The sequence below is a fragment of the Glaciecola sp. 1036 genome (assembly GCF_050306235.1).
Lineage (GTDB): Bacteria > Pseudomonadota > Gammaproteobacteria > Enterobacterales > Alteromonadaceae > Glaciecola.
The window spans coordinates 1-57,671 of sequence record NZ_JBLWFH010000018.1; the positions used below are offsets into that span (position 1 = coordinate 1).

General features: G+C 40.0%; 62 protein-coding genes (1 of these 62 running past the window's edge). 17 read left to right on the forward strand and 45 right to left on the reverse strand.

Annotated features, from left to right (window positions below; genetic code table 11):
- Positions 1-185 precede the first annotated feature (185 nt).
- A complete protein-coding gene (locus ACNKW3_RS17945; protein WP_427400710.1) occupies positions 186-1,400 on the reverse strand; it encodes a serine hydrolase domain-containing protein in 1,215 nt (404 codons plus the stop codon).
- A gap of 303 nt (positions 1,401-1,703) precedes the next feature.
- Between ACNKW3_RS17945 and ACNKW3_RS17950 the strand changes: the two genes are divergently transcribed.
- Entirely contained in the window at positions 1,704-2,519 is an 816-nt protein-coding gene (locus ACNKW3_RS17950; protein ID WP_427400771.1) for a CLCA_X family protein, read from the forward strand.
- 13 nt (positions 2,520-2,532) lie between these two features.
- On the opposite strand, the gene ACNKW3_RS17955 is transcribed toward ACNKW3_RS17950, so the two are convergent.
- The 3 genes from ACNKW3_RS17955 to ACNKW3_RS17965 all read right to left on the reverse strand — a co-directional run bounded on the left by ACNKW3_RS17955 (position 2,533) and on the right by ACNKW3_RS17965 (position 4,256).
- Positions 2,533-3,036, reverse strand: a complete 504-nt coding sequence (locus ACNKW3_RS17955) for a YgjV family protein (RefSeq protein WP_427400711.1) — start codon at positions 3,034-3,036, stop codon at positions 2,533-2,535.
- Between the two features lie 127 nt (positions 3,037-3,163).
- Positions 3,164-3,751 (reverse strand): hypothetical protein, encoded by a 588-nt coding sequence (locus ACNKW3_RS17960; RefSeq protein WP_427400712.1) that lies wholly within the window; start codon positions 3,749-3,751, stop codon positions 3,164-3,166.
- Positions 3,741-4,256, reverse strand: a complete 516-nt coding sequence (locus ACNKW3_RS17965; protein ID WP_427400713.1) for an RNA polymerase sigma factor — start codon at positions 4,254-4,256, stop codon at positions 3,741-3,743. The genes ACNKW3_RS17960 and ACNKW3_RS17965 overlap by 11 nt, the downstream gene beginning before the upstream one ends.
- 167 nt (positions 4,257-4,423) lie before the next feature.
- Between ACNKW3_RS17965 and ACNKW3_RS17970 the strand changes: the two genes are divergently transcribed.
- Together ACNKW3_RS17970 and ACNKW3_RS17975 are read left to right on the forward strand one after the other, a co-directional pair.
- Complete coding sequence (locus ACNKW3_RS17970; protein ID WP_427400714.1) at positions 4,424-4,705, forward strand: superinfection immunity protein; 282 nt, start codon at positions 4,424-4,426, stop codon at positions 4,703-4,705.
- A gap of 133 nt (positions 4,706-4,838) precedes the next feature.
- Positions 4,839-5,942 (forward strand): hypothetical protein, encoded by a 1,104-nt coding sequence (locus ACNKW3_RS17975; RefSeq protein ID WP_427400715.1) that lies wholly within the window; start codon positions 4,839-4,841, stop codon positions 5,940-5,942.
- Positions 5,943-6,129: 187 nt separating this feature from the next.
- Here the strand turns inward: ACNKW3_RS17975 and rpsI are convergent, their stop codons facing one another.
- The 10 genes from rpsI to pdsR form a co-directional block, all read right to left on the reverse strand.
- The gene (rpsI, locus tag ACNKW3_RS17980) at positions 6,130-6,522 is read right to left on the reverse strand and encodes a 30S ribosomal protein S9 (protein WP_427400716.1); all 393 of its coding nucleotides are present in this window, start codon (positions 6,520-6,522) and stop codon (positions 6,130-6,132) included.
- A 12-nt stretch (positions 6,523-6,534) separates the two neighbouring features.
- A complete protein-coding gene (gene rplM, locus ACNKW3_RS17985; protein ID WP_427400717.1) occupies positions 6,535-6,963 on the reverse strand; it encodes a 50S ribosomal protein L13 in 429 nt (142 codons plus the stop codon).
- 197 nt (positions 6,964-7,160) lie between these two features.
- Entirely contained in the window at positions 7,161-9,305 is a 2,145-nt protein-coding gene (gene relA / locus ACNKW3_RS17990) for a GTP diphosphokinase (RefSeq protein WP_427400718.1), read from the reverse strand.
- A gap of 19 nt (positions 9,306-9,324) precedes the next feature.
- Positions 9,325-10,647, reverse strand: coding sequence for a 23S rRNA (uracil(1939)-C(5))-methyltransferase RlmD (gene rlmD / locus ACNKW3_RS17995; protein ID WP_427400719.1), 1,323 nt, complete (start codon positions 10,645-10,647; stop codon positions 9,325-9,327).
- A 4-nt stretch (positions 10,648-10,651) separates the two neighbouring features.
- Complete coding sequence (gene acpS / locus ACNKW3_RS18000; protein ID WP_427400720.1) at positions 10,652-11,026, reverse strand: holo-ACP synthase; 375 nt, start codon at positions 11,024-11,026, stop codon at positions 10,652-10,654.
- On the reverse strand, positions 11,023-11,766 hold the full coding sequence (gene pdxJ, locus ACNKW3_RS18005) for a pyridoxine 5'-phosphate synthase (protein ID WP_427400721.1): 744 nt from the start codon (positions 11,764-11,766) through the stop codon (positions 11,023-11,025). The genes acpS and pdxJ overlap by 4 nt, the downstream gene beginning before the upstream one ends.
- A gap of 104 nt (positions 11,767-11,870) precedes the next feature.
- Positions 11,871-12,581 carry a DNA repair protein RecO gene (gene recO, locus ACNKW3_RS18010; protein ID WP_427400722.1) on the reverse strand — a complete coding sequence of 237 codons (711 nt, stop codon included), beginning with the start codon at positions 12,579-12,581 and terminating at the stop codon, positions 11,871-11,873.
- A gap of 1 nt (position 12,582) precedes the next feature.
- Positions 12,583-14,301 carry a single-stranded-DNA-specific exonuclease RecJ gene (gene recJ, locus ACNKW3_RS18015; RefSeq protein WP_427400723.1) on the reverse strand — a complete coding sequence of 573 codons (1,719 nt, stop codon included), beginning with the start codon at positions 14,299-14,301 and terminating at the stop codon, positions 12,583-12,585.
- Between the two features lie 79 nt (positions 14,302-14,380).
- Positions 14,381-16,522 carry a proteobacterial dedicated sortase system histidine kinase gene (gene pdsS, locus ACNKW3_RS18020; RefSeq protein WP_427400724.1) on the reverse strand — a complete coding sequence of 714 codons (2,142 nt, stop codon included), beginning with the start codon at positions 16,520-16,522 and terminating at the stop codon, positions 14,381-14,383.
- The gene (gene pdsR, locus ACNKW3_RS18025) at positions 16,519-17,214 is read right to left on the reverse strand and encodes a proteobacterial dedicated sortase system response regulator (protein WP_427400725.1); all 696 of its coding nucleotides are present in this window, start codon (positions 17,212-17,214) and stop codon (positions 16,519-16,521) included. The genes pdsS and pdsR overlap by 4 nt, the downstream gene beginning before the upstream one ends.
- A gap of 198 nt (positions 17,215-17,412) precedes the next feature.
- On the opposite strand from pdsR, the gene pdsO reads away from it, so the two are divergent.
- The 3 genes from pdsO to ACNKW3_RS18040 are packed head-to-tail and all read left to right on the forward strand — an operon-like array spanning position 17,413 to position 20,968.
- On the forward strand, positions 17,413-18,174 hold the full coding sequence (gene pdsO, locus ACNKW3_RS18030; protein ID WP_427400726.1) for a sortase-associated OmpA-like protein PdsO: 762 nt from the start codon (positions 17,413-17,415) through the stop codon (positions 18,172-18,174).
- A 35-nt stretch (positions 18,175-18,209) separates the two neighbouring features.
- Positions 18,210-20,396, forward strand: a complete 2,187-nt coding sequence (locus tag ACNKW3_RS18035) for a VIT domain-containing protein (protein ID WP_427400727.1) — start codon at positions 18,210-18,212, stop codon at positions 20,394-20,396.
- A 2-nt stretch (positions 20,397-20,398) separates the two neighbouring features.
- Positions 20,399-20,968, forward strand: coding sequence for a class GN sortase (locus ACNKW3_RS18040; RefSeq protein ID WP_427400728.1), 570 nt, complete (start codon positions 20,399-20,401; stop codon positions 20,966-20,968).
- 11 nt (positions 20,969-20,979) lie between these two features.
- On the opposite strand, the gene ACNKW3_RS18045 is transcribed toward ACNKW3_RS18040, so the two are convergent.
- From ACNKW3_RS18045 to djlA, 3 genes are all read right to left on the reverse strand, one after another.
- Positions 20,980-21,768: a thioredoxin fold domain-containing protein gene (locus tag ACNKW3_RS18045; protein ID WP_427400729.1), complete on the reverse strand. Its 789-nt coding sequence runs from the start codon at positions 21,766-21,768 to the stop codon at positions 20,980-20,982.
- Between the two features lie 157 nt (positions 21,769-21,925).
- Positions 21,926-22,837, reverse strand: coding sequence for a site-specific tyrosine recombinase XerD (xerD, locus tag ACNKW3_RS18050; RefSeq protein WP_427400730.1), 912 nt, complete (start codon positions 22,835-22,837; stop codon positions 21,926-21,928).
- A complete protein-coding gene (djlA, locus tag ACNKW3_RS18055) occupies positions 22,837-23,688 on the reverse strand; it encodes a co-chaperone DjlA (RefSeq protein WP_427400731.1) in 852 nt (283 codons plus the stop codon). The genes xerD and djlA overlap by 1 nt, the downstream gene beginning before the upstream one ends.
- 225 nt (positions 23,689-23,913) lie before the next feature.
- Here djlA and ACNKW3_RS18060 point away from each other — a divergent pair, with 225 nt between their 5' ends.
- The 7 genes from ACNKW3_RS18060 (at position 23,914) to ACNKW3_RS18090 (ending at position 32,497) form a co-directional block, all read left to right on the forward strand.
- Positions 23,914-26,088, forward strand: a complete 2,175-nt coding sequence (locus ACNKW3_RS18060; protein ID WP_427400732.1) for an LPS-assembly protein LptD — start codon at positions 23,914-23,916, stop codon at positions 26,086-26,088.
- A gap of 21 nt (positions 26,089-26,109) precedes the next feature.
- Entirely contained in the window at positions 26,110-27,399 is a 1,290-nt protein-coding gene (gene surA, locus ACNKW3_RS18065) for a peptidylprolyl isomerase SurA (protein ID WP_427400733.1), read from the forward strand.
- A gap of 9 nt (positions 27,400-27,408) precedes the next feature.
- Positions 27,409-28,395, forward strand: coding sequence for a 4-hydroxythreonine-4-phosphate dehydrogenase PdxA (gene pdxA / locus ACNKW3_RS18070; RefSeq protein WP_427400734.1), 987 nt, complete (start codon positions 27,409-27,411; stop codon positions 28,393-28,395).
- The gene (rsmA, locus tag ACNKW3_RS18075; RefSeq protein ID WP_427400735.1) at positions 28,392-29,207 is read left to right on the forward strand and encodes a 16S rRNA (adenine(1518)-N(6)/adenine(1519)-N(6))-dimethyltransferase RsmA; all 816 of its coding nucleotides are present in this window, start codon (positions 28,392-28,394) and stop codon (positions 29,205-29,207) included. The genes pdxA and rsmA overlap by 4 nt, the downstream gene beginning before the upstream one ends.
- Positions 29,194-29,565: a Co2+/Mg2+ efflux protein ApaG gene (gene apaG / locus ACNKW3_RS18080; protein ID WP_427400736.1), complete on the forward strand. Its 372-nt coding sequence runs from the start codon at positions 29,194-29,196 to the stop codon at positions 29,563-29,565. Before rsmA ends, apaG begins: the two co-directional genes overlap by 14 nt.
- Positions 29,566-29,583: 18 nt before the next feature.
- The gene (locus ACNKW3_RS18085) at positions 29,584-30,405 is read left to right on the forward strand and encodes a symmetrical bis(5'-nucleosyl)-tetraphosphatase (protein ID WP_427400737.1); all 822 of its coding nucleotides are present in this window, start codon (positions 29,584-29,586) and stop codon (positions 30,403-30,405) included.
- Between the two features lie 67 nt (positions 30,406-30,472).
- The gene (locus tag ACNKW3_RS18090) at positions 30,473-32,497 is read left to right on the forward strand and encodes a methyl-accepting chemotaxis protein (RefSeq protein WP_427400738.1); all 2,025 of its coding nucleotides are present in this window, start codon (positions 30,473-30,475) and stop codon (positions 32,495-32,497) included.
- A 55-nt stretch (positions 32,498-32,552) separates the two neighbouring features.
- Here the strand turns inward: ACNKW3_RS18090 and lysC are convergent, their stop codons facing one another.
- The 4 genes from lysC to ACNKW3_RS18110 form a co-directional block, all read right to left on the reverse strand.
- A complete protein-coding gene (gene lysC, locus ACNKW3_RS18095) occupies positions 32,553-33,902 on the reverse strand; it encodes a lysine-sensitive aspartokinase 3 (RefSeq protein WP_427400739.1) in 1,350 nt (449 codons plus the stop codon).
- Between the two features lie 25 nt (positions 33,903-33,927).
- Complete coding sequence (locus tag ACNKW3_RS18100; RefSeq protein ID WP_427400740.1) at positions 33,928-34,365, reverse strand: DUF192 domain-containing protein; 438 nt, start codon at positions 34,363-34,365, stop codon at positions 33,928-33,930.
- 76 nt (positions 34,366-34,441) lie between these two features.
- A complete protein-coding gene (gene acnB / locus ACNKW3_RS18105) occupies positions 34,442-37,054 on the reverse strand; it encodes a bifunctional aconitate hydratase 2/2-methylisocitrate dehydratase (RefSeq protein WP_427400741.1) in 2,613 nt (870 codons plus the stop codon).
- 182 nt (positions 37,055-37,236) lie between these two features.
- The gene (locus ACNKW3_RS18110; protein ID WP_427400742.1) at positions 37,237-38,325 is read right to left on the reverse strand and encodes a PQQ-dependent sugar dehydrogenase; all 1,089 of its coding nucleotides are present in this window, start codon (positions 38,323-38,325) and stop codon (positions 37,237-37,239) included.
- 96 nt (positions 38,326-38,421) lie between these two features.
- On the opposite strand from ACNKW3_RS18110, the gene ACNKW3_RS18115 reads away from it, so the two are divergent.
- The 3 genes from ACNKW3_RS18115 (at position 38,422) to ACNKW3_RS18125 (ending at position 41,710) form a co-directional block, all read left to right on the forward strand.
- Positions 38,422-38,868, forward strand: coding sequence for a hypothetical protein (locus ACNKW3_RS18115; protein WP_427400743.1), 447 nt, complete (start codon positions 38,422-38,424; stop codon positions 38,866-38,868).
- A 126-nt stretch (positions 38,869-38,994) separates the two neighbouring features.
- Positions 38,995-40,560, forward strand: coding sequence for an AMP-binding protein (locus ACNKW3_RS18120; protein WP_427400744.1), 1,566 nt, complete (start codon positions 38,995-38,997; stop codon positions 40,558-40,560).
- Positions 40,561-40,756: 196 nt separating this feature from the next.
- Positions 40,757-41,710 (forward strand): AEC family transporter, encoded by a 954-nt coding sequence (locus ACNKW3_RS18125; RefSeq protein ID WP_427400745.1) that lies wholly within the window; start codon positions 40,757-40,759, stop codon positions 41,708-41,710.
- A gap of 31 nt (positions 41,711-41,741) precedes the next feature.
- Here the strand turns inward: ACNKW3_RS18125 and ACNKW3_RS18130 are convergent, their stop codons facing one another.
- The 4 genes from ACNKW3_RS18130 to ACNKW3_RS18145 all read right to left on the reverse strand — a co-directional run bounded on the left by ACNKW3_RS18130 (position 41,742) and on the right by ACNKW3_RS18145 (position 44,178).
- Entirely contained in the window at positions 41,742-42,578 is an 837-nt protein-coding gene (locus tag ACNKW3_RS18130; protein WP_427400746.1) for a DUF2797 domain-containing protein, read from the reverse strand.
- Positions 42,579-42,670: 92 nt separating this feature from the next.
- The gene (locus ACNKW3_RS18135; RefSeq protein WP_427400747.1) at positions 42,671-43,021 is read right to left on the reverse strand and encodes a VOC family protein; all 351 of its coding nucleotides are present in this window, start codon (positions 43,019-43,021) and stop codon (positions 42,671-42,673) included.
- A 97-nt stretch (positions 43,022-43,118) separates the two neighbouring features.
- A complete protein-coding gene (locus ACNKW3_RS18140; protein ID WP_427400748.1) occupies positions 43,119-43,619 on the reverse strand; it encodes a DUF2937 family protein in 501 nt (166 codons plus the stop codon).
- 181 nt (positions 43,620-43,800) lie between these two features.
- Positions 43,801-44,178: a hypothetical protein gene (locus tag ACNKW3_RS18145; RefSeq protein WP_427400749.1), complete on the reverse strand. Its 378-nt coding sequence runs from the start codon at positions 44,176-44,178 to the stop codon at positions 43,801-43,803.
- Positions 44,179-44,343: 165 nt separating this feature from the next.
- Here ACNKW3_RS18145 and ACNKW3_RS18150 point away from each other — a divergent pair, with 165 nt between their 5' ends.
- A complete protein-coding gene (locus ACNKW3_RS18150; protein ID WP_427400750.1) occupies positions 44,344-45,177 on the forward strand; it encodes a hypothetical protein in 834 nt (277 codons plus the stop codon).
- A 24-nt stretch (positions 45,178-45,201) separates the two neighbouring features.
- On the opposite strand, the gene ACNKW3_RS18155 is transcribed toward ACNKW3_RS18150, so the two are convergent.
- The 20 genes from ACNKW3_RS18155 to ACNKW3_RS18250 form a co-directional block, all read right to left on the reverse strand.
- The gene (locus ACNKW3_RS18155; RefSeq protein WP_427400751.1) at positions 45,202-47,358 is read right to left on the reverse strand and encodes a tetratricopeptide repeat protein; all 2,157 of its coding nucleotides are present in this window, start codon (positions 47,356-47,358) and stop codon (positions 45,202-45,204) included.
- Between the two features lie 138 nt (positions 47,359-47,496).
- Positions 47,497-47,895 (reverse strand): GFA family protein, encoded by a 399-nt coding sequence (locus ACNKW3_RS18160; RefSeq protein WP_427400752.1) that lies wholly within the window; start codon positions 47,893-47,895, stop codon positions 47,497-47,499.
- Positions 47,896-48,299: 404 nt separating this feature from the next.
- Positions 48,300-48,749, reverse strand: coding sequence for a hypothetical protein (locus ACNKW3_RS18165; protein WP_427400753.1), 450 nt, complete (start codon positions 48,747-48,749; stop codon positions 48,300-48,302).
- Between the two features lie 110 nt (positions 48,750-48,859).
- Positions 48,860-49,243: a hypothetical protein gene (locus ACNKW3_RS18170; RefSeq protein WP_427400754.1), complete on the reverse strand. Its 384-nt coding sequence runs from the start codon at positions 49,241-49,243 to the stop codon at positions 48,860-48,862.
- A gap of 122 nt (positions 49,244-49,365) precedes the next feature.
- Positions 49,366-49,707, reverse strand: coding sequence for a hypothetical protein (locus ACNKW3_RS18175; RefSeq protein WP_427400755.1), 342 nt, complete (start codon positions 49,705-49,707; stop codon positions 49,366-49,368).
- Positions 49,708-49,760: 53 nt separating this feature from the next.
- Complete coding sequence (gloA2, locus tag ACNKW3_RS18180; RefSeq protein ID WP_427400756.1) at positions 49,761-50,147, reverse strand: SMU1112c/YaeR family gloxylase I-like metalloprotein; 387 nt, start codon at positions 50,145-50,147, stop codon at positions 49,761-49,763.
- A gap of 53 nt (positions 50,148-50,200) precedes the next feature.
- Positions 50,201-50,695, reverse strand: coding sequence for a GNAT family N-acetyltransferase (locus ACNKW3_RS18185; protein WP_427400772.1), 495 nt, complete (start codon positions 50,693-50,695; stop codon positions 50,201-50,203).
- Between the two features lie 18 nt (positions 50,696-50,713).
- Entirely contained in the window at positions 50,714-52,123 is a 1,410-nt protein-coding gene (locus tag ACNKW3_RS18190; RefSeq protein WP_427400757.1) for a serine hydrolase domain-containing protein, read from the reverse strand.
- A 137-nt stretch (positions 52,124-52,260) separates the two neighbouring features.
- A complete protein-coding gene (locus ACNKW3_RS18195) occupies positions 52,261-52,512 on the reverse strand; it encodes a DUF6624 domain-containing protein (RefSeq protein ID WP_427400758.1) in 252 nt (83 codons plus the stop codon).
- 183 nt (positions 52,513-52,695) lie between these two features.
- Positions 52,696-53,121 carry a GNAT family N-acetyltransferase gene (locus tag ACNKW3_RS18200; RefSeq protein ID WP_427400759.1) on the reverse strand — a complete coding sequence of 142 codons (426 nt, stop codon included), beginning with the start codon at positions 53,119-53,121 and terminating at the stop codon, positions 52,696-52,698.
- A 9-nt stretch (positions 53,122-53,130) separates the two neighbouring features.
- The gene (locus ACNKW3_RS18205; RefSeq protein WP_427400760.1) at positions 53,131-53,658 is read right to left on the reverse strand and encodes an adenylate kinase; all 528 of its coding nucleotides are present in this window, start codon (positions 53,656-53,658) and stop codon (positions 53,131-53,133) included.
- A gap of 264 nt (positions 53,659-53,922) precedes the next feature.
- A complete protein-coding gene (locus tag ACNKW3_RS18210) occupies positions 53,923-54,435 on the reverse strand; it encodes an O-acetyl-ADP-ribose deacetylase (RefSeq protein ID WP_427400761.1) in 513 nt (170 codons plus the stop codon).
- An 86-nt stretch (positions 54,436-54,521) separates the two neighbouring features.
- Positions 54,522-54,809 carry a helix-turn-helix domain-containing protein gene (locus tag ACNKW3_RS18215; protein ID WP_427400762.1) on the reverse strand — a complete coding sequence of 96 codons (288 nt, stop codon included), beginning with the start codon at positions 54,807-54,809 and terminating at the stop codon, positions 54,522-54,524.
- Positions 54,802-55,065 (reverse strand): transcriptional regulator, encoded by a 264-nt coding sequence (locus ACNKW3_RS18220; protein WP_427400763.1) that lies wholly within the window; start codon positions 55,063-55,065, stop codon positions 54,802-54,804. The genes ACNKW3_RS18215 and ACNKW3_RS18220 overlap by 8 nt, the downstream gene beginning before the upstream one ends.
- Positions 55,066-55,329: 264 nt before the next feature.
- Positions 55,330-55,641, reverse strand: coding sequence for a hypothetical protein (locus ACNKW3_RS18225; RefSeq protein WP_427400764.1), 312 nt, complete (start codon positions 55,639-55,641; stop codon positions 55,330-55,332).
- A gap of 47 nt (positions 55,642-55,688) precedes the next feature.
- Entirely contained in the window at positions 55,689-55,907 is a 219-nt protein-coding gene (locus ACNKW3_RS18230) for a DUF6500 family protein (protein ID WP_427400765.1), read from the reverse strand.
- A 119-nt stretch (positions 55,908-56,026) separates the two neighbouring features.
- Positions 56,027-56,425, reverse strand: a complete 399-nt coding sequence (locus tag ACNKW3_RS18235; protein WP_427400766.1) for a hypothetical protein — start codon at positions 56,423-56,425, stop codon at positions 56,027-56,029.
- 77 nt (positions 56,426-56,502) lie between these two features.
- On the reverse strand, positions 56,503-57,270 hold the full coding sequence (locus tag ACNKW3_RS18240; RefSeq protein WP_427400773.1) for an alpha/beta fold hydrolase: 768 nt from the start codon (positions 57,268-57,270) through the stop codon (positions 56,503-56,505).
- Between the two features lie 129 nt (positions 57,271-57,399).
- Positions 57,400-57,609, reverse strand: a complete 210-nt coding sequence (locus tag ACNKW3_RS18245) for a BrnA antitoxin family protein (RefSeq protein WP_427400767.1) — start codon at positions 57,607-57,609, stop codon at positions 57,400-57,402.
- Positions 57,602-57,671 carry the 3' portion of a BrnT family toxin gene (locus tag ACNKW3_RS18250; RefSeq protein ID WP_427400768.1) on the reverse strand. 227 nt of this gene lie beyond the right edge of the window, so 70 of the gene's 297 nt are visible here — the last part of the coding sequence; its start codon lies beyond the right edge, outside the window; its stop codon occupies positions 57,602-57,604. The genes ACNKW3_RS18245 and ACNKW3_RS18250 overlap by 8 nt, the downstream gene beginning before the upstream one ends.

Here is a 57,671-nt window from a genome sequence, read left to right on the forward strand (position 1 = left end):
TGCATTCTTCCTAAAAATGTCCAAATAATCCTTGATCTGAAAAGGGAGTCCATATACACGATGACGATTCTTCGTAGCTAGCTCAATAACGATTCTTTGTTGCTTACTTCCGATTCACGTACGCAATAAACTGGAAAGCTTGAAGGCGAACAAGTTTGGAAATATCAGATTAGTAAGTTACAAGTTCAGTTGATGTATATTTTTGCAGCTTTAGCTTCAAAATCTAAAATGGCTTTCCAAATCTTATTTATTCCATCCCTTGTACTTTTTTGTCTCGGCTCAATGTTTAACAGCATGATCTTTCCCATACCTGTTTCGGGATTAAAAAACATCGCGGTTAACAAACCAGGATCAGCTCCCATTAAACCTATTACGCTGTCATCAAAACCAAACGTTTTTGGCCTAGATTCAATAAAAATTCCATATCGACGATCTTGATCTGGAAAGCTTTGCAAATCAAAGTACTCATTGTAACTCTCTGCTTTTAAGAGCGTACCCGTTCCCATGTATCCATTTATAAGCTCAACTAAGAACAAACTTAATTCACTGGCTGAAATAATCAAACCACCATCTGCTTTGTTAAAGCCTTTATACTTAGCTAGTGACGTCGAGTTATCAAAAAATAAGCTTGATTCGGTTCCAACTTCATTAGAGTCCCACACCGCATTTTTAATATTTAATGGCTCAAAAATGTGCTTATTTGTGAAAGATGCGTAATCCTGTTTGGACACTTTTTCAATAATGTATTCGCAAATTGCGGCGCCTAGATTTGAGTATCTTCTTTCCTCCCCCGCAGCAAAATCAAAGTAGCTTTCTTCTCCATACCATTCGCCATTTGTAGACAGGCTATTGGTAAAAAACTTCGAGAGACTTATCGTTTCGTCTGATTTTTTGAAGAAAGGCAGTACTTTTTTGTTTGCTGCAATTTCTTTTTGTTGAAGAATATATGAATGTTCAAAGATATCGCGCGTATCTCTCAATGACGAAGTATGTAAGGTTAAATGTTTTAGGTGAATCTCTTGTCCTGGGTGTTTAGGGTTTCTAATTTCGAAAGGGAAATATTTATCGATAGGATCTTCGAGACTCAGCATACCCAGTTCCTGAGCCTTTAGCAGTGCTATGCCTAATAAAGCTTTCGAGATAGAAGCTACTTTTTGTGGGGTGTTCGCAGTGTATCGAGCTTTGCCATCTAGGTTTGTTTTGCCAAACCCTTCGCTATAGATTTCACCGCGCTGATTGACTACTGCTACAGAAAAACCAGGAATATCACTTTCTTGAGAAACTTGCTGTAACTCAGCACGAATGCTTTGATGTAAAGATAAATCCTTTTCTAGTTCACTCCCGTAAGCGGCAAAGGAACAAATGACTGCAGCTACAAGCAGGTACCTTCTAAAATCCATTTTCAATAAGTCTTATTTTGGCTTGTTGTCCCTTCACAATACTAGTTTTATTCGCAATTGCAAAATTGTCAGTTAGTACTATTGTTTTGTTTCAAGGAGATTCCGTTTTGCAACGGAATGACGATTCTTTGTTGCTTGCTTCCGCTTCACGCCCTGAGATATTTAAAAACTGTAGTGCCAACCCTAAAATGCAAATTGCCTCTTAAAGCAATAAACATAGGGAAGACTTTTATTTGTCATTGAGCAAAGTATAAATTCTGATAGGATCTTTTACGTTTAAAAGTATTAAAGCTTAAAACCCAAATCGTGCAAAATTCCAAATCCTCAATAAATAAAGTCTATTTCCGTAACGGTGCATCACACAGAGATGGCGCAGACGTCAGTTTTGCTGATATCGTCAAATACTTCGGTTTTAAAAGTGCTAAAGTTGGAAATTGGGTTACCAAAGAGCAACAGCAAAAGGCGGCAAACCTGTTTTTTGATGCATTTTGTGATCTGATGGACATTTTATCGATTCCTCCTGAAGCTATTTCTTTAAGAGGTAGTTTGTCTTTAGCTTATGGAACAGGTGGTTCCAAACACGTACAAGCCCATTATAATGGGGCAACTCGAACCATTAGCTTAGCGAAGAATGCTGGCGGAGGGGCGTTAGCTCATGAATGGTTTCATGCCTATGACCATTACATTGCTCCTCATGCATTTGATGGCGCTTCAAATACTGTATTCGCCAGTGAATTGTGGCTTAACGAGTTAGCTAAACCGGTGTTGCATCCCTTGAATAATGCACTTTTTGATGCATTTGAAAGCGTTTTCTTAAACCCTGTCACCAAAGATTCAAGTGATTTAGTGCGGGTCAGTATTAAAGCTGATAAACAATTGAATAGTTTTTATTATGCTCGACCGCAAGAACTAGCGGCCAGAGCTTTTGAGCGCGTTGTACAGGAATCTACTATTACTAATCACTTCTTAGTGGCAGGTACAAAGCAAAGTAATGAAGCCAAAATTGGCTTATATCCGAATCATCAGCAGCTTGCACTGATTCAAAAACATTTCTTGGGCTATTTCTTTGCATTGGGGCAAGCACTCAACACTAAAAAAGCGGAGGATGTAAAACAATAAGCTTGTGATAGGATTATGCATGCTGCTTTTGATGATTCAATAACCGTCGAATCGTGTTGAGATTCACTGCAATAAGGGTCAGCTCAAGTAAGGTGCCACCAATACTCCCAACGAGAATGTTATTCGTTAACCAGCAAAAAGCCCCTAATAAAAATGCTATCCGCATCTTAATACCGTGCAGACAGAACAATGCATAGGTTCCGATACACACACCAAGAATAGCAAAGAGTTCGAACCAATGATCTGCCATCACTACGCCTGAAATGACGGCAATGAAGATGAATATCCAGGCCAACCAAGCTGATCGTATATAAATTGAAAGACCGGTTCTCAAGGCGCTTAAGAGCGCACTCAAACATGAAACCGTCGCACCCAGAAGAATGAAATGAAGTGCGTGATTGAGGTTCATAACCAACATAGTCACTTTTAGCTTTTTATCATCATGTTGAAAAAAAGTAAGAATGCCCAAGAAATAACTCAGTAAGCCAATTGCTTGAGCCAAATTCAATTCGGGCATTGCTGATAAAATGCTAATAAAAAAACTTTCCACGGATTTAGACTGATTTCACTCGTTTCTTATGAGATTGATATCTAATATTGTAAACCGCAGACCCAACATTAGAATTTGTGATCGAGTCGAATCTTTAGTCAACAAAGGTCTGGCTTATTTCTTTCAAACACTCTAACTCAAGCTTTTTCACATTCACTTTGCTTTGAAAAATGACCATTCCAATCAAGCACAAAGGAGATACAACAAAGGAGTAAAACAACAACAAGTTATAGCCGTTCGTTGCTAACGAGTGTAAATACATTCCCCAAAAAACTAAAGTAAAAATGACTAATGCCAAACAACTGAATTGAGCAACTCGAAAATAACGCAAACTAAACTCACAGGTTTTTTGTCGAAATTTAAGAACCCCCTCACTACTCCAATTGGCATAATGTAAAATTGGCTTGTGAATGAAAGAGCTGACCCACAAAGTGCCAACCGCACCGAAAGTTAAAAAAATAGCAGTGAAGTAACCAATAAAATCTGACGAAGTGGCGGTTAGCCAAGTAGCCGCCGCTAACATTATTGATGCGCCAGCCCAATCAACATACAACAAGTATTTTTGTTTTCTTTTTCTAGCTTGGGCTTCTTTCAAATCATTCTCGTTTGGCAGTGCATCCTCTAACAGAGGCTGTTGTTGCCAACTTTTCGCAAGTACTGATATATCTAAATCATCTGTCATTTTGCATTAGTTCCTTAAGTTCTACTTTGGCGCGATTAATTCTTACTCGCACCGCGCCATGAGAAATTTGCAATATTTCACCTATTTCAACCGCATCTATGTCTTCCATTAGTAACAAAATGACCTGCTTGTTTGCTGGAGACAATTGTCTTATTGCGCGCATCAGTTGCTGACTTTGCTGTTGTTCGAACAATTGCTGAGAAGGTGTCGTTTGAGTGGGCTCTTGGTTTACATCCTCATTCAGAGGTTCATATTTATGTTTCTGAGCTTTAATGATATGATCGACGGTAACATTGTGCATTATACGAAACAAATAAGCGCGAGGATTGGCTGCATCTTTTATTCGCTGCAATGATTGATGAAGCGCTAAATAAAGATCTTGTTTTAAATCTTGCCTTAAAGATAGATCAGCTTCACAAGCCATTAATGTTCGGCTTATTGCACCTCGATTCTGTTCCCACAAATCGAGCAAAAATTCCTCTAAAGACTCAGTTGAGTTACCCATTGACCTCAAAAATAATTCCCGTAATTGCAAATAAAACTTTCCCTTTACTGCTATTAGTCTTAACTGACTCATTAAGTGTTACGAAAAAAAATAAAAAATATTTATGTAACAGTTCTTCCATGATTGCTGACTCTAATCCTGAATATTAACCAATGAGGATTTTTAAGATGGAAACAATACAACAATTTTTTACTGCAATTTCAACCGCATGGCAACAAGCTGATTTCGCTTTTCTAGTTTTATTCACCTTGTTTTTCTTAGTCGTTTGGTTTTTACCCAGTTTGTTAGCACTTGCATTTAACCGTCAACATGCAGGAAAGATTGCGTTACTTAATATTCCAGCCATTTTTTCTTGGGTAGCTTGGGTTGCCCTTTTGGTATGGGCTGTGACCGGAAAATTGAGCACTAAACTGGCGACAAAAGCCAAATTTAAACCTCAGTATGAATAGTTTATGACCCTGTAATTGCAGAACTTGGCATCGGTATTTTTTCTCTATATAGTACTTTATTGATTATTTGAGTTCATTGAACTCAAAGTGACTATTTGCGGTGTTAGCCGCCAATAATAAAAGGAATTATCAGATGCCAAGTAAATTTTCTCAGCTTCGTTTAATCAGCTTCTGTTTACTTTTTTTTACCTTGTCTTTTGCGGCACAGGCTGCATTGCCAAAGCCAGAATTTCAATATTCCGCTGAAGAATTTAAGCAAATCAAAGAACACCTTGAAAAACTTAGAACCTCAGTTTTTGAAAAAGAAGTAGCAACTGCCACATCTAATGGAAAAGCAGCAGGGCCGTCTCAATGGCCAAGTTATTGCCAAGGCGTCATATTTAGGTTTAGCAGATATCCACAAAATGATAATCAATTGCGCGGTCATATCGGAGGGTTATCAACTTGCGTTCAGCAAATAGTGCAAAAAGTGGATTTGTTGCCAACTGATGAAATACGATCTTTGGTAGCCTTTGCTGAACAATATGAAGACAAACTTAATAAGCAAGAACGCAAGCAACTTACTGTAACAAAAACGCTTCCTAATAAACCCTATCAACTGAGCGAACAAGAACTCATACAGATAAGTGACTATCTTGACGACGTTAATGGGGTGCTGAATAAGCAAGGTGTGCGTTTTAATTTATGCGGTCAGTATTTGCAAACCATAAAAAGTGGTCGCTTAAATGAATTACGCAAGGATCTTCTAATTACAAGCGTTAAGAGCAGTTTATTAAATTGCCAAGGGCGATTAAGTAGACTGAAATTTGAAGCCGCACAAGATATACAAAAAACTAGTGTTAATTTTTTATCTGAATATTTAACTTTTTTAGAAGACCAAAGCCAGAAAAAAGAAAATAAACTCCCAGAGTTTACTATGACAAACACTTTACCCAGCGCACCCTTTGAGTTTAACCAAGCCGAATATAATCAGATTTGGGGCTATTTAGATGAATTATATGCCGCATTAGAAAAAGAAAAGTATCTATCCCCTGGACATAGCTGTCCGACGAAAAAACCATTTTCTAGCGATAAAAACTTTACTCGTAGATTTGTAACTGAACTTTACCCTTGCCTAATGAACTTAGATTTTGCTGCTCGCAACAAAGCCCGAGTGAATTTGGACTACACTAAGACATTGGATGAAGCAAAAGCGTTCTCACAACAGTATATGAATGAAATGGCGAGAAAATTGTAACTCGCTAACAGTTTACAGTTTGATTACGCTATTTGAAATCATGGATGATTTCGCAGAGCGCCCATGGATGGTTTTACAGCGTCTTTCAAATGGTGTAATCAGGCTCTAAAGAGAGACAAGCATAAAAAAACCCAGCCGAGGCTGGGTTTTTGCATTTTGTGCAGGTGCAGTGCACCACAACAAACGATTAACGTTTTGAGAATTGTGGACGCTTACGTGCTTTATGTAGACCAACTTTCTTACGTTCAACGCGACGTGCATCACGAGTAACGAAGCCAGCTTTACGAAGTGCTGGACGTAGACCTTCATCATATTCCATCAATGCTCTGGTAATACCGTGACGGATAGCGCCAGCTTGACCAGAAATACCGCCACCTTTAACAGTAACGTATAGGTCAAACTTGTCTAACATTTCAACTAACTCTAAAGGTTGCTTAACAACCATGCGAGCTGTTTCACGACCAAAGAATTCATCTAGTGGACGCTTGTTAACTACGATGTTACCACTGCCTGGACGTAAAAATACGCGAGCAGTAGAGCTTTTGCGACGACCTGTGCCGTAGTATTGAGTATCTGCCATTTTGCTCGCTCCTTAAATATCCAAAACTTGTGGTTGTTGCGCTTGATGCGTATGTTCTGCGCCAGCAAATACTTTAAGCTTGCGGAACATTGCACGACCTAGCGGGCCTTTAGGAAGCATGCCTTTCACAGCTTTTTCTAAAACCATTTCTGGCTTAGCAACAATAAGCTTCTCGAAAGTTGTTTCCTTCAAACCACCTGGATAACCAGAGTGAGCATAATACATCTTGTCAGACGCTTTGTTTCCGGTTACACGGATTTTTTCCACGTTCACAACAACAATGTAATCACCAGTGTCCACGTGAGGCGTGTACTCTGGCTTATGCTTACCACGTAGTCTGGTTGCGATTTCAGCAGCCAAACGACCTAAAGTTTTGTCTGTGGCGTCAACCACGTACCAGTCACGTTCTACAGTTTCTGGCTTTGCAACAAAAGTTTTCATTAAATAATCACCCGAAAAATAAATTAATTACAAGTTATATCAACACGTTAGCCCCTTCGAGCTTGCTGATCTTCCACCTTTCCCAAAGGTGGGTGTAACTGGGCAGGTCGCGAATTATACAGATTTGTAAGGAAATTCAAAGTTTTTTATCAAGCTTTATGCAATAAACTTGCGGCTTTAAGGAGATTTTAAAAGAATTACTTTCGCGTAACCGATGACACACCTTCAATCAATTGTAAGCGGCGCATACACTGCATCAGGTTGGTTTTATTCACCACTTCCACTGTGAGCTGAATTAACGCGGTGCCTTTTTTGGTATCACTATGGCTTTTTACGCCCAATAAACTGACTTTTAAATTTGCCAATTCTGTCGTGATATCACGTAGTAATCCCGTTCTATCAACGGTGAAAAGATCAAGCTGGGTTTGAAAACTGCCCTGCTCTTGTCCAGCCCACATCACTTCAATTTCTCGTTCTGGGTGCTGATTTAGTAAATTTTGCAATTGCGCACAATTCTCTTTGTGCACACTTATGCCTTTACCTTGAGTGATAAAACCCACAATTTTGTCCCCAGCCACAGGTTGACAGCATTTAGCGAGGCTACTTAAAAGATTCCCCACACCTTCAGCGACTATGGCCTGACCTTTACCCTTACGTCTGGTTTTGGGCTTTTCTGCCAACACCTGCGCTTTAGGTTCTTCTGGTGTATGTAACTGTTGAATGCTGTTAACCACATTCATGACGCGCACATCACCGGTACCTATAGCGGCATACAAATCATCTAAGGTTTGCACGTTGTATTTAGTAATCACTTCTTCAGCTAATTTTGCTGAAAGATTAACTTTATGCAGTTCACGTTCGAGAAGTTCTTTACCCGCGTCACGGTTTTTATCTTTATCGAGCTTTTTGAAAAAGCTTTGAATCGCAGCTCTCGCACGTGCAGTATGTACATATCCCAAACCAGGATGTACCCAATCACGAGATGGCGTACTGTTTTTGCTGGTCAGAATATTAACCTGGTCACCTGTGTGCAGGTTGTAGGTAAAAGGAACAATTCGTCCGTTGACCTTAGCGCCCGTGCACCGATGGCCAACGTTACTATGCACATAATATGCAAAGTCTAACGGTGTAGCGCCTGAAGGAAGATCGATTACATCGCCGTGAGGAGTGAACACATACACACGATCTTCAAACACCTGATTTCTAAATTCTTCTAACAGATCCCCTGAATCTGCCATCTCTTCTTGCCATTGCAGAATCTTACGTAACCATTTGACTCTTTCATCCATGTTTGCCTGCTTACCGGCGCTACCCTCTTTGTATTTCCAATGGGCAGCAACCCCCAACTCAGCATCTTGATGCATTTGTTGGGTGCGAATTTGGATTTCAATGGATTTACCTTGGGGTCCCACCACTACCGTATGAATACTTTGATATCCATTTGGTTTTGGGGTCGCAATGTAATCATCAAACTCAGCCGGAATATGGCGAAAGTTTGCATGCACAGTGCCTAAAGCGGCGTAACAGTCTTGAAGCCTATCGGCGATTATTCTTAACGCGCGGATATCAAACAGCTGTTCAAAATTGAGATGCTTTTTCTGCATTTTTTTGTAAATGCTGTAAATGTGTTTAGGTCGGCCTATGACTTCGGCTTTGATATTTTCCTGATTCAATAAATGCTGCAATGAGTCAACGAAATCGGCAATGTACTGCTCTCGTTCACTACGCTTTTCTTTTAGTTGTTTGGCAATATTTTTATAGGTGCCAGGATGCAAATAACGAAAAGATAAATCTTCTAATTCCCACTTTAACTGACCTATACCTAAACGGTTGGCCAAGGGCGCATAAATAGTCGCACATTCTCTGGCCACCATAACGCGCTCTTCTTCATCTTGTTGTTTAATTTGATGCAGGGTACAAATGCGTTCAGCCATTTTAATTACAACAGCACGTACATCTTCAGCCATAGCTAACAGCATATTGCGTAAGTTTTCTACTTGTTCGCTACTTTGTTGTTGGCGAGATTTGGCTGTTTTGATGGCGTCCATTTTGCGGACTTTCATGATAATTTCGGCAATTTCAGCGCCAAATTTTGCCACTATTTCATCGAAATCTAGCGTATGGATTTGGCAGTAGGGATACACGAGCGCAGCTTGCAAGGTGTCGTCATCCATTTGCAGATCATGCAGAATTTCAACCATTTCCTGACCAATCAATAAAATGTCAGGGGTATCTGTAATACTTCTAAGCTTTTCTTTGGTAGATTCTGCCAGAGGTAACTGAGTTAACCATTCATCAAAACCAGGCCGTTGGTCTTGGTGAACACGTCTTATAGATACCATAACACCTAATCCTTTACTTCTATGAGTCTCTTCGTTCGAATAACGCCATCAGCTCCATATGCTCAGTATACGGGAACATATCCAAAGCACCTATACTTGAAACAGCATAACTTTGCATTAAATGTTCTATATCACGTAAAAAAGAACTTGGATTACAGGAAATATAGAGTATTTTTCGAGCTTTACTTCTTCCAAGCATCTGACACAGCGTATTAGCCCCCGCACGCGCTGGATCTAACACCACTATGCCATTAGGTTTTATTTTTATCTTTTTTACGTCTTCAATATCATCCAAATTAGCTTGCTGACTGAACAGGTTATCTATCTTGTTATTGGTTGCATTGACCAAGGAACGTTCAGCCATTTCCTGAGACACTTCGTACGCGAATACCTGATTGACTTTGGATGCTAGGGCTAACGAAAAATTCCCAGCACCAGCAAAAAAATCATAGGCAACATCATCAGCTTCTGGCGCTAGCCATTGCATTGCCTTAGATAGCATTTGCTGATTGACATGGGGATTAACTTGCAGAAAATCCTTTGTGGAAGTATTAAGTCGTAATTCTTGATATCCGGTTACTATCAGATCCTTATCATTTAGGTTTGAATACTGCTGCTCTTGTTCCGAGGATATTTCAAGTTTGCTGCCATGCTTATCACTAAACTCTATTAAGTCATTCACATCATTTGAGGGCAAGACGCCGGTACAATGGAGCGACACTATTTGTACATTATCGGTTTCTAAAAAAACAATATGTCCTAACTTTTTAATCCCTTTTAGCTTTTTTAATACCGGCAAAACATTCTTTACCACCGGCTGCAATCCGGGCGTTAAAATAGGACAATTTTCTATATCCACTATGTTATTTGAGTTGGCAGCTCGATAGCCGATTTTGACATGCTTGGGATTACGTGCATCCACCGACATACGTACTTTTCTACGATAGGATTGATTCGATGTTATGGGTGGATGCCAAACCTCTTGAGAAATGTCATATTTGTGCGCCAATCGTCGTTGAAATGCCTGCATTTTTAAATCAATCCCTTTTTCTTGAGACAGATGCTGCAGACTACATCCTCCACACCCATTGTAATGCTGACAAAATGGACTCACTCTTAAATCACTTGGATTTGATACCCGTATTATCTTGCCCTGTTGTACTTGTTTATTCGCATTAGTAACGTCAATATCAACCAGCTCTTCTGGCAAAGCGCCTTTTACAAGCGTGATTGGCTGGGTAGAAAGACAAATGCCAATGCCCTGATCATCTACAACGTCAATTTTAACCGTTTGTCGCGACGGTTTGGTTTTATTCGCTTTGGGTTTAAAAATACGCGCCATGGTTTTAGGCTTCTATGACTGCTGTGGCAATGGCGTAATGCACTTCATCAGAAATACTTATATGGATATGAGTAACCTTATGTTCTTCGCTCCATTGTTTTGCCCCTTGAGACAACGACACCAGCGGTTTACCTGAAGCGTCATGCCCAATTTCAAAATGCTGCCAGCCAATTCCTCGACCTATGCCTGTTCCCATAGCTTTTGCCAAAGCTTCTTTTGCGGCAAATTTCTTGGCTAAATAACGGGCTTTGTCTTTGCTTTGGGCATATTCTTGCTGTTCGTTCTCAGTTAACAAACGTAGCGGAAGCTTTTCTGATGCAGATAGCGCTTTACTAATGCGCTGAATTTCCACAATGTCAGTCCCCAAACCTAGAATCATAATAAATTACTGTTCCTAGCTTCTTGCATCAGTGCACGCATATCTGCTACTGCTTTGGCTAATCCATCAAACACCGCACGGCCAATAATGGCATGGCCAATGTTCAATTCAATTAATTCTGGAATTGCCGCTATTGGTTTCACATTATGATAATGCAATCCATGCCCAGCATTTACTTTTAACCCTAAACGGTGAGCATATTGAATACCCTGAATTAGCTTTTGCAACTCATGTTGAGCTTGGTGCTCGTTAGTTGCCTCTGCATATTGTCCGGTGTGGATTTCAATATAGGGGGCGCCTGCATCTACCGAAGCTTCAATTTGAGCTTCATCCGCATCTATAAACAAAGATGCTTGAGTATTTTGCTCACTTAATTGACGACAAGCATCTTTAATGCGAGACAAGTTACCCACCACGTCTAACCCACCTTCAGTGGTCAATTCTTCGCGCTTCTCAGGTACTAAGCAACAAAAATCAGGCAGCACTTTTTGGGCAATAGCCAACATCTCATCAGTAACCGCCATTTCGAGGTTTAATCGGGTATTAATGGTTTGTTTTAACAAGAACACATCTTGGTCTTTAATATGGCGTCGATCTTCTCTTAAATGCACTGTGATTCCGTCTGCGCCTGCACGTTCTGCTATATCAGCTGCGTGTACTGGATTGGGATACGAGGTTCCACGTGCGTTTCTTAAAGTCGCTATGTGATCTATATTCACACCAAGTAAAATATCATGCATAAGAGTTTTCTACTGAAGTAAGTTGCTGGAATTATATCAAAAAATATCCGGCAAAAACCTGTTAAATATGCGCTTTTAATCACATTTTTGTCGCAAGTTGTAGCTTAGCGTTTTTTAAATAGCTCTCGGCTTTTTAGTGGTTTATCACCTATCACTAAGGGAAGCGTCATTCTGACTATGTATTTGGCTACTTGTAAACTGGCTTTATTATAGGTTTTTTGCTGTAAATCTAAGATGCTTTGACCAGATATCAAACTGACACTTGGGTTGTTTGAAAACACAAAACCTACTTCGTTGACATATTGGTAGGTCACATCTGGCAATATTTCCTGCCCGGTATCAGCCGTACTGGAAATGTCGACCAAGTACCCCATATTTGCTAGCAGACAAAATTCAAATTCTCTCAGAATGGGTTCTAATGCAAGTAATTCTGGATTTTCAAGTTCAGACAAAGCTGCGAGCGTCATCACATATTGGGCATAAAGGTCTTCAATAGCTTCTGATTCTGGCAACGCCCGTTGCAATAGCTCATTAATATAAAAAGCGCTATACAAGGCGTTACCTTTACAAGCATAAGCCTGATTAACCTGTTCTGCATTGATCAAGTTTTTAAGTGAAGACTTGCCTGAGCATTCTAGAGAAATCAACTGCAAAGGCTGTAAAACACTTTTTCGATCAGATTTAGTGTTTCCTCGTACACCTTTAGCCACCACTGAGATTCGACCAAATGCTTGGGTAAATACATCAATTAACATAGAGGTTTCACGGTAAGGTCGACGGTGAATCACAAATCCTTGTGAACTAAGCCTTTGCATGCTACTCCACTGCCATGAGTTGGTTAACTAACAACTGAACATTAATTCGGTTATTGAATTCATTCACATCCAATTGGTATGCCAAATGTACCTGTTTTGCTTGCAGATTTGGCCATTGATCAAGGTCGACATTAAAGGCAATTGCATCAGTAATTTGATGTCCCTTTTTAACCACCATTTTTAAGTGTTTTTGTCCGACTATGCGTTGTTGAACAATTTCAAAAACGCCATCGAACATAGGGGCTTCAAAAGATTGTCCCCAAGGAATTGCAGATTTAAGTAGCTGCGCATTTTGTAAATTGATTTCTGCTGCACTTAATTCGCCATCAGATAAGGTTTGAGATTGGTTGGGTAAACCCGCTAAAGCGTCTGCTGCTGCCTGTTCAAACAAAAGCGTAAATTGATCAAATGCCTTGGTTGGAATAGACAGACCTGCAGCCATTGCATGACCGCCAAATTTATTGATAACCTCGGGATTATCAGTGGCTATGCGATCGAGTAAATCTCGGATATGAATGCCCGGAATACTTCTAGCTGAACCTTTAATACTAGTATCGCTTTCGTGAGCAAAAACAATACAAGGTCGATAGTATTTTTCTTTTAACCGACCAGCGACAATGCCAACTACGCCAGCATGAAAGCTGTCGTCGTAGAGACTAATTGCTGCTGGCAAACTTGTTCCATCGAGTACGCAAGACGCTAACGCTTTTTCAGCTTCCGCTTGCATAGATTGCTCTATTTCCTGCCTGCTTTTATTTAACTTATCGAGTTCTGCCGCTAACTGTCTCGCTTTGCTCATTTCTTCGGTTAGCAGGCACTCGATTCCAATCGACATATCTTCTAAGCGTCCCGCCGCATTGAGGCGAGGCCCAAGGGCGAACCCAAGATCTGAAGAGGCTATTTGACTAGCTTTGCGTCCGCTGGCATCTAACAAAGCTTGTATGCCCAAGCGAGTTCTACCGCTTCGAATTCGTTGCAAGCCCTGATGCACTAATATGCGGTTGTTTTGGTCCAAAGGCACTACGTCTGCAACTGTACCCAGTGCCACTATGTCTAAGTAGTTCGCTATGTTTGGCGCTTGTAGTTGTTTTGTTTCAAAGTAGCCACTTTGGATTAATTGCGCTCTAACCGACAACATTAAATAAAAGGCGACGCCAACGCCGGCCAGATGTTTTGAGGGAAAGGCGCAATCAGGCTGATTGGGATTTAGAATGGCATCGGCATTCGGTAGAAATTGTCCAGGCAGGTGATGATCGGTAATGAGTACTTGCAAACCTGCCTGTTTAGCGGCGGCAACGCCTGATATGCTGGAAATGCCATTATCTACTGTAATCAATAAATCGGTGCCCTGTTCAAGGGCAATATCCACCACAGGTTCAGACAATCCATATCCATAATCGAACCGATTAGGAACAATAAAAAACCCTTTTTTATGTACAAAATCTCGTAAACACAGCATGCACAAAGCTGTGCTAGTTGCCCCATCAGCATCAAAATCACCCACAATACAGATACGTTTTTCTTGCTGAATAGCATCCACCACCAGCGCGGTGGCTTTTTCGATATCTTTAAATAAATTGTAGTGCAGCAAGCCTTTGGTTTGCATATCTATTTCAGCAATGGATTGCACACCTCTTTGCCGCAACACCTTGTCCAACAAGGGTGGTAACTTGGCGTCTAGCGGCGAATGAATGATTGGCTCTCGATGAACTATTTGCATTATTTCTTTGGCTGTTTATTATTGTTTTTGCTTTGCTTATTTTACCTTGAAAGCGCCGCTATTTCAGCAACACAACCAATTAAAATTTTAGCAACACAATTACACCGCTATGATCAGGCAAATTGTCTATATCTATGCTGCCGTTATGAAACTGCGCAATGATGTTCGCCATAAAGAGCCCCAAGCCCAAATGAGAAGATTCACTGGTAGTATTAGGTCGCACTGAAATCATAGAATTCATTAATTGACTACGCATCTTATCTGGTAGTAAAGGCCCTGTGTTCGTCACTGAAATACAGGTTTTGCTACCTTTTTCAAATACTCTTAAACGAATGGTATCCGAAGGCTTGCTAAACTCCATGGCATTGGTCACAATTTTATCTAGCATTTGTGCAAATAGATCAGGAGCACCAACAAAGGTTTTTTCAGTAACATCTAAATCAAGCTGAAAATGATAGTCAGGATGTGTCATGCCATAGCCTTCTACGCAACTTTTAAGTAAGCCTGGCAAATCAAATTTTTCTTTGTCTGTCCCTTTAATTGCCTCTTCTAAACGGGTTGCCTCGCTCATATTGTTAAGAATTTTACTTAGCCGTGATATGCCTTGTTTCGCTCTTTCCACATAAACTGCTTGATTGTCTGGATCCAGAGCAATGTTATCCAAGGACGAATTCACCACCGCCACTGGGGTGCGCAATTCGTGGGATAATCGTGATGCCATATTTTCTAAGTAACTATTGTATTGTTTTAATTTTTCCAACACTTGGTGAAAAGTTCGGCTTAAATCACCAATTTCATCCGCACTGTTTGATAGGGGTATTTGACCGACAATTTTACCACTTTGATCAATGGCAGATTCTGTGTCATCTCGTAATTTTCGGATTCGATTAGAAATACGAGATGCCAACAATAATAACGCCAAAATACCGATCAGAATTACCGCCAGAATAAAATTAAATTGCTTCTCTAATGCTTGATTGCGAAGCGTTCGTATGCCATTGGTTGTTTGCTCAACGACCACAGCCCCCATGACTTCACCTTGATTATAAATAGGATGTGCAGCCGACAAAATCACCGCTTTTTTGTCCGGTGTAAATCGCCACAATGTATCGGCTTTTCCTGTCAATGCTGACTGAATATCCTGCCCTTCTAAGGACACTGCATCTTGCAAGTCATCCACGAAGGTTTGCGGCGGTTCAGTCAATATTTTTTGATATAAAGGTTGCAGAAATTGTTGATAGAGATCGCCCCAAAAATTCTTCCCTGTTTGCCTATTCGATTCAACTTGAAAACCAGTAGCCGTATTGATATCACCTGCTGTGGCGAGCACTCGCATATTGTTATCTACCACCCAAATGCGCGAATCCGAATAGGACAATCCGGCTAGAATTTTGTCGATCTCTGGCGCCGGCGTTAATACAGTGCCTAAAGCTTCTGACCGCGTCGGATTTGCGGTACCAATTAAATAGTTCAATCGGCGTGTTTCAGGGTCATCCACGTCTCCGATGGCAAAAGCTATATTGCTGGAAAGCATAGCGGCAGGAAATCTGAGTTCAATTGAATATCCCTCAGGGGTAATTCTCCATTGCCCCTGAATCTTTGTTTCCAGCGATACAGGAGTGAGCCTATCTACGTCTTCATCTAATAAGTATGCATTAACCCAACCTGGCTCATAAGGTGCTATCAGGTAACGTTTAAATAAACCGTCATTGGTCAGCATGGCAATTTGAAGAAAGTCATTTCTATCTACCCGCAAACTGGTTTGTGGACGAAACAATACGCTATCGTCAATAACGTCAAATATGGCATACACATATTGCTCGTAGCGACCTACCATATGTGTAAACTGCAATGATTCGGGTTGGTACACTATGGATTGTTCAATTAACGAGTTAGCGCCATAGTCTAGCCACTTATCTTTGTATTCGGTCCAGTCATCTAATCGCCCATCTAATTGCACTGGATAAGCAATTTCATGAATAAAAAGATCTTTCCCTGCAACTACGTTATGTAAAAACCCTGATTTAACGTCAAATAACGCTGGCCTTTCATGCAGAGCTGTCGCTACTGCTCTTGCGGTACCTACCAGCGCTTGCTCTTGACCAATTTGTAAGTAAGATTCGAGTTCAACTACATACTGATAACTTAGATATGGAATCACCAATAAAAACGAAGCGAATAATAATATTTTAGCTCTTAGCTTTAATCCGAATCGCTTCATTTTTGGGTCTTCCAACGGTATCCCATACCATAAACAGTTTCTATGGCATCAAAATCGTCATCTATCAGTACAAATTTTTTCCGGATACGCTTTATATGTGAAGTAATGGTTGTGTCGTCCACGACCATTTTAGAATCATCCATTAACTGTTGACGACTTTTTACGTGTCCTGGATGTTTGGCGATGCCGTGTAACATCCAAAATTCAGTGACAGTGAGTTCTACTTGTTGACCATCATAAGTTACCAACATTCTGTTAGTATCAATTTGTAGTTTACCTGTGGTGATTAAATCATCGGCTTTTTGCGGTAGTTGCATACTTTCAACACGTCGGAACAAAGCCGAAATACGCGCCAACAAATGTGGCAAACTGATATCTTTGGTTAAATAATCATCTGCGCCCATGCGCAGACCGCAGATAGTGTCAAAATCATTATCTCTGGCAGTAAAAAAAATGATAGGCAAGGTCTTAGATAAACTTCTGGCCAACTGACATACTGCAAAACCACCATCGATTTCATCACCTAACCCTATATCAATAATGGCAAGATCTGGAAGCTGTTGTTGAAAGCCTTTTTCGGCGTCTGCGCGCGTTGTGTAGGCACTGACTTTATAGCCTTGCTGGCTCAATGCGGCAATATAATTTTCTCGTAAAGCTTTGTCATCTTCCACGAGTGCAATGGTCTTTTGCATATCTATAGGTGTCTCTACTGCTTTTAACTGGGTTAACTATAACGAAATTCCTTCGAATAAGAAGCCTTCTAAGTCAATTTCCATTTTTTCGCCACATTTGAACATCAAATTGCCATTTTGTTTCCCCTGGATTGCCAATTTCTTTGTGTTTAATAAGCATCGTGAGTCAACAAACACAAAAACTTGAAAGGAAAGAAAATGAAAAAACTTATTTTAGCAACAACAATAGTAATGACTTTAGGTGCAGGTTTCTCTTCATATGCAGAAGCTTCAACAAATAGCAATAGAAGCGAAAAAGAAAATAAAAATGATGCCATTGGTTTTGGCGCTGGTGCTATCACAGGTGCAGCAATCGGTGGTCCAGCTGGCGCAGTAATTGGCGGAATGATTGGGCTATTTATCGCAGATGATGTCAATGATGAAAACAAAATTGAACAGCAAGAACAAGCCTTACTAGCAAATCAAGCTTTAGTAAAACAACAGCGTCAAGACATCGCGATGCTGCGTACCGATATTAAAAATCTGAACGATGAGAAAATGACCCAAGCAGTGAATTTTGAAACTGCAAAGTCAACCTTATTAGCAGAGAGTATTCCGAACATTGAAACCAGCGTTCAATTTAAAACAGCATCAGCAACAATAGATGAAAGTTACAAAAATCAACTCGACAGTATTGCCGAGCTACTCGTTCAATTTCCTGAGTTAAGTGCAAGAGTAACCGGCTATGCAGATCATCGAGGCAATCGTCAATTTAACGATGAACTGTCGAACAAAAGAGCGTTGACAGTAAAGCAGTATTTAATGTCGCAACAGGTATCAGAGCAGCAAATCCATTCAGCAGGGTTAGGGGAAGTCAGTAGCAATGGCGCACAACCTACTTCTTATGAAAAGTTATTCTTCGATCGCAAAGCAATTATCAAAATTGTACCCACTAAAACCGTAATGACAGCAGCCAATTAATTGGCTGCCGTTTTTTTTCGAACAAGGATAAACTCATGACAAATATAACCAAAATCACCTTGTTTGTAGCTGTAGTCGGTTTAGTGGCTATTTTGCATAATCTTGTAGATAAACATGCCCGCGCCAACACTGTGCAAACTCGTACCCAGGAAGTCACAGCGCCAGTAAATCAAGTCACTGTGCAAAATCTGAGTGTTGTCTCCTCTTCCTCTGCAACTGACGATGAGATTGTCACTTCGCCGCAGGTTACCAATATTTATCAAACCGAAACTGGCAGTTTTTATTTTTCTCAAGCGAGCTTTAGTCAAAACGAGGCAATAGATTACACTCCTGCAGTGCTTAAAAGCTCACATTTTAAAGTAAAGGTCACTGGCCCCATTCAAAGAACTAAGGTTATACAAGAGTTTTCTAATCCCAGCAAAGATTGGCAAGACGGCGTTTATGTATTTCCTTTGCCAATTGGAGCTGCAGTGGATAGTCTTAAAATGATTATTGATGATCGCGAGATCATCGGAGAAATTAAACCCAAAGAAGAAGCGAAACGAATCTTTGAACAAGCCAAGGCGTCGGGTAAAAGAGCCAGTTTGGTTAGCCAACTACGCCCTAATATGTTTAAAAACAATGTGAGCAATATTCCGCCGGATGCAAAAATTACCGTTGAGCTTGAGTTTCAACAATTATTGGATCTGTCAGATCAAGGATACGAACTTAGATTACCCACAGGTATCACACCTCGATATGTGCCAGTAGCATCCCCCGAATATATTGAAGCTAGCGGTCATCCCGTAGACACTGATACAAACGAACTGATCATTGAAGTTGATCTGAACATGGGCGTGCCTTTAGATTCAATTGAATCCTTACACCATGAGATTATCCAAAAACAACAAAGCAAAGCCCAGTACTATCTGCGCACTACCTCTGATGTCAACAACACACAGTCGTTTGTGCTCAGATGGCAACCTAAAAATCAATCACATACCCAAGTTAGTCATATTCAAGAATCCATAGATGATATGGAATACGGGTTAATTTCCTTGTTAGCCCCGCAACAACCGGCAGCCCAAGTAAATAGAGACATCACCTTTATTCTTGATACCTCAGGTTCTATGGTGGGAGACTCTATTATCCAGGCAAAAGAAGCACTCAAGGTCGCGATCAAAGATTTGGCGCCCGATGATAGGTTTAACCTTATTGAATTTGATAGTGATGCTAATGCATTGTGGGGTGTTACTTATGAAGCTAGTGAGGGAAACATTGAACAAGCAATAAACTTTATAGACAAATTGGAAGCCGATGGCGGCACCGAAATGTTGAGCGCGTTAGAACTAGCGTTTGAGTTGCAAAAATATCAACGCCCACAATCTGATCATTTTAGGCAACTTATTTTCATTACTGATGGCAGTGTTGCTAACGAAGCGCAAGTATTAGCTAAAATTCACAATGCTATAGGTGATACTCGACTATTTACTATCGGAATTGGCAGTGCCCCAAATGAATATTTCATGCAAGAAGCGGCTTTAGCTGGTAGGGGAACATTTACCTTCATCGGCGATACTAATCTGGTAACCGCAGAAATGACCAAGCTGTTAAAAAAAATCAAACAACCTATTTTGACCGATTTAAACATCCAATTGTTACATCAAGGGGCACCTGTGGATGTTGATATTTTCCCATCTCAAATTCCTGATTTATATGCTGGAGAGCCTTTACACATTTTTTATCGGCAACAGCTATTGCCACAAGACTCTTTCAAAATAGAGTTAACAGGGAAACAAGGAAGATATACCAACCAAGGTAAATTTGAAAAACAAGCTTGGTCCAGATTAATTACCCCTATGCAAGCAGAAGAAAACGCCGGAATTAATAAACAATGGGCCTACGAAAAAATTCAACAGCTTAATCGCACGCTGCATACCACATTAACGCAAGGTGACGATTACAAGGCATTAAAAGAATACACCAAAGAAAAAGTTACCGAATTGGCAATGGAGCACCATATTGTGTCTGACTATACCAGCCTAATTGCGGTAGACCATCAAAAACAAGACGCTTTGGAACGCAGAATGCAAACCGCAGGCATAGATACACAACAGTTCAAACTAGCCCAAACCGCTACAAAATCGGGATGGTTAAACTATTGGGGTCTATTTATCTTATTTGTCGGCGCTATTGGTATCGCGATAAGTTCGACCTTTCTTTTGAAAAAAAGAGCGGCTTAAAAATGACAGTCAAGGCAGCTAAAGGATTTTTAGTTGGCAGCACGGCGGTGTTGTTACTGGGCATAGGCTTTATCGCCTGTGCCAATTATATTCAAGCAAAAGCATGGTTAGCTCAGTATTTGATTGAACAGGCGTGGCAACAAAGTGTTGAGACTAACAGCCAAGTAAAACCTTGGCCTTGGGCTGATACCTTTGTGGTTGGTGAATTACAGTTGCCCCAACAAAATCTAATGATTTTAGAAGGCGAAAGTCTACGTAATCTAGCTTTTGGCCCAACGAGAATGAGTAGCAGTGCTAAGTTTGAACAGTTTGGCAATACCGTCATTTACGGTCACAGAGATACACACTTTGCCAGTTTAGAAGAAGTAAAATTGGGGGACAGAATTCAAGTAAAACACAAAAATGGCGTACGTAACTATGTGATTAACAGCATAGAGGTTGTGAATGCTTTCGATAGTTATGTCACAGCACCAAGCCAAGATACTATGTTGACGCTGATCACTTGTTATCCGTTTGGAGGTATAGAGGTAAATCCAGACCAACGCTTTGTGGTAAAAGCGTTGGCTATTTAATGTTGCAAGGGTTAGCCTGAAATCTGCTGTAAACTTTGCAACAATACATTAGCAGGTTGGTAACCAGGGATCATAGTACCATCGGGTAATATTATATTTGGTGTACCGGTTACACCAACTTGTCGACCAAAGTTATAATGGTCAGCAACATTGTTTTGGCAGCTAGTGCGTGCAATTTGTTGACCGGCTTTTGCTTTGGTCATTGCCTCTTGAGGGTTTTCAGAGCACCAAACTGAAACCGTATCTCGGAAACTATCTGATCCAATACCAGCTCTGGGGTAAGCAAGATATCTAACAGTGATGCCTAAATCGTTCAGCACAGACATTTCGTTATGCAGTTTACGACAATAACCACAAGTGGTGTCAGTAAAAACATTAACCACATATTTTTCATCTTCCGCTTTAAACTCAATGGCACTTGTGGCAAATTCTTCAATGCCGTGCAAACGCATATCTTTAAGCGCGGTCTCAGTAACGTCAGAAATCCCATCTTTAACATCGAAAATTCGTGCTTGCAAAAAGTAATTGCCATCTTTGCTGGCGTAGAATAACCCTTTGTTAGTATATAGCTGTAGTAAACCATCAATTGGGGAGTCGGCGACACCGTCAATCCTTAATTGTAGCTTTTTCGCTAGTTGATTAACTACGTCTTGATAGTCTGCTGTTAAATCTTGGCTTACCGAAGTAGGCTCTGTTGAAGCTTTAATGCTATTTTCGTCTTTGGCAGCATTAACGCTCATTCCCGCCACTAGTATGAAAAGCACACCTATCACACCTGCGATCATAATTTTTTTAGACATTACTTTTCCTGATTTTCAAAAGCGCTTCTGACCATACTAGACCGCAAATTTGGGTCCTTTGTTTCAAATATCCGCTTAAAATAAAAAACCTGAAGTATTTTACTGCTGACGTTCAGATACTAGATTGCTCTGAGTATAGCAAAACTTTCCTCTTAACTTAACCTCTAGGATGATGCTGTTTGACTAAAGTTTGAAGTCTATGTGTTGCTACATGGGTATAAATTTGCGTTGTGGAGAGATCCGAGTGGCCTAATAACATTTGCACAACCCTTAAATCCGCCCCATGATTCAGCAAATGGGTGGCAAAGGCATGGCGAAGTGTATGAGGCGACAAATCAACTTCTATGTTGACCAGTTTTGCATAATGTTTAATTCGATGCCAAAAGGTTTGCCTAGTCATGGTATTTCCTAATCGACTGGGAAATACCGTATTGCTTGGTTTAGTGAGCAGTTGCGACCGAGTATGTTTGATGTAATCTTGTAAAATATCTTGAGCATTTTCCCCCATGGGTACCAAGCGCTCTTTGTCTCCTTTCCCTGTAACCCTTATGACCCCTTGCACAATACTGATTTCATGCATTTGTAAATTGACCAATTCACTGACTCTAATGCCTGTGGCATATAAAAGTTCTAGCATAGCTTTATCGCGCATCTGAATTGGATCTTCTAGATCAGGCGCTTCTAGTAAAGCATCCACTTGCTGTTCTGACAAAGTGGTGGGCAAATAACTGGGTAACTTAGGGTTGCGTATATTATCAATAGGATTTTTTTCAACCTTTTTAATCTCTATTAAATATTGATAATAAGCGCGGCATGTACTTAAAAAACGAGAGGTTGAACGCTGAGAAATTTGTTTACTTAATCGATATTCCAAATAACTTTGAAGCTGAGTTTCCGTGGCATTTTCTAAATTTCCTCCGCCTACATAAGTTTGGATAAATAAAGCAAACTTTGTTAAATCGGTGCGATAAGCACTGGCAGTATTTTTTGATAGACCACGCTCTAGCCATAACATATTGATAAATTCATCAATACTATCTGCATTAGGAATCGAAAGCTTTGTTTCCATCAAAATCCGCGATTTTGTTTGATTAACTCATAGGCAGCTTGAATTTCTTGCGTCCGTCGATTTGCCAGATCGATTGCTTGTTGCGGAACACCCTTGGCCAACAGTTTATCAGGATGATGTTGCGACATTTGCTTTTTATATGCGCGTTTGACTTCTTTATCATCTACAGATGGAGCTACGCCCAATATTTTATAGGCATCTTCGATAGTCGGCCCATTTTTTTGTTGATATTGCTGGCGTTGGCGTTGATTTGACCATTGACCACCAGCGGCACCGGCTCTTCGAAAACGTTGCCCGGCCTCAAACGTTGTTATTAAAAACTGTAAATCAGCGTTGCTGAAGCCCAAACGACTGGCTACTCGCTGTAAAATATTGAGTTCAGGTTGTGACAGCTTGCCGTCTGCGCAGGCTGCTGCGATAAGAATTTCCAAAAATATCTGCATGATATCACTGCGACCATGACAATAGGCCTTAAAGGTGTCGACCATGTCATCTAACGGGAAATCTCTTTCTTTACCATCTCTAAACGCTTGTTGTGCTTCTTGTCTAACCTGACCGGTTAATTGCATGTCATCCATTAAAATGGAGGCAATTTTGATTTCTTCAGGTGTAACTCTTCCATCTGCTTTGCTGATGTGACCTAGGGCAGAAAATAGTGCATGAAAAAACATAGCATCTTGGCGAATGCCGTCAGGCGATGTAAAAAAGCGTGCAAAACCGCCACTGGATGAGAATGATCTTGCGTAGTTTACATCAAACATATGGCCCACAATTAAGCCTAAAATTCCTCCTGGAAGTTTAAAAATTGCGAAGCCTATAAGCGCACCAACTACTTTTCCCCAATACGTCATATTTATTATCTGATAGGTGTTATTTATTGTTAATTTTGCTCAATTGTAATCAAGAATATTTTTTTTTGATACGAAAACGCAATAAATATGTTTTTTTTATGCGTAAAAGGTTGGTTATTACGCATAATAACTATAAACTTTACGAGTTTATTTTCATCTTCAGCAGTTATTCTAAAACAATAAATGATTCGACTCGCCCTGCCATTTGTTTTAATCAGTCTACCATTGAGTAAAGTCTTCGGTGCGCAACTACAATGCCCCACGGACTCTCATGAGTTTGAACCTACAGAAATTCCTGCGGGAATACTGGCGGTATCGTCTCATGAAGCGCAAATAATCAAAGATACACAAGCGACTTTTCAGGGCGATGTAATCATTAAAACACAAGACAGTGTGATTAAAACTGAGTCTGCAAGTATTGAAAATAATGGTGAAGTCATCAAAGCAGAAGGTGACGTGTATTACACGGATCCATTGCTTAATGTTGAAAGCTTAGGTGTTGAAATTAATACGCCACTTAAGCTCCTGCAAATGGCGTCCACCGAATACAAGTTGAGTAGTATCAATGGCCGAGGCGGTTCTGAAGTACTATCCATTTCTGAACAAAACGGCATTTTGTTGGAAGACGTGAGTTTTACCACCTGCCCAAAAGGCAATGAAGATTGGAAAATTCAAGCAAGTGAGATTCGAATCGCTGATGGCAAACCTTTTGGTGAAGCCAAACATACCCGATTTTATATCGGTGGTGTTCCGGTGTTTTATCTACCTTATTTTGCGTTCCCCATTACAACGGCAAGACAAACTGGATTTTTATTCCCTGAATTAGGCAGTACCAGTAGCACTGGACTTGAATATGAGCAACCATTCTACTGGAATTTTGCCCCTAACATTGATGCCACTTTTAGCACCAGGTTAATGACTAACCGCGGACTACAATTAAAAAATGAATGGCGTTATCTAACAGAAAATCATTTAGGTGAAGTTCAGCTTGAATATTTACCCAATGATATTGATAGAGAGCAAGACAAGTCTCGCTATTTCTATCGTTTCACTCACCGCGGAAAGCTAAGTGAAAATTGGACTATAGCAGCCGACATTAGTGATTTGAGTGATGATAACTATATTGTTGATTTAGGCTCAGATTTTTATAATCAAGCAGATACCCATTTGTATCGTCAATTAGGTGTAAGCTATTTTTCAGAAAATCTAGACTTTTCCATGTTTGTGCGTGACTTTGCCACACTTGGCCGTCTTAACAATAACTACAGAGCCTTACCAGAAGCCAAATTAAATTACACCACTGCATTAAATGATCTTATAGATTTTGATGTACACTCTGAACTGGCTTATTTTGAAAATCGAAGTGACGAGTTTGCCAATGCGGTTCGTCTGCATGTTGAACCATCATTAAGCTTACCTTATCAAAAAGCTTGGGGAGAACTCCTAGCGCAGGTAAGTGTTATGCATACTTACTACAATCAAGATATTCCTGATGGCAACACTAGTTTAAAAGAAACGGTCAACCGCACCTTGGGTAAAGCAAGACTATATGGTTCTTTGATTTTTGAGCGAGAGAATTCAGGCCCGAAAGGCAATTATTTGCTCACCTTTGAGCCAAAAGCACAGTATCTATTTACCAGTTATGAATCACAGACCGATATTGGCTTGTACGATACTACTCAATTGTTAACCACGGTAAACAACTTATTCCGTGGTCAAGAATTTACTGGCTTAGACCGCATCAATGATAATAATCAATTTACCCTAGGCGCAACCGCTCGCATAATCGATGAAAATAACCGTGAAGTTTTGGTTGCCAGTGTAGGGCAGATAATTTATCTTGAAGACGCAAAGCTTCAGAACAGTTTCAGAAATGACAATAGATCGGCTATCGCTGCAGAAGTTGATTGGCAAGTGAACCAAAATTGGTTTTTGCACTCTGATATACAGCTTAGTAATACCACGAATAAGGTTGAACGGAGCAGTTTTTCAACCGAGTATAGGCTGGATCAAAACAAATTAATCCAAATTAACCATAGATATATTCGCTCATTGTCAGATGAACGAATTAATCAGTTTGGAATTTCAGCCAGTTGGCCAATTGCGAAAAATTGGCATTGGGTGGGAAGATGGTATAAAGATATAGAATTATCTCGCACCTCGGAAAGCTTTTTTGGGATTGAATACGAAAGTTGTTGTTGGGCATTAAGATTAACCATGCAACGACATTTGGCTACCCGCTTTAATAATGATGGTATCCGAGATGTTAACGAGTTTGATTCAGGTATCGCGCTACAATTTGTATTTAGCGGCCTAAGCAATAGAAAATCGAATAGTAGTAAAATAGATATGTTACAGCAGGGGTTATTCGGTTACCGACAGCCCTTTGTTTTAAATTAATAACAGCAGTTTAGTGAGTTTATGAATAGTAAAATACGCTTAATTTTAGTGACAGCAGCCCTGTTTTTCAGTGCCAATGCGTTAGCAGCCAAAGAGTTATTGGATAAGGTTGCAGTAATAGTTGATCAAGGAGTTGTGCTGGAAAGCGAAATTGATGAAGTGGTTGAAAACGTAAAAGCTAACGCGGTAGCCCAAGGCCAATCACTCCCGTCTGATAGAGCGCTTAGAACCCAAGCCATTGAAAAACTGATTGTAGAAAACCTACAGATGCAAATGGCAGAGCGTATGGGCATACAAATCAGTGATCCCCAGCTTGATCAGACCATCAATAACATGGCGAGAGGAGAAGGCCTAACACCTGAGCAGTTTCGACGAGAAATCGCTAACCAAGGTCTTACTTACGAATCGTATAGAGAACAAGTCCGAAAAGAGTTAATTATGGGTGAGGTTCGCCGCGCCAACGTAAGACGCCGCGTGTATATCACACCACAAGAGATTTCTACTCTAGTGCAACTTATTGAACAGCAAGGTGCCTCTCAAGCGGAATATCAATTAGGCCATATTTTGGTTGGATTACCAGGCGGTGCAACAGAAGAAGAAATTGAAGATGCAAGAGATCGCGCTGATACCATTATTAAGTTATTAAATGAAGGTTCTGACTTTGCCCGCATGGCAATAGGTTCTTCGTCTGGTGCCGAAGCGCTGAATGGCGGAGACATGGGTTGGATGAACATTAACTCAATGCCTACCCTGTTTGCAGAAGCTGTGCAAGGTCGTAAAAAAGATGAACTTATTGGGCCAATTCGTTCAGGCGCAGGTTTTCATATTCTTAAAATTATGAACACCCGTGGCGTTGAGATTGTAGAAGTTGAAGAAGTAAATGCCCGTCATATTTTGATCAAACCTTCAATTATTTTAAGTGATGCTAAAGCCGAACAAATGCTAAAAGAATTCAGACAAGATTTAATTGACGGTAATGCTGATTTTGCAGAACTTGCGAAAGAGCATTCTGAAGATCCTGGTTCAGCACTACGAGGTGGTGAGCTAGGCTACAACGACCCAAACATTTATGTACCAGAATTTAAAGAAGCTTTAGCAGCGTTAGAAAAAGATGAATACAGTATGCCAGTGCGTTCTCAACATGGTTGGCACTTGATTCAATTACTGGATCGCCGCGTTGAAGATGCGACTGAAAAACGAAAAGAAGAAAGAGCATATCAATTGATTTACAACCGAAAATTCCAAGAAGAAACTGACTCTTGGTTAAGAGAACTGCGAGATCAAGCATATATTGAAGTGGTTGAATCTTAAGGAAGATAAATGAACTCGCCCGTAAGAATTGCCGTTACTCCAGGTGAACCTGCTGGAATCGGCCCAGACTTAATTGTCAAACTCGTTGAGCACACATGGGATGCTCAACTGGTTATCTTTGCTGACGCGCATATGTTGAGCGAGCGAGCTGCTGCACTGGGTCAAACCATAAGCATAATTCCGTTCGAACCTGGTTTGCAGTATGTGCAAAAGCCTGGAGAACTGATCGTTCAGCATATTCCCGTTTCTGCTCCTGTAACAGCCGGTGAATTAAATCCAGAAAACGGTCATTATGTGGTTGAAACTCTGCGTCAAGCTTGTGAGCAAAACATGGAGGGAAATTTTGATGCTGTAGTTACTGGTCCTGTACATAAAGGCATCATTAACAAAGCGGGAATTTCCTTCAGTGGACATACTGAATACTTTGCTCAATTATCCGGCTGTAGTGATGTTGTTATGATGCTGGCAACTGACGGTCTTCGGGTATGTTTGGCAACTACCCACATTCCACTTGCTTACGTTTCTAAAGCAATCACAGCTGAGCGCATTGAAAAAGTCGTGCGTATTATCAACACTGACCTTAAATTAAAATTTGGCATCGATAATCCAAAGATTTATGTTTGTGGACTTAATCCTCACGCAGGAGAAAGTGGACATCTAGGTAATGAAGAAATACTGGTTATAACGCCAACGCTAGATATGCTTCGTGACCAAGGTCTCAATCTGATTGGTCCATTGCCTGCTGATACTATATTTCAGCCTAAATACTTAGATGACGCTGATGCCGTATTGGCGATGTATCACGACCAAGGCTTACCTGTGCTTAAATTTAAAGGGTTTGGTAACTCAGTTAATATTACGCTAGGCTTACCTTTTATTAGAACCTCGGTAGATCACGGCACAGCAACAGACTTAGCCGGCACAGGTACAGCTGATACAGGCAGTATTATCAGAGCAATTGACGAAGCGATTAAAATAGCGAACAAGCAAGCGTGAGTAAAACCCATTTAGGCCACACGGCACGAAAACGATTTGGACAAAATTTCTTATTCGATGAATTTATCATCGACCAGATCGTGTCAGCGATTAAACCGCAAAATCATCAAAATCTTATTGAGATAGGCCCAGGTCTTGGTGCCCTAACAGAGCCGGTTGCAGAAGTTATTGAACATTTAACTTGTATCGAATTAGACAGAGATCTGGCCAAACGTTTACGTGCTCACCCTTTTATTCGTGATAAGTTAACCATTGTTGAAGCTGATGCATTGAAGGTAGATTTCAATATATTGGCCCAACAAGACAAACCAATGCGTATATTTGGTAATCTGCCTTATAACATCTCTACGCCCTTAATGTTTCACTTATTTGAGTATGCAAACCTTATTGAAGACATGCATTTTATGCTGCAACTTGAAGTGGTAAAACGTCTAAGCGCGGGAGTTGGTGATAAGCTCTATGGCAGATTATCGATTATGGCACAATATTACTGCCAAGCTATTCCTGTGCTACAGGTGCCTCCAACTGCGTTTAAACCACCTCCAAAGGTTGAGTCAGCGATTATTAGACTGATACCGCACAAACAAGCGCCAGTTGAAGTAGATGATGTTCAATGTCTTGAGAGAGTCGTTGCTGCTGCGTTTAATCAAAGACGAAAAACCCTTCGCAACAGTTTAAAAGAATTACTGACGGAGCAGGAAATAATTGCAACTGGTGTTGACCCAGAAGCGCGAGCCCAAAATGTCTCGTTAGCGTTATTTGCTTCTCTCGCTAATAAAGTGTTTCTAAAAAAATCCAATGATGAATATTGATATTCAAGTAAAAACCAAATATTTAGGCCTGCAAGAAAAAAAAGATAACTTACCTGTTCATGTCTTTAGTTACACTGTTACCATAGTGAATCACAGTGATGAAGCTGTCACCTTACGCAGTCGTTATTGGCTGATCACTAATGGTGATGGTGAAAAAATAGAAGTTAAAGGAGATGGCGTGGTTGGAGAGCAGCCTAAAATAAAATCTACTGAAAGCTATTCCTACACAAGTGCATCTATGATTAAATCAGATGTAGGCACAATGGAAGGATTTTATGTGTTTGAACTTGAAGACAAATCTACATTTAAAGCGCCAATCCCTGTTTTTACTTTGGCGAAGCCAAACGCTTTACACTGAACTAGCAGTTGATTAATTATGGCCAACTACGTAATAGGTGATATACAAGGCTGCTGTAAAGGATTAAAAGCCATTCTGAAAAAGGCTAAATTTAATCCAGAACAAGACAAGTTATACGCAGTAGGCGACTTGGTTGCTAGGGGCTCTCAATCACTGGAAACCTTACAATTTTGCCGCGATCTCGGTGATGCGTTTGAGACCGTACTAGGTAACCATGATTTACATTTAATTGCCATCGCCCATGGCATTCGTAAAGATAAACCCTCAGATAAACTTGCAAGCCTGATTAATCATGCGTCATTTTCCTCGCTGATTGACTGGTTAATGACTAAGCCACTGGCACTTAAACCTGAACCTAAGACGCTGATAACCCACGCGGGTTTATATCCTAGCTTTTCGGTCAAACAAGCGTTGAAATTATCCGAGGAAATTCAAGATTCCTTGCAGTCCGAAAAATCCAGTGATTTTCTGCGCCGAATGTATGGCAATAGTCCCGACCTTTGGGATCCCAAACATAAAAAAGAAGAGCGCCAACGTTTCGCGGTAAATGCACTGACAAGAATGCGCTATCTGACAGCTAAAAATCGCCTGGAGTTCGAAACCAAATGCCACCCCAATTATGCCCCAAAAAATTTGACCCCGTGGTTTTTGTTGCCAAACAAGAATTTAACCAAAAAACACCGCATCATTTTTGGTCATTGGGCATCTTTAAACGGCCTGAATAAACAACAACCTGATACCCAAGCAAAAATTTTCGGACTAGATACCGGATATGTTTGGGGTAACCAACTCAGCCTCCTAAATCTATCTACAAATTCAATTATTCGATATAAAGCTTAAGTTCTCCATTTAGCTGACGATACTTAATAACGGCTTTGCAATTAGCTTTTACAAAAATGGAGCAATTATGAATATAACAGTAGCTACGCGTGTCCGTGGTGGATTCGCCGTAATTAGTGCACTGCTACTCATTTTGGGATACGTATCAATATCTGGATTAAATAGTGTAGGTAATGCTTCTGACGAAGTGAGTGATCTTGCGCTACCGACTGTCTCTGGGAGTTCGACACTTAAAGCTGCCTTTTTAAACATGGGCCGACTATCGTTCGAAGGATTTATCAGCGAAGAATACAGTGAAGTCGAAAAAAAACGTGCTGCTTTTAATACCAGTAAAAATAATTTTGATGCGACTTTCAACGAATTGCTTAACGTGGTAGAAAATGACCAAGACATGCAATCAACTGTCAATTCGCTTAAATCACTCTATCAAGAGTATGTAGCAGCCAACAATAAAATGTTTGATTCTCACCTAGCGGCAATTCAGTTAAACAGTACTCTTTCAGACATAGTTGCTACCATCGAAGAAAGTACTGATGATGCATCATCCTACTTATTAGATTTTATTGATATGGATGAAGTACAAGATTCTAGAGCGCTTTCAAACGCAGCAGAGTATGCAGAATCTTTAGAAACCAGCATGTTGACTATTATCTCCTTAGGATCCGAATACAACAAAACGGAGACTATCCAAAGGGCAGATCTTCGCGGCAAAGAAATCATGGTGATCTTGGACCAGCTAAAGGATAAGTTTAGCGAAATGGTGCAAGCTGCTAATGGCGAAGATGAAAGCGGTACAATCGACGAAGTAAACACACTGGTTGCTTCCATCAACGAAGCAATTACCGGATCTACTGGACTTTTATCAACCAAAATTAATCAATTGGAAGAAATTCGATCATCCGAAGAAGCGCTTAATCAAGCCGATACCAATATCAACCTAGCAATCAAACAACTAGAAGCGCTTAATTTAATGGCTGATGCTAAAGCCTCAGAAATTAAAGAAAGAGTATCTGGTCAGGTAAGTTCGAGCGTAACCACTGCTATTCTGGTATTACTTATCTCCATTGGTTTGGCAGCATTTATTAGTTTCAACAGTGTAAGAGCTATTACTGGACCACTTTCTAGAGTCAATAATTTACTTAAAATAGCCTCTTCAGGCGACCTTACCCATCGTTTAGATGATACTTCTACAGATGAATTTGGGGAACTTTCACGTAACTGTAATCACCTAATCGACAATCTAAAAGATCTTATCAATGTGATTAATCAGCGTGCTGACCAATTAGCAGCCGCCTCAACTGAAACCTCTACAGTGACCTATCAAGCAACCACGTCGATAGAAGAGCAAAAGTCTCAGTTGTCACAAATAGCTGCAGCCACTATGCAAATGCATACTACTTCTGAATTGGTATCTAAGAGTGCCGAAGATACTTTAAATGAAATTAAGTCTGCTGATAGTGAAGCAGAGAAAGTCAAACGCATTTCTAACGACAATAAGTCAACTATTCAAACCCTTGCCAATGAAGTGGATAAAGCTGCAGAGGTTATTAACAAATTGCATCAAGACAGCGCAAGTATCGGTAGTATTCTTGATGTTATTCGTGGTGTTGCTGACCAAACAAACTTATTGGCGTTAAATGCCGCTATTGAAGCAGCCAGAGCTGGTGAACAAGGTCGAGGTTTCGCTGTGGTAGCAGATGAAGTTAGAACCCTTGCTAGTAGAACCCAAGAGTCTACTCAAGAAATCAACTCTATGATCGAAGTATTGCAAGCTGGCGCTGAAAAAGCCGTACTTGCTATGAGTCAGGGTAAAGAACAGACAGTTGCTTGTGTTGAACAAACCGAGCGTGCTGGGCTAGCGTTGAATCAAATCACTGATGCAGTGCACCGTGCATACGAAGTAAGTACTCGCATCGAAGATGCAGCCAAAGAGCAGCATACAGTTTCATCACAAATCAGTGAGCGTCTAGAAAGCATTGTTGGAATTGCCGAACAATCTACAGTTGGCGCTAAGCAAACGGCAGAGTCAAGCGCAGAAGTAGCGCGTTTAGCTGAGGAACTGCAAGAGTCAATCAGTCAGTTTAGAGTCTAAACACCCTCAAATATTTAAAGTATAAAGGCCAACCTAAACCGGTTGGCCTTTTTTATTACTCAAACAAAGCGTTGTGCAGCACTTTAACTACGTCGGCACTTTTGTCTTGTTCGACCACAAATGACAAGTTATGTACGTTGGCGCCAAAACAAATCATACGTAGATTAAAGTCAGATACTGCAGCGAAGATCTTTGAAGATACACCTGCAACACTGTGCATGTTGTTTCCTACTACTGTGACTACATCAAAATCACGCTCAATCTTGACGTCACAGATGTTACTTAACTCCGTTAGTGTTTCTTTATTCATTTTCTCAGACATCGAATTAGGAGGATTGTCTAAGGTAAATGACACAGCAATTTCAGAGGTTGTGACCAAATCTACACTGAGTTTATGTTTGGCAATTATATGGAAAACACGCTCCAAAAAGCCTTGAGCATACATCATTTTAGGCGTCTGCACTGTCACTAACACCTGATCTCGGCGACGAGTAATAGCTCGAAAACTTGGCTCATTTTTACAATCTCGCATGATCCAAGTACCGCCTTTTTCAGGTTCTTTACTGGATCCAACGAAAACCCGAATATCTTGCCGTAAAGCCGGCTCCATGGTGGCAGGATGTAGCACTTTGGCACCAAATGTCGCCATCTCAGCCGCTTCTTCAAAGCTTAATTCTGGTAATGGACGTGCCTTATCAGTAATTCTAGGATCTGTTGTGTAAACACCAATAACATCTGTCCAAATTTCACAGGTTACTGCATCTAAGGCTTCCGCTAATAGTGCTGCGGTAAAGTCTGACCCTCCTCGGCCTAAGGTTGTTGTTCGACCTTGATCATCAGCACCGATAAATCCTTGTGTAACTACTATATTGCTTGATAACTCTGGCGCTAGAATTTGCTGGCTTAACTGCTTTATGGTTGTCAGTTCAGGTACAGCTTCTGTGAAAGTACTGTCTGTACGCATTACTTTTCGCACATCAAAATTAATGGCTTGATGGCCCTTATCTCGGATAACCGCGGCTACCAACAAAGACGACATTCGCTCGCCCATAGACAAGAGTTCATCTTTTAAATCATCTCGAAAATTTAATTCTTCGTGACGCGCCAAAGTATCAAGTTCGTCTAACAAGCCAAAAAGTTTATCTTCCACTTCTTGTGGATTTTTCAATTCATTTAGAATAGCAAACTCAATCACTCGGATTTTTTCAACCACGTCGGTAATTTGCTCTGATGTAAGCGCAGTATTTGCCAGTAATACAAGGTGGTTTGTAATGCCAGCGGCTGCGCTAACAACCACAACTCGCGTATTAGGGTTATTGATTACAATAGACGCACAATTTTGTATGGCATTATGATTTGCGACACTGGTGCCGCCAAATTTGGCAACGTTAAGTGTTGGTTGCATTTAATTTGTATCCTAAAGTAAAAATTTAACGAACGTAATTTGGAAGCATGACATCATCTCCCACTTTTATATTATTTTTTTCGAACCAGCCCTGATTCATCTCCAACGCGAAGCGCACAGGCACAGATGAACTAATAGAGGTTTCATCTTCAGGTTCCATTTGCTTAATATCTGTGATGCGACCAAAGGCATTAATGTAGGCCACATCCAAAGGAATTAAGGTATTGCGCATCCACATACTGGCTATCTTGATTCTATCGAACTTAAACAACATACCGCAGTTTTCACATAGCTCACGGCGATACATCAAACCAAGCGCTCTTTCATGCTGTTCATCTGCATATTCCACTGCCAGTTCAATATCATTTATCGATAGCGAAACTAGGTCTGTTTGTTCTTGTTCATCTTCAGCAAATGTAGTGAAGGTCACTAACACTAGCAACAAAGCATAAATTTTATGCATAACTTTACCTGTTTTATATTTAGCCATAAAAAAAGCCGGGACTTTAAAGTGCCCGGCTTTATATCATGGATGAAGCTTAGGCAACATTCAACGATGGAATAATATTCGCCTTGGCTTTTTCTTCAGCCTCTTTGAATGAAGGCATCTGATCAAAGTTCATGTAGCGGAATATTTCACTGCTCATTGAATCTATTTTACCAGCATAGTCCATATATTCATCTGCGCTTGGAATTTTACCAAGAATAGCACCTACTGCAGCCATTTCAGAAGAACATAAATACACATTGGCACCATCACCTAAACGGTTAGGAAAGTTACGAGTAGAAGTAGAAAGTACAGTTGTACCCGCTAGTACTCGTGCTTGGTTACCCATACATAATGAACATCCAGGCATTTCAGTTCGAACACCAGCACGGCCATAAATGTTGTAGTAACCTTCTTCCATCAACAGGTTTTTATCCATTTTAGTAGGTGGAGAAATCCATAATCTCGTTGGTAGCGTTCCACCAAACTGCTCAAGTAATTTACCAGCAGCGCGGAAGTGGCCGATATTGGTCATACAAGAACCGATGAAGACTTCATCAACTTTATCACCAGCAACGTCTGATAATGTTTTTGCATCATCAGGATCGTTTGGACAACAAAGAATTGGCTCTTTAATGTCGTCTAAGTTAATTTCAATAACTTCTGCATATTCTGCATCAGCATCTGCTTCCATCAATTCTGGATTGGCTAGCCACTCTTCCATCTTACGTGCACGACGCTCTAGTGTACGTGGGTCACCGTATCCTTCGTTGATCATCCAACGAAGCATAGTGATGTTTGAACGTAAGTATTCAGCAATAGATTCTTCAGAAAGTTTGATTGTACAGCCCGCAGCTGAACGCTCAGCTGAAGCATCTGACAATTCGAATGCTTGCTCTACGGTTAGATCTTCTAGACCTTCAATTTCTAGGATACGACCAGAGAATGCATTGATCTTACCTTTTTTCTCTACGGTTAGTAGACCTTGCTTGATTGCATACAATGGAATGGCATGTACTAGGTCACGAAGCGTAATACCAGGTTGACGAGTACCAGTAAACTTGACTAATACAGACTCAGGCATATCCAATGGCATAACACCAGTTGCAGCCGCAAAAGCGACTAAGCCAGAACCTGCTGGGAATGAAATACCCATTGGGAAACGTGTATGTGAGTCACCACCAGTACCTACAGTATCAGGAAGTAACATGCGGTTTAACCAAGAGTGGATAATACCATCGCCTGGACGCAGTGATACACCACCACGGTTCATAATGAAGTCTGGTAACGTGTGCTGAGTTTCGATGTCAACCGGCTTAGGATAAGCCGCAGTGTGACAGAACGACTGCATAGTTAAATCAGCAGAGAAACCTAGACAGGCAAGGTCTTTTAGTTCGTCACGAGTCATAGGACCTGTGGTATCTTGCGAACCAACAGTGGTCATTTTAGGTTCACAGTAAGTGCCTGGTACAATACCTTCTACACCACAAGCTTTACCTACCATTTTCTGTGCTAATGAGAAACCTTTAACGCTTGTTGCAGGAATTTCAGGCTTACGGAACACGTCGCTTGGTTCAAGACCTAGAGATTCACGCGCTTTTTCGGTTAAGCCACGGCCAATGATTAGGTTGATACGTCCACCAGCACGTACTTCATCAAGTAATACTTTTGATTTGTACGAATACTCAGCTAATACTTCACCTGATTTGCTGTTTTTGATTACGCCGTCTAGTGGGAAAATGTCGATTACATCGCCCATTTCCATTTTATCAACGTCTGCTTCAAATACTAAAGCGCCAGCATCTTCCATAGTATTAAAGAAGATTGGAGCTACTTTTGAACCAATACAAATACCGCCGCCACGCTTGTTAGGAACGCCTGACAGGTCTTCACCGAAGAACCAAAGTACTGAGTTAGTCGCAGACTTACGTGATGAACCAGTTCCTACTACGTCACCAACGAAGGCAACTGGATAGCCCATGTTTTTAATTTCGTCGATTTGTGACATAGGGCCAATTTCGCCGTGTTTTTCTGGATTTAAGCCATCACGAGTCATTTTATACATAGCGCGAGCATGTAAAGGAATATCAGGACGAGACCATGCATCAGGTGCAGGTGATAAATCATCAGTGTTAGTTTCACCGGTTACTTTGAAAACAGCCGCCGTAATTTTTTCTGGTAAGTCTTTTTTCGACAAGAACCATTCAGCATCTGCCCAAGATTGCATAACTTCACTAGCGTGCTTATTGCCAGCTCTGTGCTTTTCTTCAACGTCGTGGAATGCATCGAACATCAATAAAGTGTGCTTTAACTCTTCTGCAGCAAGTTCTGCTAAATCAGCATCATCTAACAAAGCAACTAAACTTTCGATGTTGTATCCGCCGTGCATATTGCCTAACAACTGAACAGCAGCTTCACGGCTGATCAAATCACAGCTTTCTTCGCCTTTCGCTATAGCACTTAAAAATCCAGCTTTTACATAGGCTGCTTCGTCAACGCCTGGAGGTACACGCTCCGACAAAAGCTCTAATAAAAATTCTTCTTCGCCAGCAGGTGGGTTCTTCAATAACTCAACTAATCCTGCTACTTGTTCCGCATTTAGTGGTTTAGGTGGAATATCTTGCGCTGCGCGCTCTTCAACGTGCTTACGATATGCTTCTAACACTATCAAGTCCTCTTATGTTCGCCAAAGGATAAAGGTCGTTGGCCTGACCAAAGTTGCACGGGATTATACCTGTAGAAATGGTAAAAATGAATGCTACTAGACTAAAAGCCTAATATATCCGCCATTCATATTATAAATTGAAAACAATTTGTTAATAAGTAAAAGATATTATCCTATATTGATTATTTTTCCATCACTTTGTACAAAGTCGCAGGCTCTCCGTCGCCTAAAATATAAATATCACCTTTTTTAGAAGCTGCAATATCTCTCAATCGGGTTTGTGTTTCGGCAAACAATGTCGCATCTGGCTCAAAATTCTTATTGATCACATAAAGCCGCATAAACTTTAAGCCTGTGACCAAATAATGATCTTGTAGCGCAGGAAATTTATTTCCTTGATAGAAAATCATTGACGAAGGGGCAATCGAAGGCGTCCAATCTAGCGCAGGTAATTGCATGCCTGGATAGTCTTTAAACGGAGAAATAGTGGCCCCTATATAATCCATCCCATTGGTCACCACAGGCCAGCCGTAATTAACACCAGATTTAATAATATTCATTTCATCGCCGCCGGCTGGACCGTGTTCATGGGCAATAATAGTCCCTTCTGGCAACACAATTAAGCCTTGAGAGTTTCTATGGCCTTTAGAAAAAACAAAACTTTCAGGAGCATCCGCTTGTGAATAGAAAGGATTATCCGGAACAGCTTTTCCGGTATCTGACATACGCAAGATCTTGCCTAGATGACTGCTTGTTATTTGTGCTTGCTCTCTATAATCAAAACCATCGCCTGTCGTTATTAGAAGATAGCCTTGCTGGTCAAAGGCCATTCGGCCAGAAAAATGAACCGGTGTATCTTTGCTTTGCGCGACGCGGAATATCTGCTCGACTGAGGTAACGGACGGCGAATCGGATTGTAAATTTTGCAGTTTAAAACGCACTATTTTTAAATAATTATCTTCGAGTGTTCCTGCTGCGTAACTTAGATACAACCAACCGTTAGATATGTATTCTGGATGCAAGGCAATATCCAACAATCCACCCTGCCCTTGGGCAAATAAATCTTGTGGTTGGAACTCGATAAACTTGATGCTTTCACCTTTAACTAATCCAAGACCACCTTGGCGATGGGTCAATAAAAGTTGTTCATCATCTAACAGGGTAATTGACCAAGATGCTGGCAAATCAGTTGCTATGGGTACAAGTTTTAACCCTTTGCTGAAAGCACTGGTAGAAAATACGCAACATATAATCAGTAAAAATAAACGCATAAGCCTCCCTTTTGCTGATAACTATACGAAAATTTGCATCGATTGGGTACATATCGCAGTATAAGAAACATCAAATAACAAGAAGGCGAATGTTGCGTGTCAAAATGGGTTTCACTTTTTATACGATTTTTTTTCTCTGTAGTCGTCGGATATTTTTTTGCGAGTGTGTTCCATACCCAATCCGTATTAGCCAAATTAACAGCACTAGACGTCCAAATTACCTTTATGCAGAGGATTTCAACCACTTATACTGACTTCATAGGATTAGCACCTAAATATGGAAGCGTTGTTTGTATTGGATTATTAATCGCATTCTCTGTTTGTCACTGGCTACAAAAAAAGTTGGGGGGAAATCCAGTATATTGGTTCAGTTGTGCCGGAGGCGTTGCTCTGCTGTCCATTCTTCTGATAATGCACCCTATCATGCAGGTGAGTTTATTAGCCGGCGCTAGAGATCTCTCGGGCATAATTCTTCAAGTAATTGCCGGTATCCTTGCGGGACTCACCTTTTCGCGCCTGCAAAAACGTCCCTCGACCACATAATACTTGTGTTGTCACCCACATTTATAGAACACAATAACAAATGGTAATTTGGCGCTATACTTTCATCTGATCCAAAATTGTAAATATTATGTTATACATTAATGACTTTATGGAGTAAGTATCATTATGGCAACCTCTACCTTAATCCCAAACAACATCAAATGTTTAGCTGACTATATTGAACATACATTTTCCGAATTCCAGGACCGGCCTGCATATAGCGCTTTGGGTCAAGAAAAAACCTTTGCGGAAATTGAGGATCTCTCTGGTAAGTTTGCTTCTTGGCTACAACACAATACAGATTTACAACCCGGGGACAGAATAGCCATTCAATTGCCCAACTTAATTCAGCACCCCATAGCGGTTTACGGTGCACTTAGAGCGGGATTAGTGGTAGTTAATACGAATCCGCTGTATACACCTAAGGAAATGTTGCATCAATTTAACGATAGTGGAGCTAAAGCTCTGGTTATATTGTCTGACTTTTTACCAAAATTTGAAGAAATTAAAGAAAAAACCTTTATTAAAACTGTCATTGTCACCAGCGCCACTCAACTCCTAGACCAAAAACAAGTAGTGTGTGAATACCCGTGTTATGAACAAATATTTTCTCAAGGGGCGTTACTAGACCTTTTACCACGCAAAGATACGGATTTAGATGATACAGCGATTTTACAATACACTGGCGGAACAACAGGTGTATCAAAAGGCGCAACTCTTACTCACCGTAATGTACTTGCCAATAGTGCACAAACTCAAGACCGGCTTGGTCAATCTTTTGTTGCTGGAAAAGAAATCGTTGTATGCCCGCTTCCGCTTTATCATATTTACGCATTTACGGTAAATATGATGGCCTTTTTTGGTAAAGGGGCTATGAATATACTTATTCCAAATCCAAGGGACATGGAAGGCTTTGTCAACACTATAAAACCTTATCCATTTACTGCCCTTGCAGGATTAAACACAATTTTTGTTGGTTTATGCTCTCAATCAGCATTTAGAGACATGGATTTTTCCCATCTTAAACTCACCATCTCGGGAGGAACAGCCTTGACTAAGGCGGCGGCTGACCTTTGGTTTCAAACCACAGGTTGTACAGTAACCGAGGGTTATGGCTTGTCAGAAACAGCACCCGTTTTGGCGTTTAATCAACCTGGAAAAGAAGTATTAGGTACTGTAGGTCCTGCGTTGATAGAAACTGAAATTGAAATCTTAGATGACAAAGACCAACCTGTTGAACAGGGGCGAGAAGGACAAGTCGCGGCTCGCGGTCCTCAAGTAATGCCAGGTTATTGGCAGCGTCCAGAAGAAACAGATAAGGTGATGACCAAAGATGGTTTCTTTAAAACGGGTGACGTTGGTGTAATCACCTCAGATGGTTGTTTAAAAATTGTTGATCGGCTTAAAGATCTCATTATCGTTTCAGGCTTTAACGTGTATCCAAACGAAGTAGAAGATGTTCTTGCTCAGCATCCGCAAATCCTTGAGGCTGCAGTCGTTGGCAAAGAGGATGAAAAAACCCAAGAGCGCGTTTGCGCCTTTATTACTGTGAGTTCACCTATTGACGAAGAGGAAGTTATTGCGTTTTGTCGTAAATCTTTAACCGCGTACAAAGTGCCTAAAGAACTTAATGTGTTGCAGGAATTACCCAAGTCTACTGTTGGTAAAGTATTGAGGCGTGAGTTGCGTTAGGTCGCGGCATACGCCGATAACGGGCGGCTCATTGGTCATCTCGCGTTTTTTGGTCGTCCCGCACTTATTTCCGTCATCCCGCACTTATTTCCGTCATCCCGCACTTGATGCGGGAACTCTTCCCAGCAAAACAAAATTTGAAAATTACCCTTACCTAGTTTAGCTTGTGTCATTTACTTCCTTTGAAAATAATTAGATGGATTCTTTACAGGCTTTTCTAGACTTTGCAATTGGTGTTATCGGGCCTGTTGTGGTGCTCCTGAGTTTTGGTTACGGGCTGTTTCGTACCGGCTTATTAACTGATGATTTTGTCGAGCGGGGATCTCGGCTTATCTTTAATTTCGCTCTTCCAGCTTTGCTATTTATCAATATCAGTCAAGCTGATTTAAACAGTTTAATTGATCCTAAGTCAGTAGCTATTGGCATTAGCGGCACCTTATTAGTTTTCGTTGTATCTTTTGTGATGGTATCTGTAGGTGTAAAAGAGGTTGCAGATAAAGGCGTTCTTGTACAAGGGATATTTAGGTCTAACATGGGGATTATTGGCTTAGCCTATTGCGCAAAAGCTTATGGACCTGAGGGGCTGGCATATGGGTCGGTATATATGGGCTGTCTAACCATAGTGTACAATATTTTAAGTGTGGCTGTGCTTAACATATTTCAAAATCAACAAACTAACTTTATCAAAATACTAAAAGGAATAGCCTCAAACCCCATCATCTTGAGCATCATTGCGGGTTTAATATTCTCCGTACTACATATTCCTTTGCCGCAAATTGCCCATAATAGCCTTAGTTATTTTGCCCAGTTGACCTTACCCTTAGCATTGCTATGCACAGGCGCTGCTTTGCGCTTTTCTTCTTTGGGGGAACATTGGCGATTGCCTTTGGTGGGCATAATGGGCAAATGTTTTATTTATCCTTTGGTTATTATATTTTTGGCGATTCAGTTTGGTATTTCGGGCATGCCACTCGGTGTAATCTTTCTTATGGCAATGAGCCCAACAGCAGCAGCAAGCTATATCATGGTGAGAAAAATTGGCGGCAATCATCAACTTGCCGCGCAAATTATCGCTTTGAGTACGGTAGTTTCTTTACCCGTTACCGTTATCGGCTATTGGATAATGTTACAAGTATCAAACATTAACTAACCCCAACTGGTTATAAGCAATGGCGCTGGGGTTAACTAGACACTTGGGCATAATAGCCTGCGGCATTGCGAATATTAAACACTCTATCGCCATCAAACAGTAAATATTGCCCTTTGATACCCAGAAGTTGCCCTTCAATAACCGGGACCTTATCCAAATTTAAGGATTTTATTTTTTCCGGATGTTGCAATACTGGATATTCAATTTGAACCGGATTCGCTTCAACTTCGCTAATGCTTTGCAAGCCTTCTGATGCAATTAACGCTTTTAGTTCATCCTCAACCAGCGGCTTTAAAGCTTGCCATCTCTCAACCAAATCAATGGCTGCATAGCCACCTTTTAGCATGGTTCGCCAATTGGTTTTATCGGAAATGTGCTGGGCAATAGTCGTTTCGACCAAGCCGCTTATTTTGCGTGTTGCCACTCTAAAGATTGCCATCGCCTGAGTGGCGCCTTGATCTATCCAACGAGACGACACACCGTCAGTAACGTGGCGAGTAATGCCTACCTTAACTGCACCGGTATTTGCCAGATATACAAAATGATCTTGCATACAGTTTGCCTCTCCCCACTCTGGTTCACGACAAGTACCTTGAGCAAAATGGCATTGCTCAGGCTTAATAATACAAGTATCACATTGAGCTAAACTGCGAAAACAAGGAAAACAATAGCCTTGTTGAAAACTTTTATTGGTTTTTCGCCCACAATGAACACAATTAATTTGAGATTGAAATTCGATGCAAACTTGTTGACCTATAAGAGTATTCATATGCACATCTTGATCTGCCAACGACAAAAAATATTGAGCAACATTATTGTCATCAATATCCACGCGCATCTTGCTCAAATTACCAATAAGATCAGGCATAAATTCCTCTGTATAGTGCTTTTTTCTCGTTATTTTGGCTCAGGGCTTACCTGACGCAACATTGGAATCGCATTGTATAAGCTGAAAAGAAATTATTCACCCCAAACTGCCCATTCATTGCCACAAGGGTCAAGAAAATGAAAACGTCGCCCGCCTGGAAATGAGAAGATTTCTTTGCAAATCTCACCGCCATTATCCTTAACATCTTGGCAAGATTGCTCTAACTCCGCGCTATAGATGACCACTAATGGACTACCATTTTCTGTTTTTGCAGATTTATCACTTTGAAAAAATCCACCATCAAAACCATTCGCGGAAAAAGCGGTATATTGCTCACCATAGTCTGTAAACTGCCAGGCAAACGTTTGGCTAAAAAACTTTTTCACCGCGTTTAAATCGCTAGCATGAAGTTCGATATAGTTAATGCTGTTGTGTTGTTGCATGATGGCTTTTCCTTGTTATTTTTTCCATTGTTTGGCCACTCCAACTTAGTGACCTTGGATTTTAGTCGAGGCTAATTTGTATTGATATCCTTTACTATTACTTTTTTGATTTTCTTATTTTTCGATAACAAAAACGCACCGGCCAACTAATTAAAATATTGAAAAATAACGCTACCAACAAGCAGTAAATAATGTCCATAGGACTTAACGGAATCGACGGGCTGAAATTGTCCACCACTTTCTCCAAAGACTCTGAACGTTTAGGCTGAAACATATACCAAGCACGCTCAAAAAGATTGCCCGATTTAAAATTATCCAAAGCCTCGGTTAAGGACTCGTACTCTTGCATGGTGAGTAATTTTTGTTCACCGTCATATTTAATCGCAGGTACATGACTTGATGTGAAGTCATCAATCATAGCGTACACATCGGGATATTCATGGCGTCGGGCATTTTCTTTATAGCCTTCGACTTGCTTGTGAACCGCCTCATAATAGCCGTTTAAAAACTGCAAGTACTGGTCCGATAAAATTGGGATTTGAAAGGCTACTATAAGTAAAAAAGCAAAAAGCAGTTTGTCGAAAAAATTGGAAATCACTGAATTATTTTCTACCGTTAATCTAAATTGTTATCTTTTAAATACTGATGTAATAGATTATCGGTTTGCGGCCTATACATTCCATCAGCAAAAGTGCCACAGGCTTTTTGTAATTGAGCGATAGCCTGAGGTAATAAGTCAAAGAATTACTATATCTCAAGATAGCAAATGGGGTGAATACTTATTTGTTCCAAATGTTCGCGTCTTTTTGCGAATATTTGAATAAGGACACTAATGCAGGAATGAAGATCACTGCAATTCCCATCAATAAGAGTTGATGCCAAACACTAATCGCTGAATTGAATAACAAAGAACCGGCAAAGATTATTGCTGCTGTATAAACCAGACTGACTAGCCAAAATAAAACTCGCCAAATCCATCTTTTAAGGAAGGCCCATTGTTGCATGTAACCGACAAAGCCAATAATGAGAACCAAGGTTACTATAAGGGGCAAATAACGACTGGCGAACCCGCCAGAATCCGTTGATATTTTTTGTATTAATCTCACTATTGCTGGAACCAATAACAAGACAAGATAACACCAGTGTTTTAATTTCATGTTTCCAATTACTAACGCTTAAAATTGTCGGTTTTTTTTACAATACCACATTTTGAATATCAAGCTACCACAGTAAACGCATGATTTATATTGTTATTTTTTTGAGGCACATAATATGCTTCAAATAAAGTTCACGCTAGGCCTACAAAAAAATCGGAGAACAAGATGGTCTCTTTCAAACCGCGTAGTCTTTGTTTTTACTCTGTAGTATTTATTTTATTAGTGTTTAATTCCTTTGCTGATGCCCGTCTTGTCAGAGGGGGTGGTAGAGGTGGAATTACCGTCAGTTTCGGTACGCTCGACTTATTAGTCCCCATGTCAGCCATTAACGATTTTTCACTGTTAGATTACAGTTACTACGATTCTATGCCTAGTGAAGATAGAGTTGGCATAATCCCACCATCTTACCCTATGGTCCAAGGCGTCCCGGACGACTGCTTTGAGCCACTGAGTGGTGACGAACCTTTTGTGGATGATCCTTGTTATTGGGAATTTAGTGAAACTGAACAAACCCTTGAATTTTTAGGTTCTACTGTTTCACACTTCGAAAATGCTATTCAAAACATCACTTGGCAGATTTACCCAGCAAATGTTAGTGTTTTCAGTCCGACGGCTACCCCTTTATATGAATTTGATAACAGCCATACTACGGTAAATCCTTTGCAATATGCAGGCAATATGCCGCATAAAACCCTAGCGTTTAGTGCGCCAATGCCGGCTGGTATCGCGCCAGGCGAGTATCAAGTTTTATTAACAATGGAGCAAACAGCGCCCGATGGCTGGGTTTTTTATTCAGGCGATACAATATCAAACCTAGATGAAGCCTGCCTTGGAGATCCCGGTAATATTCAATGTAGTCTCCTTGGAAATATTCGCGGTACCACATTCACGCAATCAGCACTAGAAAGAATGGTCGTTGTTTCAACACCGCAATCTATCGGAATATTCTCAATTATATTTTTGTTGATTATGCGAATGAGAGCGAAAAATACAACATAACAAATTGAGATTAATTAATTGAATTTACATATTTTTTTGCTTTAAAAATTTCTCGACTTGTTGTTTTTCGTTTGCCAATTCTTGTTCCATTTTTGAAAGAGAATTGGCAAAGGATGCATTTCCAACTACATCCTGAAGCAAAGGATCATGTTTAGTCCACCATTGTAACCAGCCATTTTCAATAGCTGACGTAAATAAAGTTGCAGCTGTTGTTTCATCCCCTCGCAACACATTTAGCCTTGCTCCCAGATATTCGAGATAAGGGTCATTGACCCCCGATTCAACGGCTTCTAAATACAAGGTATTACAGCGCTGTGTTAGTCGATTGAACTCTTCGAGATTATCCTCTTGCTTAAATACCCAAGCAAATTCAATTGCTGGAGAACAAAACGGCATTTCGAAAAGATCCTGCTCCTCAAGTAAGTCTTTTGCGGCTAATAAATCTTGTTTACCTAATTCTTCTTCGCCAAATAAAAGGTAGTACCAACCTGATTCAAACAGTAGCCATGGGTCATTTGGATAGGTTGCTTTTTCAAGCTCCATGCGTTCAAACAATGCTTGGTATTCTTTATCAATAATTAAAAAAGAAGTCGTGTAGTCTTCTAACAAAACAGAACTAAAGGATTCATCGTTAACCCCCACTTCTATTAAGGTTTGAATATAATTACGTTGAAAAGCCTCATTTTCTGGCGATTGCTTATGTGCCTGCCACCACATTTTCGCCGTTTCAGATAAATCGCCAGAGAAATAATTTAAAGAAGCCAATCCAGCGTAGCCAAATGGAGAATTAGGGAATTCATTGATTAATTGAGTAAATTGTTCTTGCGCCTGCTCAATGTCACCATTTTGTAATTGATAAAATCCCAGATTGTATTGGTTTGCAATAGAAACAGGGTCAATCTTGTAAGCTGTTTGCAATTCTTCCCAAGCCTCACCGTATTGACCAATACTGTCGTAAATTGCAAATTTCCACATATAAGCTTTCGCTAAACTAGGGTTGAGGCTTGTAGCTTTATCTAGAGACTCAAGGGCTTCTTGATCTTTATCTTGTAACAACGCAAGAACAAGTCCTTGAACTGCATAAGCCTCAGCTAAATCTGGTTCTCTGGTTAGTGCTTTTTCTAAGTTTTGCATGGAGAGTCTGCTAGCAATATCGCGATCTAACACACTAAAGAAAGCATCATGCCCAAACCCTTGTGTTTCTTTTGCTAACATGGCCAAGGTATCCGCAAGCCCAACATAAGCTTGAGCATATTCAGGATCTAAACCTATTGCCTGTTCATAATATTTGCGCGCGGCTTTCATGGACTCAGTGGTTTGTTTTCTGTATTCCTCACGGCCTTTTAAATAAAATACGTATGCATCTGTACTGGCTGTCTTCGAGTCGCTATCGACGTCTTGTCTTGCAACAAAACGATCTTGTAATAAATTAGCAATAGCACGAGCTATTTCCTCTTCAATTGCGAAAATATCTTTAAACTGACGATTGAAATTTTCCGACCAAATAGTTTTACCACTTTGGGTATCTAGTAATTCGGCTCTGATATTGAGTTTATTACCAGTGACTCTAACTGACCCGGTAACCACTGCATCAACCCCTAAACGTCTACCAATATCTGTGGGAGGAAGGTTTTTTTCATATAATGTTATAGTTGCACTGGACGCAGCAACTTTTAGCTGACTTACTTTACCTAATAGGTTTGTAAGCTCTTCTGTTAAACCAATAGATAAAAACCCTTGCTCTTGTTCTGCGCTTTGATCTGAAAAAGGTATAACAGCAATTGAATCTGCACTTTTAATTTGGCTTAAACCAGCTTCAGACTTTTCTAACTCAGTTCTGACTTGCTCAAAATACAGATAACCGAAATATCCAGATATTGCGATGATGAGAGACAAAATTAACCATTTGCTTTTGCCAAATTGAACATCCGATTGTCCATCGGGTTTCTTTACAGGTGCAATACCAGCGAGAGTGATATCAAAAAACCATGATAGATAAATAACAACAGGTAAACTAGCAATTAATATAACGGCAGAGAAGGTATTCACTAACGGATGCAGATTGAACATGGGTTGTATCACGATTACAACCTGCAACAGCAACCAGACCAATGCCATGTAAGGAAGTATGGTAGGCAGTACATTACGTCGACGTAATTCAGACAAAAATGTCTTGAACATAATAGTCCCAGTTAATTTAAAGGTGTTACCACTACAACTGCGCTCAACACGCTAATAACATTGGTTTTTTAGTTTTTTTATGTTGAACTAGAAAGAAAATAAAATCAATGCTGGTGTTTGTTTTATAAACAATAATTCCTATTCTGGCGGCCCTTCATCATAAGCTACAACCCCCTCGGGAATAATTTCCCAAGTAGCTTTCGAACCAACAAAAATATGGTAGCCAATTTCGATGTTTGGGTCCCCGTTTACACATCCAAGTGTTACACCATGCACCTTATTTTTATATGTACCGCAAAGGGTAGAGCCGCATTTACTGCAAAATTGTAAACCAAAATCTTCCATGCTTTGATAACTCGTTAGCAGTTCTTTACCTTGCAACCATGTAAACTCGTCAGGATTAACCACCGCATATGCAGAAGCTTGCGCACTAAAAGCTTTTCGACAACGAGAACAATGACAAGAGCGAGCATCTTTAAGGTTGCCTTTGATCTGGTATTTAATACTGCCGCAAAAACACTCGCCGGTAATCGCCATAAATAAATTCTCCCATTGTTGTTGCTATGATGTTTACTCAGTCTAATTGCTTACATTTTTAAAAAACAATATCAAAGGAAATGCCGTGATAACGCCGGATAAAAAGCTTACAAAGACTGGAATAGCGATAACTTGCCAAGTTTTTAAAATTAAGAACTTGCGTAAAATGTAGCCAAACACTATCAAGGTGATCAGGTAGGAAAAAAACAGCTGTATATTTAAAAGTCCCGCTATTAAGCCTACAATCAACTGAACACCGATAAAAAGGCCAGTCAATACTAAACTTCTTTGATTTATTTTGTGAGCCACTTTCAAAAAAGTAAGTACTAACTTAAAACCTATGAAAGTCCCGGCAATTAAACTGATTAACGTTATCGCTATAAAACTAGCCTGCATATTAATTATCAATCATCAGAGCTGTGCTTTCTAATTTCACACCATTCTTTATTCGCATCACTCATAATTTTTGCAAACTCTTCTTCTAAGGCACTTCGATCAAAGGCAGGATCTTTATCTAAAGCCAGTTCTAATCGAGATAACAGATCGTTTAAATTATTACGCACTCTTATTTCAAAAATCCAAAGCTTTTCAGGACTTCGTAGCACTGTGTACGCCATAATAACGGGAAGTATTATTGCAAGAATTCCACTGATAACACTTGAGCTTACACCCCAAAAGGAATAGTCGAAATTTGTTGATATTGCCAATAAAATAGAAATTACCGAGGTTGTTCCCCACAACGTTCGATACATCAATTTGTGTCGATTGGCTTCAGTCGCAAATACTTTTACCTTTTTATTAATTTTTCTGTGAAGCAAATCATATGAAAAATCGGGCTCATCCTTGTTACTCATTTTGGTCTCTATTCGCTAGACTTATAGAATCTACAATACGCTACGAATTGACGTTTAGCAAAGCATCTATTGTTAACGTCTAAACAGATGAAATCAAATTAGAAGAAACGTCAGAACAATTCGCAAATGATTGGTTCATCGGATGGATTAGAATAGATGAGTTTGTCGTCGCTGATTAAAAAGATGACGGCTTTTGAAAATTCTAATGCTTCAAATGACCCACAATCGCCTTCTAGCATAACGCCATTTTTTAGTTTAATTAGATAATGGTATTTCCCACTACCACTGAACAATGAATAATAAAAATCCTTAGTTTCATCATCTCTCATATAGTTGAAATCTAGTTGCCCATTTTGTATCCATATAGTTACTTCGATAGCATCTATGCCCGAACTGTTTAAAATACTCACCTGCGGGTATAAGGCTCTACACATAAAATAAATGAAAAGCAACGCAGAAAAAATAGTCACTAATTTGCTGTTTTTTAACGTCACATGAGCTCCTTCTGAGAATGTGGTTAAATAAAAATACTGACTCAGTAAGTAACAAACCAAATTGCTTTGATTAAAATGTAGGCTATTTAATAATCAACGTCTATCTGGGATATTCAAAGTAACTAGTTATTTGTCCTCGCCTTATATGCATTGCGTTTCATAAAAAGACCAATAATGGATAGTAGGCTACAGATTGTAATTATTATTAATCCAACGATAATTAAGGCGCTTGTAGACAATGTCAGCAAGTACAGTATCTGCCCAACTAGAACGCCAAAATATACACTTGAGTAGGACGCATCTTTAGGAATAGCGGCAATGAAACCAGCAATTACTAATGCATAGATGTAGTAAAAATAGGGAGAATCCCAGGGTTCAATTTCGCCTGTGATATAAGGACTCAAAAACCAAATTGCAGCACCGAGTAAGGTCGATATTAAAAAACTTATTTTAGGTTTCTTCATCTAACCCTCCATGGATTTCACAAAACAATTACCTGACTTAGAGTGTATTACCTTTAACTCTCGTATAACTCTAAAGGTAGACCATCAGGGTCTTGAAAGAAAGTAAATTTTTTGCCCGTAAATTCATCCACACGAATAGGCTCAACTGGAATTCCGTTGCTTACTAAATGATCAACCGAAGAATCAATGGAATTAACCTCAAAAGCTAGGTGCCTAAGTCCTTGTGCTTCAGGCTTTGTCGGTCTAGGAGGCGGTGAAGGAAAAGAAAATAGTTCAATCTGACCACCGTCGGGAAGCGCTAAATCTAATTTATACGACTGGCGGCTTTCACGGTAATTTTCTGCTAACACTTTTAGCCCAAGCACCTTAGTATAAAACCCTTTCGACGCCTCATAGTCAGAACAAATTATAGCGACATGATGAATTTTTTTTAACTGCATAGCCAAGTTCCTGTCAATAGAAAGCGAAATTTAGAACGCCAGTCTCATTTACGCTAATGTACCCTTACCTTAGCAAAAATATGGCTATCGTAGAACTTACCGTTTTTAAAAATGGATTTTTCTAATATAGCCTCATGTTTAAAACCTGAATTTATTAAAAGTTGCATAGAGGCTAGATTGGAAGAAAACACCGTCGCGAAAATTCGCACAATGTCTGTTTTAGAAAACACTTGCTCTAAGAGCATTTCAATTGCTTGGCTAGTGATACCTTTACGCCAATATTCAGCGTCTAACCAATAACCGAGTTCGCCGGTTCTTTGATATTCAAATTCGCCTCTAGTTACACCAATACACCCCACTAATTGGCTATCAAATTCAATGGCTTTTATTAAATCACCTTTACTCCCTTCGGTTATCCACCAGCTAGCGTCTTCAGGCGTATAAGGGCTAGGAATCTTTGTCGACAAAAACTGATTAACGGATTTATCGTTTAATATATCCACCAATTTTGGTAAGTCGTTTTGCTGAAAATCTCTCAATAACACCATAGAATTTGTATCTGCCAATTAGTTTTGGATAGCACCGCAAATCTGAGCTTTCACAGTGGCGCTCATTGTTAAACGATGTTGACAGGCTTGCTCAAGATTTGCTTGAGCTTGAGTTGAATCACTGAATTCTTCACGAATAACCGAAAACATCTGTAAAGCCTTATCTGCCAAATTTGACCAAAGTAATTCGTAGGCAATCGAGGTCATACTTTGTTCATCTAAAAGGTACTTATTTTCTTTTATGTCCGCGAGCACTTTGTCAAAGGTATTAGAGTATATGCCGCTAGTCAGTGCCAGTACAATGTCTTGCTCGCGACTTGGCAGATCTTGGTCATATAAAACAGCCGCAATATCCGAGGTTAACTGACGTTTCAGGAAATAATTCATACCAGTGTTGCTGAGAATAATGATGCTATGTTTGTCGTCGACGAATCGGGTCAACATACTGCTGTAACCATCAATTTTTCCATCATACATGTGGGCACTTACTTGCATTGAAGCACTTATGGGGAAATCACCTACTCGCCAACTATAGGGCGCTTTTGGGTTAAATAATTGCTGTTTGCTTTGGCTATTTATTAAGGTGTCATTATACAAGGCTTGTTCGAAGGCAAAGATGTTTTGCACATTACTATAAATAGCCGCGCCCGCGCCAAATAAGGTTAAGTTTTTCGCAGCTATGGTGTTGTAGCCACCTGCTTGATTCCACTCGTAAGCTTGTACAAGGCTCGAATCTGCCGAATGTTCGAGTGTTACACCAGAGTTGACCATTTTTAACGGCGCGAATATATGGTTGTAGACACTAGTAGAAAAATCTTCACCAGTAACCTTTTGAATAACTTTACCCAGTAAAAAATAGCCGGGATTTGAATATAGGTAATCAGCTCCTGGCTCAAAATTCCTCGGCATCTTCGCTATGATATCAACAAATTTTTGTTCAGATGTTTGAGCATGAAAATCACTGTCAAACCAACCATCTATAATGAAGTGATTGGGGATGCCAGACGTGTGGCTTAACAAGTGATGTAAGGTAATTTCTTTACCCGATGAAGTCTTAAATTCAGGTAAATAATCACTTAAGGGGTCATTAAGAGCTAGTTTTCCCTGCTCTTTTAACATCAGAATTAAAGTGGCAGTTATTGGTTTACTTAATGATGCTAACTGAAAGGGGCTTTCGGCAGTCAGCGGTACATTTTCAGCTCGATTTGCAAAACCATAAGCTTGGGTAAAAATAGGCTTACCGGCGTTGGCAACGAGCACCACTCCTTCAAAGGCATGATGCTTTAGGTAAAGATCAACAATCTGAGCGATTGAATTAGCCTTATTTGAATCTTTCTTATGAATTGTATTCGCCTGACTTGGTGGCTGCAAAAACACAATAACAAAAATAATACTTAGCAGTAGTTTCCCTACTCTGGCTATCCTCAAAATCGTTAACTCCTGATTGCTTAAATTAATCATTGAAAACATCAACGATTATGCGGTTGTGGGTAAGTCAGTCAAGGGCTGAAAATATTGACGTCTCTTATTCTACTTCCAGATTATAGACTTCAGCGATTAGTTTTTTATACTCCGATAACGGCGGCAAGCCAAGAGTGCTGTTTAATTATTTTTTTAAGTCTTTGCGTGTTACCGGCGTCAATTTCTCTCATTTGTGAGACTAAATCTTCAGGTGGATTATCCCATCCGATCTTACCAATACTTTCTCTTACCTGTTGGTCGGCGTTCGCCATTTCCTGCAATTCATTTTGCAAATTCAAATCTATTGCCGCAAATGACTGAAAAGACAATAAAGTCAAAATGAAAAGATACCGCATACTACTAAGCTCCGTGCTATTGAATAAAAATTATGATGTTTGGGTGCATTGGGCTGGTGTTTATAACAACTATTACAAATTTAAGAAAAATAAAATAGTAAGATTTTTCCCCAGTGTAATCTGACCCTATTCCTTGAAAAAAATTTCAAATGACAAAAGCCAACTTAGTTGGCAATCAATTGACTATTGATTGTATATATTAGGATGCCAAATCTGCATTAGCATTTCTGGGTTTTCAATTGCTTTAAACCCAAATCGGGCATACAAGCCATGGGCATCTCGCGTGGCCAGCATTATTCGTCGCAAACCCTGCAGTTCTGGGTGTGACACTATGGTTTGTATCAACCATTTACTTAACCCTAAACCCCGGTACTCTTCAATAACGAATACATCCGCCAAATAAGCAAAAGTGGCTTTATCAGTAATTAAACGCGCAAAGCCAATCTGTTTTCCGGTATTTTCAAATAGACCAAAGCACAGGGAGTTTTCGATGGCTGTTTGTAAAGTTTCTCGAGGGATATTCTTTGCCCAATAGGATTGCGAAATAAATTGATAAACAAATTCAAAATCAAAATCGTTTTGTTGTGTACTAATTTTGTAGCCTTGCACGGACGCTTCCTATTTTCGTGATTTAGTAGTTTGAAGTGAAATAAACTGATTCAACTTGGAGAGTGTTGTTATTATTAGAACTTCTTTACGCTCGGAGTATTTCAATAACTTATCTAAAAAATCCTGATTCCAAAACTTCGGGCACAATTTGAGCGTCTTATAACTTTGCATAGTGCCATTAAAAGCAGAACTTCCTTCCGGCCATCCTTCTGGCTTTACAATTATTCCTTTGAGTAGTCGCTTAGTGACAAACCAGTAACTCATCCAATAAGGCAAATCAATATAAATCAAGGTATCTGCAGCGTCTAAACGCTGATAGAACGCACTGATTGGCCCGAACCCATCAATAATCCAGCTGTCTGAATTAAGAATATCGGTATGGATAGTATCAAATTCTTCTCGTGCGACAAGCTCTCCGTTAGGTTTATAAATAATTGAATCTAGAGGGTACAGAGGTAAGTCACTAGCCGACGCTAACGCTTTGCTTAGCGTGGACTTTCCACTACCTGGCTTTCCAAAAACAGCTACCTTTTGCATTTATTCCATCCTGGTTTTGAATCTCTAAAGGTAGAAAAAGAAAACCCACCTTCAGAGGTGGGTTGATGTATCTAATGCATATCAAAGTTCCCACCATTCCTAAGGAATGATGATAATTCGTATGCTAAGTTGAGTATTATTTAATTTCATGCAGTAAATTTCACACAATACATACAAGTTGTCAATCGGCTTAGTTTGCTTTGCTAACATGAGCGTTAATATTATTAAGTTCTCGACCCTCTTTGGCACAATCATAGATCAATGTTAGTCTTGACTTAGTAAATTGTTGAATAATTTATACAAAGGCTTTTCGAAAATATAAAAGTAGATATCTAAAGGCGCATAAGTGTCTTTACTACAAATCCTTATTGCAATCCTCGCAGCTTGTTCGTGAGGGTATCCATAAGCGCCACAAGATATAGCGGGGAATGCAATCGACTTACAGCCATTTTCGAGAGCTAAATTGCATGCATTTGTATAAGCACTTTCTAGCGTTAAGGACGGATTGGGATCACTGGAAAATATGGGACCAACAGTGTGAATCACATATTTTGATGGCAAATTACCAGCCCCTGTTATTCGCGCCTCCCCAAACGGACAACGTATTCCGTTGACTGGCTTAACCTGACGACAGGCTTCTAATAATCTGGGACCAGCAGCTCTATGAATAGCACCATCCACGCCGCCTCCGCCGAGCATTTTGGGATTTGCTGCATTGACAATAGCATCGACATCGGCAGACGTAATATCTCCGAGAATTACCTTAATATTCGTCACAATAATTGCTCTTTGGCATCTTTATACAACATTCTAAGCACATTAATTGATAAGTATAAATTGACTTTAAAAAAGCCTGATTAGGATTACTTTAAGTCTATAAAAACCTCTGGGTGCTGCTCAGCAATCCGCAGTAGTGCCATAGCTGGACCTTGAGGCTCCCTCCGACCCTGCTCCCAATCCTGAAGTGTTCGCTTGCTTACGCCTAATAATGATGCAAAAGCTGATTGCGATAATTGTAACTTAGTTCGAATGACCTTGGGTTCTGATGGCGGATTTAACTCTCGCGTTTTAAGTTTGGTTTTGCCTGCCTTAAAAACCTTAACCTCTCTAATTCCTTCGAGTATTTCAACACCTATATCTCTATCACTCATCGTTAATCGCCTTAGCAATTTGTTTTAAAATATGGCTCTGGATAGTATCAACTTCAGATTTACCATAGATTGTTAACATCCATATTTCATTGTCAGACTGCTTTAAGTGGTAGATTATTCTGACACCGCCACTTTTCCCTGTACCTCCAGATACCCACCTCACTTTTCTAACGCCACCTGAACCTCGAATAAGCACTCCAGCATTTGGATTAGTCAACCAGTAATTTTGAAAAGCAATATATTCATCTTCAGACAAATAGTTAGGTAACAACCTAGTAAATTTGGTCGTTTCTATGAAAATCATTAAGCAGCAAATATGACGGCAATGCCGTATACTGTCAAGAGTAAATTTGGACTATTGGGCAACATCAGCTGGTATTCAATTTGAACATTTAAAGTTCTATTTAGTCTGATGTAATCAGGAGAAAACTACTACTGAACTTTGATGCAGTTTTAAAGTGTAAGGTCGAGCATCAAAAATTTAGAATTTAAGACTAGCTTTTTGTTGCCCTATACTCGGTTAGTAGTAAAAATTAAAAAATAAAGCACAAGCTAACATTCCACCGTACGGAAGACAGGTAATAGCCAATAATGCTCGCTTTTTAACTGGTTTTGGCCATAAAAAATAATAGATAAACACTGGAACAAAGATTGGACTTATGAAAACACTAAGGGCAATAAAATACCCGCCCTCGTAACCAAAGTTACCTCCAAAATAGACCCAGTAAATGCCATAAATACCAACCAAAGCATTTATAGATGCTAAACAAGTAAATAGGATTAAAGCCTTTTCATTGGAAAATAATGACTCTCTGTATAACCAGCTTTTCACCTTGCACTTCCTTGATCTGTCTAAAACCCCTCTTACGAACACAAATGCTATTGACCACTTTCAGCCATCTCTTTGATAATTTGTGCTTTTACAAAATGATCTAGTTGATGCTTTTGTATCCACCAAGTAGCTGCTTCCATGAGTAATTCTGGGTTGTCATTTTTATTCGCAAAAAAAGCATAAAAAGATAGCCCGACATTGTCTCCTTTCGATGCCATCTTAGCATCGCAAACATTAACGATTTTTTCCCTTAGAGATTGTCGCATTGATTCTGCCTAACTCCTTTTGGCTTATCTCGCTTATTTAGTGAATGGACAGATTATGGGGTTACGATAGTGCATGCAAGTGGCATGGCGTGGGCTTGTAATCTCCGGTTAAAATCTTGCTAGGTAACATCACCAACAAACCCAAATTTTTTCCTACTTATAAATAAAACGACAAGCACAATTATTCCTACTACTGTGCCAAATGGAAACGCTAAGAGTAATAAGGTTGAATATATTATTAATGCCCAAAAAAACCACTTAGTTCGATAATTCAATCCCACAACAGAAAATGTCAAAAGGCAAAGTGCTACTAAAAATAAGAAGAATCCTATTACTGTAGATAAGACTGCTGATGACATTTCTTGTTGTGAAGTTTTGGGTTCATTCGCTCCAAACAGCGTTATCTCTTGAAATGAGGAGGACATATTTAAATAGGAATCTATAATCCCCCAAAGAGGAGCCCAAAAAAGCAGTAATCCTATTATCGCGACATATTTCCCTACAGTTTCCTTATTCATTCTCTATCCTTATTTGATTGTCTAATATTTGGAGCACCGGCCGACGGAAAGTGAAGCGAATCTGCTGACTGCACTTGTTAGTGTTTAATTCTTCCCAAAAGGTCGTTCACTTCCTGAACAACCATATCTGGTTCATCGTTCTGTGGGAAATGGTAACTTTGTTCTGTTAATACGGCTTTCCCTTGGGGAAATGCTTTCGCCCACTTGGAATGCAATTGCCCCCACATTTCCCGGGCCTCATCGGTAAAAAAGAGTAATGGAGGATTATCATACTTTTTTATCGATGCAATGACTGTCACAGGAATATCCGGTATCTCAGGATAATCGGGCAGCGGACGTTTAGCCCAAAAATCTAAATACTGATTAGACATTCCATTTTTCAGATCGTCCAGTTTCACTTGAGCAATTTCTTTTTCTGCTTTCTCAAGGTCAATTATTCTCATAATATCAACATCATGTTCCGATGCAGGCTCTATTAGCATTAATCCAGATATCCTTTCAGGATAGGTTGCAGCGAAGCGCCTTGCGATGTAAGCCCCATATGAATGGGCCACATAAACCACTGGGCTTTCAATATTTAAAGCTTCAAGAACTAAAAGAGCCTCTTCAGCATACTCTTCGGAGCTGTAATTCTTTCTAACTTGCTCTGATTTGCCGTTTCCAATCCGTGAGTAACGAATGACACGAGTTTTCTTAGCAAGGGCTTCAAAAATAGAATCCCAGTCAGATAAACCAGCAGAACCTCCTGCCTCTAAGAATACAATGTGTTTACCATTCCCCGCCATTTCATATTCGACATCATACCCATTTACTTTGATGAAACTAGGTTTGGCAAAAACAACCATTGGAACGCAAAGACTTAAAAGTAACCACAGAGCTTTCACATCTTCTCCTTAAACACTAATACCAAGTTAACGTGCGCTGGCCGCTCTTGCCATTGTCACAGCGAAGCGAGTTTAACTTTTTGTTATCCTTTACTCCCAATCTACTCGCGGCTCTTTTTTCGAATCTGCACAATCTTTAAGATAAAGATTAATTAGATTTTGATATGGAATACCCTTTTTCTCAGAAAGTTTTTTGAAATATCCAATCACGTCTTGATCTAATCTAATTGTAATTTGTTGCTTCTTACGTTTTACATAAGGGTTAGGAATAGAGTCGGAAAAATCATAGTGTTCACGCATGTTTGAACCCCTCGTATACTTTACGCTCCCGTTTGTCAGCCTTTCTCGCTGAAATAAGTCTG

Coding starts and splice junctions, on each gene's coding strand:
- ACNKW3_RS17960 (WP_427400712.1), bottom strand. CDS start 3,751: ATGACAGATGATTTAGATATATCAGTACTTGCGAAAAGTTGGCAACAA.
- ACNKW3_RS18040 (WP_427400728.1), top strand. CDS start 20,399: ATGACAGTCAAGGCAGCTAAAGGATTTTTAGTTGGCAGCACGGCGGTG.
- rlmD (WP_427400719.1), bottom strand. CDS start 10,647: ATGGCGCGTATTTTTAAACCCAAAGCGAATAAAACCAAACCGTCGCGA.
- ACNKW3_RS18165 (WP_427400753.1), bottom strand. CDS start 48,749: ATGAGTAACAAGGATGAGCCCGATTTTTCATATGATTTGCTTCACAGA.
- acpS (WP_427400720.1), bottom strand. CDS start 11,026: ATGATTCTAGGTTTGGGGACTGACATTGTGGAAATTCAGCGCATTAGT.
- ACNKW3_RS18155 (WP_427400751.1), bottom strand. CDS start 47,358: ATGTTCAAGACATTTTTGTCTGAATTACGTCGACGTAATGTACTGCCT.
- ACNKW3_RS18035 (WP_427400727.1), top strand. CDS start 18,210: ATGACAAATATAACCAAAATCACCTTGTTTGTAGCTGTAGTCGGTTTA.
- surA (WP_427400733.1), top strand. CDS start 26,110: ATGAATAGTAAAATACGCTTAATTTTAGTGACAGCAGCCCTGTTTTTC.
- xerD (WP_427400730.1), bottom strand. CDS start 22,837: ATGGAAACAAAGCTTTCGATTCCTAATGCAGATAGTATTGATGAATTT.
- ACNKW3_RS18150 (WP_427400750.1), top strand. CDS start 44,344: ATGGTCTCTTTCAAACCGCGTAGTCTTTGTTTTTACTCTGTAGTATTT.
- ACNKW3_RS18135 (WP_427400747.1), bottom strand. CDS start 43,021: ATGCAACAACACAACAGCATTAACTATATCGAACTTCATGCTAGCGAT.
- ACNKW3_RS17970 (WP_427400714.1), top strand. CDS start 4,424: ATGGAAACAATACAACAATTTTTTACTGCAATTTCAACCGCATGGCAA.
- gloA2 (WP_427400756.1), bottom strand. CDS start 50,147: ATGCAGTTAAAAAAAATTCATCATGTCGCTATAATTTGTTCTGACTAT.
- pdsO (WP_427400726.1), top strand. CDS start 17,413: ATGAAAAAACTTATTTTAGCAACAACAATAGTAATGACTTTAGGTGCA.
- ACNKW3_RS18175 (WP_427400755.1), bottom strand. CDS start 49,707: ATGAAGAAACCTAAAATAAGTTTTTTAATATCGACCTTACTCGGTGCT.
- pdxA (WP_427400734.1), top strand. CDS start 27,409: ATGAACTCGCCCGTAAGAATTGCCGTTACTCCAGGTGAACCTGCTGGA.
- ACNKW3_RS18090 (WP_427400738.1), top strand. CDS start 30,473: ATGAATATAACAGTAGCTACGCGTGTCCGTGGTGGATTCGCCGTAATT.
- ACNKW3_RS18205 (WP_427400760.1), bottom strand. CDS start 53,658: ATGCAAAAGGTAGCTGTTTTTGGAAAGCCAGGTAGTGGAAAGTCCACG.
- ACNKW3_RS18215 (WP_427400762.1), bottom strand. CDS start 54,809: ATGAGTGATAGAGATATAGGTGTTGAAATACTCGAAGGAATTAGAGAG.
- ACNKW3_RS18120 (WP_427400744.1), top strand. CDS start 38,995: ATGGCAACCTCTACCTTAATCCCAAACAACATCAAATGTTTAGCTGAC.
- ACNKW3_RS18235 (WP_427400766.1), bottom strand. CDS start 56,425: ATGAATAAGGAAACTGTAGGGAAATATGTCGCGATAATAGGATTACTG.
- lysC (WP_427400739.1), bottom strand. CDS start 33,902: ATGCAACCAACACTTAACGTTGCCAAATTTGGCGGCACCAGTGTCGCA.
- ACNKW3_RS18125 (WP_427400745.1), top strand. CDS start 40,757: ATGGATTCTTTACAGGCTTTTCTAGACTTTGCAATTGGTGTTATCGGG.
- pdxJ (WP_427400721.1), bottom strand. CDS start 11,766: ATGCATGATATTTTACTTGGTGTGAATATAGATCACATAGCGACTTTA.
- ACNKW3_RS18195 (WP_427400758.1), bottom strand. CDS start 52,512: ATGCGGTATCTTTTCATTTTGACTTTATTGTCTTTTCAGTCATTTGCG.
- ACNKW3_RS18130 (WP_427400746.1), bottom strand. CDS start 42,578: ATGCCTGATCTTATTGGTAATTTGAGCAAGATGCGCGTGGATATTGAT.
- ACNKW3_RS18230 (WP_427400765.1), bottom strand. CDS start 55,907: ATGCGACAATCTCTAAGGGAAAAAATCGTTAATGTTTGCGATGCTAAG.
- recO (WP_427400722.1), bottom strand. CDS start 12,581: ATGCAAAGGCTTAGTTCACAAGGATTTGTGATTCACCGTCGACCTTAC.
- ACNKW3_RS17945 (WP_427400710.1), bottom strand. CDS start 1,400: ATGGATTTTAGAAGGTACCTGCTTGTAGCTGCAGTCATTTGTTCCTTT.
- pdsS (WP_427400724.1), bottom strand. CDS start 16,522: ATGAAGCGATTCGGATTAAAGCTAAGAGCTAAAATATTATTATTCGCT.
- ACNKW3_RS17955 (WP_427400711.1), bottom strand. CDS start 3,036: ATGCCCGAATTGAATTTGGCTCAAGCAATTGGCTTACTGAGTTATTTC.
- recJ (WP_427400723.1), bottom strand. CDS start 14,301: ATGCAAATAGTTCATCGAGAGCCAATCATTCATTCGCCGCTAGACGCC.
- pdsR (WP_427400725.1), bottom strand. CDS start 17,214: ATGCAAAAGACCATTGCACTCGTGGAAGATGACAAAGCTTTACGAGAA.
- rplM (WP_427400717.1), bottom strand. CDS start 6,963: ATGAAAACTTTTGTTGCAAAGCCAGAAACTGTAGAACGTGACTGGTAC.
- ACNKW3_RS18240 (WP_427400773.1), bottom strand. CDS start 57,270: ATGGTTGTTTTTGCCAAACCTAGTTTCATCAAAGTAAATGGGTATGAT.
- relA (WP_427400718.1), bottom strand. CDS start 9,305: ATGGTATCTATAAGACGTGTTCACCAAGACCAACGGCCTGGTTTTGAT.
- djlA (WP_427400731.1), bottom strand. CDS start 23,688: ATGACGTATTGGGGAAAAGTAGTTGGTGCGCTTATAGGCTTCGCAATT.
- ACNKW3_RS18110 (WP_427400742.1), bottom strand. CDS start 38,325: ATGCGTTTATTTTTACTGATTATATGTTGCGTATTTTCTACCAGTGCT.
- ACNKW3_RS18185 (WP_427400772.1), bottom strand. CDS start 50,695: ATGGTGTTATTGAGAGATTTTCAGCAAAACGACTTACCAAAATTGGTG.
- ACNKW3_RS18160 (WP_427400752.1), bottom strand. CDS start 47,895: ATGGCGATTACCGGCGAGTGTTTTTGCGGCAGTATTAAATACCAGATC.
- apaG (WP_427400736.1), top strand. CDS start 29,194: ATGATGAATATTGATATTCAAGTAAAAACCAAATATTTAGGCCTGCAA.
- ACNKW3_RS17975 (WP_427400715.1), top strand. CDS start 4,839: ATGCCAAGTAAATTTTCTCAGCTTCGTTTAATCAGCTTCTGTTTACTT.
- ACNKW3_RS17965 (WP_427400713.1), bottom strand. CDS start 4,256: ATGGGTAACTCAACTGAGTCTTTAGAGGAATTTTTGCTCGATTTGTGG.
- rpsI (WP_427400716.1), bottom strand. CDS start 6,522: ATGGCAGATACTCAATACTACGGCACAGGTCGTCGCAAAAGCTCTACT.
- ACNKW3_RS18245 (WP_427400767.1), bottom strand. CDS start 57,609: ATGCGTGAACACTATGATTTTTCCGACTCTATTCCTAACCCTTATGTA.
- ACNKW3_RS18100 (WP_427400740.1), bottom strand. CDS start 34,365: ATGCATAAAATTTATGCTTTGTTGCTAGTGTTAGTGACCTTCACTACA.
- ACNKW3_RS18045 (WP_427400729.1), bottom strand. CDS start 21,768: ATGTCTAAAAAAATTATGATCGCAGGTGTGATAGGTGTGCTTTTCATA.
- ACNKW3_RS18085 (WP_427400737.1), top strand. CDS start 29,584: ATGGCCAACTACGTAATAGGTGATATACAAGGCTGCTGTAAAGGATTA.
- ACNKW3_RS18145 (WP_427400749.1), bottom strand. CDS start 44,178: ATGAAATTAAAACACTGGTGTTATCTTGTCTTGTTATTGGTTCCAGCA.